Raw genomic sequence first — 56,257 nt, 5'->3', positions numbered from 1 at the left:
CGCTCGCGCGCACCTGCGGGATGGCGTGGCATCTCGCCGAACGCTACGGGATGAAACGGTTCTGCCGCAACGTGCGCGCGACCGATGTCGCGGTGCTCGAGCTCGACCGGCCGGGCTCGGCCGCGCGCCGGATCATCGTCGACGAATGCCGGCGCGCGCTCGACGAGGACGGCGCCGACGCGATCGTGCTCGGTTGCGCGGGGATGGCCGAGTTCGCGCACGAGATCGAGCAGCAGATCGGCGCGCCGGTGGTCGAGGGCGTCACGGCGGCCGTCAAGTGGGCCGAGGCGCTCGTCGCGCTGCGCCTCGCGACCGCGAAGCGCGGCGACTACGCGCGCCCGCTGCCGAAGCGCTACGACGGCGCGTTCGCCCGCTTCAGCCCGCCGGACGGGGATCAGGCGGAACCGGTCGCGAATTTGCCGCAACCGCACATACACACCGTCTGACACGCACTATCTGCGCCGCTGTATGGGCGCGTATGGGCGTTTTCGCTAAACTGGGCCGTCATCGCATCGGCTTGCGCAGCCGGCCTCCGGCACCCGCGCAGTCGATGCGAACCCATTATTTCAGCGAGCTTTCGCCGCTCTTCGAACCATGTCACTCGATCCCAACTATCCTCGCGACCTGATCGGCTACGGCCGCCATCCCGTTCAGGCGAACTGGCCGGGGCGCGCCCGCGTCGCCGTGCAATTCGTGCTGAACTACGAGGAGGGCGGCGAGAACTGCGTGCTGCACGGCGATCCGGGCTCCGAGCAGTTCCTGTCGGAAATCGTCGGCGCGGCCGCGTATCCCGACCGCCACATGAGCATGGAGTCGATCTACGAATACGGGTCGCGGGCCGGCGTATGGCGCATCCTGCGCGAATTCGAGAAGCGCGGGCTGCCGCTGACGGTATTCGGCGTCGGCATGGCGATCGAGCGCCATCCTGAGCTTGCGCGCGCCTTCGTCGAGCTGGGCCATGAAATCGCGTGCCACGGCTGGCGCTGGATCCACTACCAGAGCATGACGCCGGAACTCGAGGCCGAGCACATGCGCCTCGGGATGGAGGCGATCGAGCGCGTGACGGGCGAGCGCCCGCTCGGCTGGTACACCGGCCGCGACAGCCCCAATACGCACCGCCTGGTCGCGGAATACGGCGGCTTCCTGTACGACTCCGACAACTACGGCGACGACCTGCCGTTCTGGATGGACGTTGAAGTATCGGGCGGCAAGAAATCGCCGCAGCTGATCGTGCCGTACACGCTCGACACGAACGACATGCGCTTTGCGACGCCGCAGGGCTTCAATACCGGCGATCACTTCTTCGACTACCTGCGCGATGCATTCGACGTGCTGTACGCGGAGGGCGACGAGGCGCCGAAGATGCTGTCGATCGGCATGCACTGCCGGTTGCTCGGCCGGCCGGGCCGGTTCCGCGGGCTGCAGCGTTTCCTCGATCACATCGAGAGGCACGATCGCGTATGGGTGACGCGCCGTGTCGATATCGCGCGTCACTGGCGTGAACATCATCCGTATCAGCCCAATCATCGAAACGAAGGGAAAGCATGAAGGCGATGCGCTACACGTTGGAACAACTGAACACGATGGCGCCGAGCGCATTTGTCGCGGCGTTGTCGGGGATTTTCGAACATTCGCCGTGGGTGGCCGAAGTCGCCGCGGGCGAGCGGCCGTTCGCGAGCATCGACGCGCTGCACAAGACGATGTCCGGCGCGGTGGAAACGGCCGGCGAAGTGCGCCAGCTCGCGCTGATCAACGCTCACCCGGAGCTGGCCGGCAAGGCCGCCGTGCGTGGCGAGCTGACCGCCGAGTCGACGCGCGAGCAGAGCGGCGCGGGCCTCGACCAGTGCACGCAGGAAGAATTCGACAAGCTGCTGACGCTGAACCGCACGTATCGCGAGAAGTTCGGCTTCCCGTTCATCCTCGCGGTGCGCGGCTATGACCGGCACGGCATCATCGCGAACTTCGAGTCGCGCGTGAATCATTCGCGCACCGAAGAACTGCGGGCGAGCCTCGACCAGATCTACCGGATCGCGCGCTTCCGCCTCGACGACCTGATCGACGCCTGACACCGCAATACGGCCTGCTGCGTCGCAGCGGCCTGATCGCCTCACTGAAACAAGGAAACATCATGGCTGTTCCGCTTCTCGATCCCAACGCACCCGACTTCACGCGGCGCTACGTGAACCTCGCCGACCCGCGTCTCGGTGCGCAGGCGCTCGAAGCCAGCGACGATTTCTTCGCGCCGAAGGACCGGATGCTGAACCCCGAGCCGGCTGTGTTCATCCCCGGCAAGTACGACGACCACGGCAAGTGGATGGACGGCTGGGAAACGCGCCGCAAGCGCACGACGGGCTACGACTGGTGCATCGTCAAGCTCGCGCGCCCGGGCGTGATCAAGGGCTTCGACATCGACACGAGCCACTTCACCGGAAACTTCCCGCCGGCCGCGTCGATCGAGGCCGCGTTCGTGGCCGACGGCGCGCCGACGCATGCGACCGAGTGGGTCGAGATCGTGCCGTCGACGACGCTGCAGGGCAATAGCCATCACTACGTCGAAGCGAGCGATGCGCGCGCCTTCACGCATCTGCGCGTGAACATCTATCCGGATGGCGGCATTGCACGCCTGCGCGTGTACGGCCAGCCGCAGCTCGACTGGGCCGGCGCGAGCGCGACCGAGCAGTTCGATCTCGCGGCGATGGAAAACGGCGGTTACGTGGTGGCCGCGAACAACCAGCACTTCGGCGTCGCGTCGAACCTGCTGCTGCCGGGCCGCGGCGTGAACATGGGCGACGGCTGGGAAACCCGCCGCCGCCGCGAACCGGGCAACGACTGGGCGATCATCGCGCTCGCGCAGCCGGGCGTGATCCGCAAGATCGAAGTCGATACCGCGTTCTTCAAGGGCAACTATCCGGACCGCTGCTCGATCCAGGCCGCGTACGTGTCGGGCGGCACGGACAGCTCGCTGATCACGCAATCGATGTTCTGGCCGGTGCTGCTCGGCGAACAGAAGCTGCAGATGGACAAGCAGCACTACTTCGAACAGGACATCGCATCGCTCGGCCCCGTCACGCACGTGCGACTGAACATCATTCCGGACGGCGGCGTGTCGCGCCTGCGTCTGTGGGGGACGCTCGACAAATGAAGACGCTTGCCATCGAACCGCTGACCAAGGAAGCGTTCGCGCCGTTCGGCGACGTGATCGAAACGGAAGGGGCGAAGCAGATCCCGATCAACCTCGGCACGACGATCCGCTTTCACGATCTCGCGAAAGTCGACGTGACCGATGAAGACGGCCGCACGCTCGTCAACCTGTTCCGCGGCCAGCCGCGCACGCTGCCGTTCGAAGTGAAGATGCTCGAGCGGCATCCGCTCGGCAGCCAGGCGTTCGTGCCGTTGAACGACCAGCCGTATCTCGTCGTCGTGGCGCCCGCAGGCGATCTCGATCCGGCGAAGATCCGCGCGTTCGTGACGAGCGGCTGGCAGGGCGTCAACTATGCGAAGGGCGTGTGGCATCACCCGCTGATCGCGCTCGGCGGCGTCAGCGATTTCATCGTCGTCGACCGCGGCGGCGATGGCCTGAACCTGAACGAGCAGGACCTGCCGGAATCGCTGTGGCTCACCGACGAGGCGCTGCACGCGCTGACTGCGTGACTCGCTCGCGCCTTCGCGACTGACTGCTTGTCGAAACCCGCGCAATTCGCGCGGGTTTTTTTATGTATGGTCGCTTGCTCGCGATTCAGGTCGCTTTGGTTTTGCGTGCGGCGCGCGAACCGTGGCCGCCGCGACGCCAGCGCGTCACGGCGCGACCGGCGGCTCCTGTTCGTATGCGCGATGCAGCAGCGCGACGAACGACGATGCGTCGGGCAGTGTCGTCGCGCCGAACCGGCGCACGGCGATCCCGGGCGTCCACGAATTCATCACGACGGCGCCGGCCATCGACGGCAGGTCGGCCGGCGTCAGTTCGCGATCGTGCTGCGCGACGCCCAGGCGCGCCAGTTGCCGGCGCAGGATACGCATCGTGACCCCGCCGAGCATGCCGGCCACCGGCCATACGACCGCGTCGCCGGTCCAGAACGCGAGATTCCAGATCGAGCCTTCGCTGATGCGCCCGTGGCGATCGATGAAGGCCGCATCGTCGAAACGCTGCGCGATCGCGCGGCGCAGGAAGTGCGTCTTCGCGACTTCGCCGACGTGCTTGATGTCCGGCAGCACGCGCTCGTATTCGAACAGCGCGAGATCGAGCGGGCCCGCCGGGCCCGACGACGGCGGTGCCGTGCGGACCAGCACATCGAGCGTTTCGTCGTCGCGCGGCGCGACGAACTCGCCCGTCGTCGCATGCACGGTTGCCGTCAGCGACAGCGCCGACGGCGCGCGCTCGAGCGCTGCACGCAGGAGTGTGCGGATCCTGTCGTCGGGCAGTGCCTGGCCGAACAGCGTGTTCGACGCATCGCGCAGCCGCGCGAGATGCAGGTCGAGGCCGCGTACGTGGCCGTCGCGAACCTGCATCGCGGTGAAATGCGCGTGGCCCGCGAACGCGAGCGCGGCGAGCGCGTCCGGGGCGGCGACGACGCCGTTGAGCTGGGCGACGGACGGGGACGGGGCAACGGTCATCGATGGATCTCCGGGTTCGGCCGCGCGCACGGGGCGGCGCGCGACATCTTCAAGAAAGCCTATTGTTTGCTGATTGATGCTGTCTTGAAAAACGAGTAATTTTGGAACGGTCATCAAATCCGGTTTGAAGATCGATGGAACGCATGTGGCCCGGTACGCGCGCGCTGAGGACGTTCGATGCAGCGGCGCGGCACCTGAATTTCTCGCGGGCGGCCGACGAGGTCGGGCTGACGCCGGCGGCGGTCAGTCACCAGATCAAGGAAATCGAGGCGCAGCTCGACATGGCGCTGTTCGTCCGCACGAGCCGCAGCATCCGGCTGACGCCGGCCGGTGTCGTGCTGGCTGCTGCGGCCGCCGAGGCGCTGGCGGGGATGCAGCGCGCGACTGCCCGGGCACGGCGCGTCGCGCGGGAGCAGGCGGAGTTGCGCGTATCGGTCGGCGCGCGCTTCGCGACACACTGGCTGCTGCCGCGCCTGCCGCGTTTCAGGGCCGAGCATCCTGCGTTCGAGCTGTCGTTCGATATCACCGACCGGTTGCGCGATTTCGATGACGACGACGTCGATGCCGCGATCCGCTTCGGCACCGGGCGTTATCGCGGTGCGTGCGCGCAGCGCCTGTTCGATACGTCGGTCGTTGCGATCTGCAGTCCGGCGCTGCTGTCGGCCGGCCCGCCGTTGCGCAAGCCGCGCGATCTGCTGCGCCACACGCTGTGCCACGTGGACTGCGAAGTCGACGGCGTGACCTGGCCGCGCTGGTCGGCATGGATGGCCGCTGCCGGCGTCGACGGTTTCGACGACAGCCGGTGCGTCGCGTTTCCTGATTCGAGCCACGTCGTGCAGGCCGTAATGGACGGTATGGCGGTCGGGCTGGCGGAGCCGCACATGATCGCGCGCGATCTCGCGGAAGGGCGCCTCGTCCGGCTGTTCGACGTGAGCGTCGACGTGGCGCCGGGGCTTGCCTATCACGTCGTATATCCGGAGCACACACAGGACGATCCGCGCATCGTCGCATTGCGCGACTGGCTCGCGGATGAAGTCACGACGATGCGCGCGTAGCGGTGACGGTGGCGCGTGCTATCGTGCCCGCATCTCCACCGCGCGATGCCCGATTCCGGGCATGTTCCTCCGATGAGCCAACCTGAAAACGACCTGGCGATCCTGCTGAGCACGATGCAGCCCGAACTGCATCCGGGTGCGTTCGCCTTCGTATTGCTGCCGATCGGCGCAGACGTATCGTTATCCGAAGTAATCGCCACGTTCCGCGAAGCGGAAGGGCTGACCGTCGTGGTCGAAGAGGAGACGGCAGCACGTCACGGCTGGCCCGTGCTGTTCCGTGCGGCCTGGATCACGCTGACCGTGCATTCCGACCTTGCGGCTGTTGGCCTCACGGCGGCGTTCGCACGCGCGCTCGGCGCGGCCGGCATCAGTTGCAATGTGATGGCGGCGGCCTGCCACGATCACATCTTCGTTCCGTTCGACGACGGCCCGCGCGCACTCGATGCGCTCGTCGCGCTCCAGCGCGACGCGATGCGGGGCTGACGCGCGAAGGGCGTCCGGGACACGCAAAAAAACGGGCCCGTCACCGAGCCCGAGAACGGAGAGGATTGCGCCGGAAAAGCACACCCGGCGCACGGCCGCTTACTTGTTCGCGCCACCCTCGAACCAGGCGGCGAGCTTCGTGCGCTCGTCGTCGGTCATGTGCGTGACGTTGCCGATCGGCATCGCCTTCAGGCGCACGGCCTGTTCATAGATACGCTGCGCGTTCTTCGACACTTCGTCCGGCGTGTCGAACATCACGCCTGCGGGCGCGCTGCCCATCAGCGTCGGCTTTGCCGAGTGGCACTCGACGCAGCGCTGCTGCAGGATCGGCATGATGTCGTTGATCACGACCTTCGGCGCGTTCGCGGCCTGCGCTTCCGGTGCGACCGGCTTCGGCGTCGTCCAGACCAGTGCGCCTGCCAGCAGCGCGACGCCGCCGATCGGCAGGTACCACAACTGCTTGCCGCGGTGGCGCATCACGAAGAACTGGCGAATCAGCGCACCGGCCAGCATGATCAGCACGAGCACGACCCAGTTGAACTTGTTCGTGTACGTCATCGCATAGTGGTTCGACAGCATCGCGAACACGACCGGCAGCGTGAAGTACGTGTTGTGCACCGAGCGCTGCTTGCCGCGCTTGCCGTAGATCGGGTTCGGCTCTTCGCCCTTGAGCATCTTGTCGACCATCTTGCGCTGGCCGGGGATGATCACGAAGAACACGTTCGCCGACATGATCGTTGCGAGCATTGCGCCGACGATCAGGTAGGCGGCACGACCCGCGAAGATGTGGCACGCGAGGTAAGCGGCGGCGACCACGTAGATGCCGACGCAGATGCCGAGCACGCGGTCGTTGGTGCCGAGGATGCGGCACAGCGAGTCGTAGACGATCCAGCCGGCCGCGAGGAAGCCGAGTGCGGACGCGACGGCGACCACCGGGCCCATGTCGAGCACGCTCTTGTCGATCAGGTACGTGTTCGGTGCGAGCAGGTACAGCACGAAGAACAGCGAGAAGCCCGACAGCCAGGTCGTGTACGACGGCCATTTCGACCAGTGCAGGTCATCCGGCATTTCCGGCGGGGCGACCGTGTACTTCTGCATGTTGTAGAAGCCGCCACCGTGGACGTGCCACAGCTCGCCGAACACACCGCGCTTGCGCTGGTTCGGGTCGGTCGGGGGCTTCAGGCTGTTGTCGAGCGCGACGAAATAGAACGACTCGCCGATCCACGCAATGGCGACGATGACGTGCAGCCATCGCAGCGCGAGGTTCAGCCAGTCGGTGATGAAGCCTTCCATGAAACTCCTCCAGACTCAAATCGTTTGTTTGATGCGGGCGCTGATTCGAATGTCAGCTGCCGCGATAGGTGCTGTACGACCACGGCGACACGAGCAGCGGCACGTGATAGTGCGAGCCGGTGTCGGCGATGCCGAAGCGGAGTACGACGCGATCGACGAAACGGGGTTCGGGCACCTTCACGCCGAGCGACGCGAAGTAGTCGCCGGCATGGAACACGAGTTCGTATTCGCCGGCGGAGAGCGCGGCGCCTTCGAGCAGGGGTTCGTCGCAGCGGCCGTCGCTATTGGTCAGCACGGTCTTGATCGCGCGGCGCGATTCGCCGTCCAGCGCGTAGAGGTCCACCTTGATTGCAGCGCCGGGACGGCCGTGCGCCGTATCGAGTACGTGGGTAGTGAGCTTTCCCATTCGTTGTGTCCTTGTGTGAATGCGAGGTTCGGCGGCGACTCGATCCATTGACTGTGCGGCGGATCGAGGCTCCACGTCACGTGGCTACATACCCGTCGGCGAGATTGAAGCGAGCGCCGTGCAGGCATTGTAAAAAGGTTCCCCGCGCAAATACGGGCGCGATATCAAAGATAATGCGCCGCGCATGAGCGACTGTCGACGGCACGCCGGATATGGCTTCCGGCAGGCGTTTCGGGCCGCCGGCAGGGTGTTGCGCGGCGTACCATATCGAAACCGTGAAACGCGGTATTCCGGATCGCGCATTGTGTGCGGCGCGCGCTTGGGCGATCCTCCCGCCGTGCGCGTCGGCCTGTGGCCCGCGCGTACCCCGAAGACGGCGAGCACGCCGGGTAACCGGGCCAGGGCGTTCGAACGGACGCAGGCACCGGCGCGTGCCGCGATTCAGCGTTCGAACGGCTGTGTGACGACTTCCAGGATCAGCCCCTGGAAGCAGACCGACGCGGAGAACGCATGAATCTCGAGCAGCACGCTGGCGCACGCGCGCCGAACACCTCCTCATCCCGCCCGACAACCCTGCTGGTCAAGCACGCCGACGTGCTCGTGACCATGGACGACACGCGTCGCGAGCTGCGCGATGCGGGGCTCTACATCGAAGACAACCGGATCGTCGCGGTCGGCCCGACCGCCGAGCTGCCCGAGACGGCCGACGAAGTGCTCGACCTGCGCGGCCACCTCGTGATCCCGGGGCTCGTGAACACGCATCACCACATGTACCAGAGCCTGACGCGCGCGGTGCCTGCGGCGCAGAACGCCGAGCTGTTCGGCTGGCTCACGAACCTGTACAGGATCTGGGCGCACCTGACGCCCGAGATGATCGAGGTGTCGACACTGACCGCGATGGCCGAGCTGCTGCAGTCGGGCTGCACGACGTCGAGCGATCATCTGTACATCTACCCGAACGGCAGCCGCCTCGACGACAGCATCGGCGCCGCGCAGCGGATCGGCATGCGATTTCACGCGAGCCGCGGGGCGATGAGCGTCGGCCAGCGCGACGGCGGGCTGCCGCCCGATTCGGTCGTCGAGCGCGAGCCCGACATCCTGCGCGACACGCAGCGCCTGATCGAGACCTATCACGACGAAGGCCGCTATGCGATGCTGCGCGTGGTCGTCGCGCCGTGCTCGCCGTTCTCGGTGAGCCGCGACCTGATGCGCGATGCGGCCGTGCTTGCGCGCGAATACGGCGTGTCGCTGCACACGCACCTCGCGGAGAACGTCAACGACATCGCGTACAGCCGCGAGAAGTTCGGGATGACGCCGGCCGAATATGCGGAAGACCTGGGCTGGGTCGGCCACGACGTGTGGCACGCACACTGCGTGCAGCTCGACGATGCGGGTATCAGCCTGTTCGCGCGCACCGGCACGGGCGTCGCGCACTGTCCGTGCTCGAACATGCGGCTCGCGTCGGGTATCGCGCCGGTGAAGAAGATGCGGCTCGCGGGCGTGCCGGTCGGCCTCGGTGTCGACGGCTCCGCATCGAACGACGGCGCGCAGATGGTCGCGGAAGTGCGGCAGGCGCTGCTGTTGCAGCGGGTCGGTTTCGGCCCCGACGCGATGACCGCGCGTGAAGCGCTCGAGATCGCGACGCTCGGCGGCGCGAAGGTGCTGAACCGCGACGACATCGGTGCGCTGAAGCCCGGCATGGCCGCGGACTTCGCCGCATTCGACCTGCGCCAGCCGCTTTTCGCGGGCGCGCTGCACGATCCGGTCGCGGCGCTCGTGTTCTGCGCGCCGTCGCAGACGGCGTACACGGTGGTGAACGGGAAGGTGGTGGTGCGGGAAGGGCGGTTGGCGACGCTCGATCTGCCGCCTGTCATCGAGCGTCACAACGCGCTCGCACATGCGCTCGTCGCGGCATCGCGCTAACCAACGCTGAAATCGTCAGGCGGCCGCCTTGCAGGGCGTGCCGCCGGCGGTCGTCGTGCCGCGAGGTGTCGCGCGCCACGACGGCGCGGGCGGCTTAGGCCGCTACGCCTCGATCAGCGTGCGGGTGGCTTCGGCGACGAGGCTGCGCAGCCAGCGCACTTCGTCGGAGTAATGGCAGCGCTCGTGCCACAGCTGGTAGTACTGCATCGGCGGGAAGTCGAGCGGCGCCGGCACGACCGACAGCGGCAGGAACTTCGCGTAGTGATCGGCGAACAGTCGCGTCGTCGTGAAGATCAGGTCCGACTTCACGAGCACGTACGGTGCGAGGTTGAAGTACGGCAGCGTGACGACCACGTGGCGCTTGAGCCGTTCGCGCGCGAGATGCACGTCGATCGCGCCGCGCTGGCCGACCGAGTACGGCGTCGGCGCGAGATGCGGTGCGTTCAGGTACTGGTCGAGCGTGAGCCCGCCGCGCTTCGCGAACGGGTGCGTGTTGCTCATCAGGCAGACGATTTCGTCGACGAACAGGTTCGACAGGTGCAGCTGCTCGGGCGGCTCGGGCCAGTTGCCGACGACGATGTCGAGCTTGCCGTCTTCCAGCGCGAGCTCGTAGTCGAACGCGGGGCCGAGCGAATGGAACTCGAGCGTCGCATTCGGCGCGGCCAGGCGGAAGCGTTCGACGACGGTCGGCACGAACAGCACGTTCAGGTAGTCGGGGCAGCCGATCCGGTAGCAGCGGATCGACGTGGCCGGGTCGAAGTTGTGCTGCTGGAACTTGATGCGCTCGATTTCACGCAGCGCGTTCTGCACCGGCTCGAGCAGGCGCAGCCCGTATTCGGTCGGCACCATGCCGGATTTGCCGCGCACCAGCAGCGGATCACCGGTGATGTCGCGCAGGCGCCGCAGCGCGGCGCTGATTGCCGGTTGCGACTGGTTCAGTTTGACGGCCGCGCGCGTGACGCTGCGCTCCATCAACAAGGTGTGCAAGACGCGCAAGAGGTACGTGTCGATCGCCTCGCGTTGCTGACTCATGTTATCTCCGGTTTATATGGCTGGGCTGATCGAGGGGTGGGGTGGGTATATCGTTTTTAATATGAACGAAAATCAGCGTCAAGAGATGGATACCCGCAGGTACCCGCCGGCCGGGCCGCGACAAGGGGCCTGAACGGGGCGGATTGCGGTGCGCGCGGCGCCGCGCGGAAGCGCGTTGCACGGATCCGGATAGCGGCGCGGCGTGTGATGCAGGGGCGCGTCAGTCGTCGATGCGCATGCCGACCTTCAGCGTGACCTGCCAGTGCACGACCTGGTCGCCTTCGATGTGGCCGCGCGTTTCGGTCACCTGGAACCAGTGCAGGTTGTGCAACGTCTTGCCGGCTTTCGAGATCGCATTGCGGATGGCGTCGTCGCTCGATTGCTGCGACGAACCGGTCAGCTCGATCATCTTGTACACGTGGTCGCTCATGATGCGCTCCCTGGGATGTCGGTATGAATGGCCGGCGCAAGCCGTGGTCCCGAAGCGGCGCCGCGCGTGCCCGGCTTCTTGAGTGATAGGTATGATGGGCGGCAAGTTCAACCCATATCGGAGACGAGGAGCATCGTGGAAGTCGGATTTTGCGGACCGGGATTGATGGGCGCGCCGATGATTCGGCATTTGCTGGCGGCAGGGCATCGGGTCAGCGTGTGGAATCGCTCGCGCGACAAGGCCGAGGCGCTCGTGAAGGACGGCGCGCAGGTGGTCGGCACGCCGCGCGAACTGGCGGAACGCGTCGAGACGGTATTCGTGTGCGTGCTCGACGGCCGCGCGGTGGGCGATGTCGTATTCGGCGAGCACGGCCTGCTCTCCGGCGATGCGCCCGCGCGCCGCCTGCAGCGCATCGTCGATCATTCGAGCATTCCGCCCGCCGCCACGCGTGATTACGCGGCGCGTGCCGCGGCGCTCGGCGTCGGCTGGGTCGATGCGCCGGTGTCGGGCGGCGTGCCCGGCGCGCAGGCCGGCACGCTCGCGGTGATGGCCGGCGGCCGCGCGGCCGATCTCGACGCGGTGCGGCCGCTGATCGATACCTACGCGTCGCGGATCACGCATATGGGCGACGCGGGCGCGGGGCAGACGGCGAAGCTGTGCAACCAGGCGATCGTCACCGCGACGGTGACCGCGATCGCCGAGGCCGTCGGTCTGGCGCAGGCGAGCGGCATCGATGCCGCGCGGCTGGCCGAAGCGCTGGCCGGCGGCTGGGCTGACTCGGTGCTGCTGCAGACGTTCGTGCCGCGCATGACGTCGGGCGGTCATGCGCCGATCGGCGCGCTCAGCACGTTCCAGAAGGACGTCGATGCGATCGCCGACGCGGCGCGCGACACGGGCGCGGTGATGCCCGTGTCGGCCACCGTGCAGCAGGTGTTGCGGCTCGGCGCCGCGCAAGGGCTCGCCGGTGCCGATTTCGCCGCGTTCATCGACATCGTGCGACCCGGCAACGGGCGTCAGCAGGTGTCGTGACGGGCAAGCGGGGCGCGTGAATGGCAGATGGGCCGCCCGGAGGCGGCCCATCGAATGGCAGGGTGATCAGCCGAGGGAGCGTGGTGTCGTGTCGCCGGCATTCTGGCGACCGAGCCCGCCGCGCAGGCTCGCTTTCGTGCCTGCACCAAACTCGGGCAGGATGCGGGCACGCGCACGGCTGGCGAATACGAGGAAGCCGAAGCCGTTTGCTTCATACCAGTACCCGCCGTTCTCGAGGCCGTCCAGCGGTTGCTCGAGCGCGTTGGCGATCGATTCGATGCAGCGCTTGCGCAACTCGGCGATGGCGGGATAAGGCGGTTGGGCGCCGCGTACGCTGCACAGGAGCACGTCGAGACCGGGCAGCACATGTGCGTACAGGACGGGTTCGTCCTGCGCACGGGCGCGGGCAATCTTGGTGTCGAGCTGGGCAAACGGTTTCGAGTGGCGCAATACCGCGAGGAATGACTCCTGGCCATCCTGCTGGGCACGCCGACGTTTTTTCGGGAAGGACATAAACACTCGCCTCAAAAACAATTGCAAGAAATGCGGCACTTTCATGCGACCCACTCCCGGCTATGTACGCCGCATGTCGATCCTTTATAGCACACGAAAATGCTGCCTTCGTGCAGTACGACGATCAATGTCTCCCGTCGACCTGCTCGCCATGATCGACACAGCCAGCGTCTTGGCGCCCGTACTGTCGTTTAGTCTCCATCATAGACCTGCTTTCCCCGCGCGTGCATTCGCCCGTCACAAAAAAGTGAGATAGGCCGCATGCGGCGGCGCATCGCGCGCGCAATAAAAAGGCCCGCTCGGGGCGGGCCTGGCTGGCGGGGCGCTTGGCGATCAGCGCTGCTTCAGCGAATCGCGGATCTCGCGCAGCAGCACCGTGTCTTCCGGCGTCGCGGCCGGTGCGGCTTCTTCCGGCTTGCGCAGCTTGTTGATGAATTTCACCATCAGGAAAATGATGAACGCGAGGATGACGAAATTGATTGCCACCGTGATGAACGAGCCGTAGCCGAACGCGGCGACACCCGCAGCCTGCAGGTCCTTGAACGAATCGGGATTACCCTTGAACGTCGGGGGGATGGTGCCGAGCAGAACGAACTTGTTCGAGAAATCCAGGCCGCCGGTCAGCACGCCGATGACCGGCATGATGAGGTCTTTCACGACCGAGTCGACGATTTTCGAGAACGCGCCGCCGATGATCACGCCGACGGCGAGATCCATGACGTTGCCCTTGACGGCGAACTCCTTGAATTCCTTGATGATGCTCATGAGCGGCTTTCTCCTGTTTGGGGCGAGGGGAGGCGTGCCGCGACGCGCAGGGATGCAGAGCGTCGAATGAGGGTCGGTGGCACGCCGATGGCCGCATGATAGCGAACGCTCCCCATTGCCGGTAGTCCATCTTGAAATGATTGACAAATCCGCGCGTCGGCGCGGCCGGCCATGCAGGGGAGCGTGGCGTGCGTTGCAGCGCGTCGCGGGGGCGTCGACGCGCTGCGCAACTTCAGGTGTTGTCGTCGGTCCAGCCGTCGTCGTTGCTGCCGAGATCCATGCCGCCGCCGCCGTTGCCGTCGCTCCAGTTCGAACTGTCGCCACGGCCGAGGTCGACACCCGGGTCGTTCTCCTGCCGGCGGCGCTCGCCGTCGACGATCACGTCGCGTTCGACCACGCGCTCGCGGCCGCCGGACATCGCCTCGCCGAGCAACACACCGGTCAGCAATCCACCCATGCCGCCGCCGAAACCACCGCCGCCTTGCTGGATCACTACCGGCGGTTGCTGCTGCGGGTAGGGCTGCTGCGGATACGGCTGCTGCGGATACGGCTGGCCTTGCGCGCCCGTCATGCGATCGGCTTCCTGCGCATACACGGAGCCGCTGCCGTTCGCCGGGGCCGCGGGCTGCGCGGCCGGGTCGGGACGGCCTTCGACGCGTGCCTTCACGCTGGCATGACGCTGTTCGAGTTCATCGACGCGATACGGCGGCACCGGATTCTTGCCGTTCGACAGCGATTCGACGAGCGTGCGCGCATCGGTCTCGATCGCTTCGAGCTCGCCCGTGAGCGCCGCGGCGCCGGGCGCCGTCGACAGCTTCGCGTCGAGTTTCAGCGGGCGGATGTCGTTCAGCACGTCGGTGGCGCGCTTGAGCTGCGTGCGGCGTTCGTCGTCGGCGCGGCTGTCGTCGGCCGTGCGTGCGCGCCGCAGCGTCCAGCGCAGCACCAGCGCGATCACCGCGACGATCAGTCCGAGGCCGATCCACATGCCGGTCGACGGACCGTGTTTTTCGGCCGGCGCGACAGCGGGAGCGAGCCCCGGCTGCAGCGTCCCTGCCTGCGTGGCCGACGGCACGTTGCCGCTCACGCGCGCGGCGTCGGCGCGGATGCGCGACTCCGTCTGCGCGAAGCGCGATGCGTCGGTGAACTTGAGTTGCGGATCGAGCGACTTCGCGCGCTGCAGTTGCTCGAGTGCGTCGGACGCGCGGCCTTCGCGGTCCAGCACCTGTGCGTACAGGTAGCGCGCATGCGCATTGTTCGGATGGGCGTCGATGACTTGCGACAGCTGCGTGTCGGCTTGCTGCCAGTTGCGTTGCGCGATCGATTGCTCGACCTGCTGCAGCGACGGGACCGCAAACGCGGCGGACGACAGCACCATCAGCGAGAGGCCGAGTGCGGCGAGAGATTTCTTCATGGTCGAACCGGGCGCAGGCGCCCGTCTCCTGACGATCGGTTCGCGCCGCGCCCGGGGCGGGCGGCGGCGCGGTTGCCCGCAGTGGCCGTTACTGCGCGGGCGTATCGAGCTGCTTCTTCAGCGCGGCGAGGCGATCCTCGACCGACGGGCCCTTGTTCAGCGCGGCGAGCTTGTCGTCGAGCGCCTTGCCGCTCGACGTGTCGGCCGAATTCAGGCGCGCGTCCGAGCGTGCGTTCTGCAGCGCGACCTTGTCCTCGAGCTTCTGGAAGTCCTCGGACAGGTTCTTGCCGCCGATGCCGCCCAAGGCACTTGCCGCGACGTCCTTCGCCTGCGCGATTTCCTGCTTGGCCTGCAGGATGTTCGAGCGTGCATTCAGGTCGTTGCGGCGCTGACGCATGTCGGCGATCTGCCCCTTCAGCTTCTCGACCGACGGCTCGAGCGTCGTCAATTCGGCTGCGAGCGCGTCACGCTCGGCTTCCGCGTTCGACTGCGCGCCGAGCGCCTCGCGGGCGAGTGCTTCATTGCCGGCCTGCAGCGCGCGCTTCGCGCCGTCCTCGTACTTCTTCACCTTGTCGTCGGCCGCATCGCGCTTGCTGCGCTGGGTCGCGACCTGTGCCTCGATCTCGATCAGCGAATTCTCGGCACGGCCGATGCTGTCGTCGAGCTCCCGCACGATCTGCCGTGCGTCGCGCGACGGATCCTGTACCGAATCGGCCGCATCGTTCAGCAGGCCTTTGATCGTGCGCGAAACAGAGTCGAAAAGCGACATGAAATCCTCCGTGGTTGAAAGGCGCCGCGTGAGAGCGGCAGTGCCCATTGCGAGCCGGTTCCGACCCGCATGAGCCGGCGGATATTACACCACCGGTTCACTTAAATACGGCTTAAACGCGCGAGTTCAAGCGGCTTGCGCATCAGGATGGCCGAACCTTTCGCGACTGAAAGAAAATCGGCTGTGCGCGCGATATCGCGTGTCCATGATAAGCAGAGGATGCCGACAATACGTTCCTCAAATCACGGCATTGCGGGAATTTTTACAAAAAATCGCGAAGGCACCCGGTCGATTTCATTAAAATGCGCTGTCACGTCGCGGGAACGGATCGCCGCGCGGCGGGGTCTGTCGACGTGACAGCCGCATCACGCTGTATCCGCTCTGATTCATTCGCCTGCATTTCCGCATGCGTCCGAGGGCGCCACGATCGCCCGCCATTCCGACATGCCAATTATCAAACGACCGCCTTCTTCTTCCGACAGGAACGAACCCCACTACACGCTGCGCCGTTCGCCGTCCGGAGCCTATTACCCCGATGACGACGATCGCGACGACGACCGCCGCACCCAGCGGAGCGGCGGCGGAGGGCGCGGTCGCTCGTTCGGCTCGCGCGTCATGCTGTGGTTCGCCGGCCTCATCGCGACGCTGGCGATCGTCGGCGCGCTGATCGTCGGCTACGCGCTGGTCGTGATGGCGCCGCAACTGCCGTCGCTCGATGCGCTGACCAACTACCAGCCGAAGGTGCCGCTGCGCGTGTTCACGGCCGATCATGTGCTGATCGGCGAGTTCGGCGAGGAGCGCCGCAGCCTCGTGCGCTTCCAGGACATTCCGGACGTGATGAAGAAGGCGGTGCTCGCGATCGAGGACTACCGCTTCTACGAACACGGCGGCGTCGACTTCGTCGGCATCCTGCGCGCGGGTGTCGCCGACCTGATGCACGGCGGCGCGCGCCAGGGCGCGAGCACGATCACGATGCAGGTCGCGCGCAACTTCTTCCTGTCGAGCGAGAAGACCTACACGCGCAAGATTTACGAAATGCTGCTCGCGTACAAGATCGAGAAGGCCCTAACGAAGGACCAGATTCTCGAGCTGTACATGAACCAGATCTATCTCGGCCAGCGCTCGTACGGCTTCGCGGCCGCCGCGCGCGTGTATTTCGGCAAGGACCTGAAGGACATCACGCTGGCCGAAGCCGCGATGCTCGCCGGGCTGCCGAAGGCGCCGTCCGCGTATAACCCGGTCGTCAATCCGAAGCGCGCGAAGGTGCGCCAGGAATACATCCTGAAGCGCATGCTCGAGGTCGGCTACATCACGCAGCCGCAGTACGACGCGGCCGTGAAGGAAGAGATCCACGTGCGCACGCCGGGCAACCAGTACGCGGTGCACGGCGAGTACGTCGCCGAGATGGTGCGGCAGATGATGTACCAGCAGTACAAGGACGAAACCTATACGCGCGGGCTGACCGTCACGACGACGATCAACTCGTCCGACCAGGAAGCCGCGTACCAGGCCGTGCGTCGCGGCATTCTCGACTACGAGCGCCGCCACGGCTATCGCGGGCCGGAAGCGTCGATCAAGCTGCCCGCGGCCGGCGACGACCGCGACGAGGCGATCGACGACGCGCTCGCCGATCACCCGGACAACGGCGACCTGCAGTCGGCGGTCGTGCTGTCGGCATCGCCGAATGCGGTCGAGGTGCAGTTCGTCGGCGGCGCGACCACGACGATCGGCCCGGCCGGGCTGCGCTTCGTGGCGGGCGCGCTCAGCCCCCGCGCGAACGACACGCTGCGCATCAAGCCGGGTTCGGTCGTGCGCGTGCTGAAGGACGGCAAGACGGGCTGGCAGGTCGTGCAGCTGCCGCAGGTCGAAGGCGCGCTCGTCGCGATCGCGCCGCAGGACGGCGCGATCCGTTCGCTCGTCGGCGGCTTCGACTTCAACAAGAGCAAGTTCAACCACGTGACGCAGGCATGGCGGCAGCCGGGCTCGTCGTTCAAGCCGTTCATCTACTCGGCGTCGCTCGACAAGGGGCTCGGGCCGGCGACGATGATCAACGACGCGCCGCTGTACTTCCCGCCGAGCGTGCCGGGCGGCACCGCCTGGGAGCCGAAGGACGACGACCAGCCGGACGGCCCGATGACGATGCGCACCGGCCTGCAGCGTTCGAAGAACCTCGTGTCGATCCGGATCCTCGCGTCGATCGGTACGCAGTACGCGCAGCAGTACGTGACGCAGCGCTTCGGCTTCGATCCCGCGAAGACGCCGCCTTACCTGCCGATGGCGCTCGGCGCGGGCCTCGTGACGCCGCTGCAGCTCGCGACCGGCTATGCGGTGTTCGCGAACGGCGGCTACAAGGTCGATCCGTACCTGATCGCCGAAGTCGACGACGCACGCGGCCAGCCGCTGCAGAAGTCGCAGCCGGTGCTCGCGGGCAGCACGGCGCCGCGCACGATCGAAGGCCGCAACGCGTACGTGATGAACAGCCTGCTGCATTCGGTCGCGACGGCCGGCACGGGCGCGGGCACCAACGCACTGGGCCGCAGCGACCTGCAGGGCAAGACGGGTACGACGAACGATGCGAAGGACGGCTGGTTCGCCGGCTACCAGCAATCGCTCGTCGCGGTCGCGTGGATGGGCTTCGACCAGCCGAAGAGCCTCGGCAGTCGTGAGTTCGGCGCGCAGCTGGCATTGCCGATCTGGGTGAACTACATGCGCACCGCGCTGAACGGCGTGCCCGAGCAGCAGATGCCGATGCCGGACGGCCTGACCTCGATCGACGGCGAGCTGTTCTACGCCGATCGCACGCCGGGCAACGGCTTCGTCGCGAACGTCGACATCAACCCGGCCGAAAACGCGATCAGCGCGAACGACGCACTCGGCTCGGCCGGTGCGGCGGGGCTTGCGCCGCCGCCTGTCACGCCGCAGGAGAAGCAGCAGATCATGGACATGTTCGAGAACAAGTAAGCGGCACGCTGCGGTTCCGGCATGCGACGGGCGCCTTCGGGCGCCCGTTTTTTTTGCGCGGATTGCCGGCAGACGGAGAAGGGAGAATCAGAACGATGCGCAGGCCGGCACGACCGTCATGCCGACCGATTGCTGGTGGAAGCGTTGCATGTACGGTTGCCGGATCGCGGCGAGCCGCGTACGCGTGTCGGGCGTATCGTCGGCGATGATACGGATCACGAAGCTGTCTTCGCGCGTGATCCCGCCGCTTGCCCGGTCGCGCCACTGGCCGTGCGTGTCCCAGTAGGTGAGGCCGTCGGGGAACCGTGGTGTGACCGTGTCCGCGAGGAATGCCGCGCGCTCCGCATCGGTGACGGGGCCGCGCCCCGTGATGTCGCGCCCGAACAGCAGGTCGGCCTGCAGCATGGAGTTTTCGCCCGGCTGCGTGCAGGCCGACGGCGCGCCGACGACGGGCGAGGGCGGTGCCGCGCAACCGGAGAGCAGGGCGATCGCCATGACACGTGCGGCCAGCGACCGCATCTGCCCATTTCGTGACGATCGACCTCCGCGCGCGCAAAACGCTGCGCGCTCAACCACTTGCGTGCTTGTCCGGCGGGTTATCAACAGGGCTGTCAACATTATCTGGGGATAACCCTAGGTTCGTTCACGTGTGCCCGAGGTGGGGTCAGTGCTGCGGTTTCGCGTGCGCGAGATGCATGCCGAGCGTGGCGGGGTCGGTATTGGTGCCCGACAGCAGCACGCCGACGCGCTTGCCCTGCAGCGTTTCGCGCAGCGGGCCGAGCAGGGCGGCCAGCGCGGCCGCGCATGCCGGTTCGACCGACAGTTTCAGTTGCGAGAACAGGAACAGCATCGCGGCCCGCAGCGCGTCGTCGGACACGGTGACGATGCGGTCGACGTGGCGCCGGCACAGCTGGTAGCTGTATTCCTCGGTATGCGGCGCCATCAGCGAATCGGCGATCGTCTGCATCGCGCTCATCTTGATCGTGTGATTCGCCGCGAAGCTGCGGCTCATCGCGTCGGCGCCTTCCGGCTCGACGCCGTACACGTGTACGCGCGGGTTCGCGAGCCGCAGCGCGGTCGCCATGCCGGCCGCGAGCCCGCCGCCGCCGATCGGCACGATCACCGCGTCGAGGTCGGGCGTCTGGGTCGCCCATTCGTAGCCGAGCGTCGCGGTGCCGAGGATCGTGTGATAGCCGTTGAACGGATGGATGAAGAAGCGGCCTTCCTCGGCCTCGATCCGCCGGACCAGATCGAATGCCTGCGATGCGCTGCCGGCCAGCACGACTTCCGCACGGTACTGCTTGCACTGCGCGATGCGTGACGGACTTGCGGTATGGAACATCACGACCTTGGCGCTGCTGCCGAGCCGCATCGCCGCGTACGCGACGGCCGCCGCGTGATTGCCGGCCGACACGCAGGTGACGCCGGCGTTCTTGCGCGCCTCGTCGAGCGCGAGCAGGTGCGTGAATGCGCCGCGCGCCTTGAAGCTGCCGCTCGCCTGCAGCAGCTCGAACTTGAAGTTGACGTGCGTGCCCTCGAGGGACGGCAGGTCGGCGCGTTCGAACACGGGCGTGCGCGCGACCCACGGCGACAGCGCGAAATGCTGCGCGGCGATTTCGTCGAGCGTGGGGATCGGCTCGCCGTCGATCGTCGTATGGGCGGTGCCCTGTTGTTCAGTCGACATGACGTGGCGGGTGGCGGAGTGGGCCGGCCCGCACACGCGAGCCGGCGTGGCGGGAGGCAGTCAGTGTGCGTCGACCGACATGCTGCGGATGAACTTGCGCAGGAACTGTTCGCAGCCGGCGAGCTGCGCGAGCTCGACATATTCGTTCGGCTTGTGCGCCTGCTCGATGTTGCCGGGCCCGCACACGACGCTCGGGATGCCCGCGCGTTCGAACAAACCGGCCTCGGTACCGTACGCGACCTTGCGCTTGTCCTGGTCGGCCGTCAGCGCGCGCACGAGCTGCGTGATCGCGGCCTGTTCGGTCGCGTCGAGGCCGGGCGCCGCGGCGATCTTCGAGAACTCGATCGCGGCATTCGGATGCTCGCGCAGCATCTGCGGCAGCAGCGTGTCCCGTGCATACGCTTCGATGCGGGTGAAGATCTGCTCGGGATCGAGCGTCGGCAGGTTGCGGAACTCGAAGTCGAAGCGGCATTCGGCCGGCACCGTGTTGATCGCGTTGCCGCCCTGGATCGTGCTCGTCTGCGCGGTCGTGAACGGCACGTCGTACAGTTCGTCGAACGGGCCTTCGGCGCGAAAGCGCTCGGCGATGTCGCGGATGTGGCAAATGAGGCGCGCCGCATACTCGATCGCGTTCAGCCCCTTCGGCGTCAGCGACGAATGCGCGGCGTGGCCGCGCACGCAGCAGCGGTACGCATTGATGCCCTTATGCGCGATGATCGGCCGCATGCTGGTCGGCTCGCCGACGATGCAGCCGGACGGTTGCACGCCGCGCTTGACCAGATCCGCAATCATCAGTGGCGCGCCGGCGCAGCCGATTTCCTCGTCATAGGACAGCGCGAAATGGATCGGCTTCGCGAGCTTCGTCGCCTGCATCTCGGGCAGCAGCGCGAGCGCCGCGCCGATGAAGCCCTTCATGTCGCAGGTGCCGCGGCCGTACAGGCGGCCGTCGCGGATTTCCGGCGCGAACGGGTTGCTGTCCCATTGCTGGCCGTCGACCGGCACGACGTCGGTATGCCCCGACAGCACGATGCCGCCGTTCGTCGAGCCGTCGTGCGCGGGCACGGTCGCGAACAGGTTTGCCCAGCCTTCACGCGGATCGTGCGTGATCGTCGATGCGATGCCTTTCGCGGCGAGCGCGTCGCGCACCGTTTCGATCAGGCCGAGATTGGGCACGCGGCTCGTGGTGTCCATCGACACGAGTTGCTTGATCCAGGGCAGGCTGACGAGCGACGCTTCGCCTGGAGTTGCGGCGGAAGGCGCTGTCGCGTCGAGAGTGGACATGGCAAAACTCCGTCTGATGAATGGGAAAATCATACTCAAAAACGCGTCGGCCCGCCTTCGTCGGGCGCGATGCGGTGCAGCAACGTCGCGCCCGTCAGGATTGCGTCAGCGCGCCGCGACGGCCGCCCCCTGTTTCGGGCCGAGCGCGCGCAGCGTTTCCTTGATCGTCGACACGCGGATCGCGAGATCGGGCGAGCGCGTCTCGATGCGCAGCTTGTCCTGGCCCGCGAGCTTGATGTGCCGGTGCTTCTGCACCATCTCGATGATCCGCATCGGATCGATCGGCGGACTCGGCTCGAACTGCAGCCCGATCGCGACCTCGCTCGCGTCGATCTTCACGATGCCGAGCGGCTTCGCGGCGATCCGCAGCCGGTGTGTCTCGACCAAGGCGTGCGCCTGCGGCGGCAGCTTGCCGAAGCGGTCGATCAGTTCTTCCTGGATGCCGTCGATCGCGTCGCCGTGCTCGCAGTTCGCGAGACGCTTGTACAACGACAGCCGCTCCTGCACGTCCGCGCAGTAGTCGGCCGGCAGGATCGCCGGCGCATGCAGGTTGATTTCCGTCGTCGCGGCGAGCGGGGCGGTGAGGTCGGGCTCCTTGCCGTTCTTCAGCGCCTTCACCGCGTCGTTCAGCATGTCCGTATAGAGCTGGAAGCCGATCTCGTGGATTTCGCCGGACTGCTTGTCGCCGAGCACTTCGCCGGTGCCGCGGATCTCGAGGTCGTGCATCGCGAGATAGAAGCCCGAGCCGAGTTCCTCCATCTGCTGGATCGCTTCCAGCCGGCGCTGCGCCTGCTTGGTCAGCGACTGCGGATCGTGGACCAGCAGGTACGCATACGCCTGGTGGTGCGAGCGGCCGACGCGGCCGCGCAGTTGGTGAAGCTGCGCGAGGCCGAACTTGTCCGCGCGGTGCATGATGATCGTGTTCGCGCTCGGCACGTCGATGCCGGTCTCGATGATGGTCGTGCAGAGCAGCACGTTCGCGCGCTGCGCGACGAAATCGCGCATCACGCGTTCGAGCTCGCGTTCGTGCATCTGGCCGTGCGCGATCACGATGCGCGCTTCCGGCACGAGCGCCTCGAGCATCGCCTTGCGGTTCTCGATCGTCTCGACTTCGTTATGCAGGAAGTACACTTGGCCGCCGCGCTTCAGTTCGCGCAGCATCGCCTCGCGGATCACGCTTTCCTCCTCGCGGCGCACGAAGGTCTTGATCGCGAGCCGCTTCTGCGGCGCGGTTGCAATGACCGAGAAATCGCGCAGCCCTTCGAGCGCCATCCCGAGCGTGCGCGGGATCGGCGTCGCGGTGAGCGTCAGCACGTCGACTTCCGCGCGCAGCGCCTTCAGCGCTTCCTTCTGGCGCACGCCGAAGCGGTGTTCTTCGTCGATGATCACGAGGCCGAGCCGCTTGAACTGCACGTCCGACGACAGCAGCTTGTGCGTGCCGATCACGATGTCGACGCTGCCTTCGTTGATTTGCGCGATTGCCGCGTTGACTTCCTTCGTGGTCTTGAAACGCGACAGCTCGACGATCCGCACTGGCCAGTCCGCGAAGCGGTCGGCGAAGGTCTGCGTGTGCTGCTCGGCGAGCAGCGTGGTCGGCGACAGCAGCGCGACCTGCTTGCCGCCCAGCACCGCGATGAACGCGGCGCGCAGCGCGACCTCGGTCTTGCCGAAGCCGACGTCGCCGCACACGAGGCGGTCCATCGGCTTGCCGCTCGTCATGTCGCCGATCACGGCCGCGATGGCGGCCGCCTGGTCGGGCGTTTCCTCGAAGCCGAAGCTTTCCGCGAACTTCACGTAGTCGCGCGGATCGAGCGAGAACGCGTGGCCTTCGCGGGCCGCGCGGCGCGCGTACAGGTTCAGCAGCTCGGCGGCCGTATCGCGGATCTGCTGCGCGGCCTTGCGCTTCGCGCGCTCCCACTGGCCGGAGCCGAGCGCGTGCAGCGGCGCGCTGTCGGGATCGGCGCCGCTGTAGCGCGAGATCACGTGCAGTTGCGCGACCGGCACGTAGAGCTTGCTGTCGCCCGAGTATTCGAGATGCAGGAATTCGGTCTCGCCTTCGCCGAGATCCATCGACACGAGGCCCATGTAGCGGCCGATGCCGTGCTGCGCGTGGACGACCGGGTCGCCGACCTTCAGCTCCGACAGGTCGCGCACCATCGCGTCGACGTTGCTCGCCTGTTCCTGCCGGCGGCGGCCCGCGCGGCGGCCGAGCGCGCCGTACAGCTCGGTTTCGGTGACGATCGCGTAGCCTTCGCCCGGCACCGCGAAGCCATTTGCGAGCGGCGCGACGCCGAGCGCGAAGCGTGCGTCGCTCTCGAGCCAGCCGGCGAAGTGGTCGTTCGACGCGGGGCGCAGATGGTGTTCGGCGAGCAGCTGCAGGATCGTTTCGCGGCGGCCGGCCGATTCGACGGTCAGCAGCACGCGCTTGCCCGACGATTCGACGAACGTGCGCAGCGACGCGAGCGGATCGTCGGCATGGCGATCGACGGTGAGCTCGGGCAGCGCCGTCGCCCAGCCGCCGGCCGGCTGCGCGGGCAGCACGACCCGTGCGAACGGCTTCGCGAACGCGAAGAAATCCTCGTCGGACAGGAACAACCGCTGCGGTTCGAGGATCGGCCGCTCGCGATCGTGCGCGAGGAACGCATGGCGCTGCTTCGTATCGGCCGTGAAGCGGCGGATCGACGCTTCGAGATCGCCGGTGAACACGAGGTGCGCGTCCTGCGGCAGGTAGTGGAACAGCGTGGCCGTCTCGTCGAAGAACAGCGGCAGGTAGTACTCGATGCCGGCCGACGGCACGCCGTTGCCGATGTCCTTGTAGATCGGCGCACGGCTCGGGTCGCCTTCGAAGGTTTCGCGCCAGCGGCTGCGGAAGGCCGTGCGTGCGGCTTCGTCGAACGGAAACTCGCGGCCGGGCAGCAGGCGCACGTCGCGCACCGGGTAGAGGCTGCGCTGCGTGTCCGGGTCGAACGCGCGGATCGAGTCGACCTGGTCGTCGAACAGGTCGATCCGGTACGGCAGCGGCGAGCCCATCGGGTACAGGTCGATCAGCGAGCCGCGCACGCAGTATTCGCCGGGCCGCACGACCTGGCTCACGTGCTCGTAGCCGGCCAGCGTGAGCTGCGCCTTCAGCTTCGCCTCGTCGAGCCGCTCGCCCTGCGCGAATGCGAACGTGTACGCGGCCATGAACGACGCGGGCGGCATCCGGTACAGCGCTGTGGTCGCGGGCACGAGCAGGATGTCGCAGCGGCCCTCGCCGAGGTCGTGCAGCGTCGCGAGACGCTCGGACACGAGATCCTGGTGCGGCGAGAACGTGTCGTACGGCAGCGTTTCCCAGTCCGGCAGCAGGCGCACGCGCGCATCGGGCGAGAAGTAGCGGATTTCCTGCGAGAGCCGCTGCGCGTCGACCGCGTTCGCGCAGATCACCGCGAGGAGCGGCACGTCCTGGCGGTTGTCGGCGAGATAACGGGCGATGGCGAGCGCGTCGGCGGAGCCGTGCGCGCCGTCGAAGGCGAAGCGCTGGCCGGGCTTGACGCGGGCAACGGGCGAGGCGGACGGGGTGGAAGCGTTATCTGGCATAGGGACGACAGGGGTGGCGTGCACGGGCGCATCGCGGTGCGCCGGTCGAGACGAAAGACCTATTATAAAATCCGCTTCTCGATTTCATCTTTCCGGCGTTTCCTTTCGTGACTCCCCGACTTTTCGCCCTGATTCCCTGTGCCGGCACCGGCAGCCGTTCCGGCTCAGCCGTGCCGAAGCAATACCGCACGCTCGCCGGCCGCGCGCTGCTGCATTACACGCTTGCCGCATTCGACGCGTGCAGCGAATTCGCGCAGACGCTCGTCGTCCTCGCGCCCGACGATTCCCACTTCGACGCGCGCCGCTTCGCGGGCCTGCGCTTCGCGGTGCGCCGCTGCGGCGGCGGCTCGCGCCAGGCGTCGGTATTGAACGGGCTGCTCGAACTGGCCGAATTCGGCGCGACCGACCACGACTGGGTGCTCGTGCACGACGCCGCGCGCCCGGGCATCACGCCGGAGCTGATTCGCACGCTCGTCGCGACGCTGAAGGACGATCCGGTCGGCGGCATCGTCGCGCTGCCGGTGGCCGATACGCTCAAGCGCGTGCCGGCCGGCGGCGACGCGATCGCGCGCACCGAGTCGCGCGACGCGCTGTGGCAGGCGCAGACGCCGCAGATGTTCCGCATCGGCATGCTGCGCGAGGCGATCCTGCGCGCGCAGCGCGAAGGGCACGACCTGACCGACGAAGCGAGCGCGATCGAATGGGCCGGCCATACGCCACGCGTCGTGCAGGGCAGCCTGCGCAATTTCAAGGTCACGTATCCGGAAGATTTCGCGCTCGCGGAAGCGATCCTCGCGCGCTCCACGAACGCTTCCTAACTTTCACCCCCTCACAATCGGAATACGCATGGATTTCAGAATCGGACAAGGCTACGACGTGCACCAGCTCGTCGAGGGGCGCCCCCTCATCATCGGCGGCGTGACGATTCCGTACGAACGCGGCCTGCTCGGCCACTCGGACGCGGACGTGCTGCTGCACGCGATCACCGACGCGCTGTTCGGCGCGGCGGCGCTCGGCGACATCGGCCGTCACTTCTCCGACACGGACGCGGCGTTCAAGGGCGCCGACAGCCGCGTGCTGCTGCGCGAGTGCGCCGCACGCATCAAGGCGGCCGGTTTCACGATCCAGAACGTCGACAGCACCGTGATCGCCCAGGCGCCGAAGCTGGCGCCGCATATCGACGGGATGCGCGCGAACATCGCGGCCGATCTCGGGCTGCCGCTCGATCGCGTGAACGTGAAGGCGAAGACCAACGAGAAGCTCGGCTATCTCGGCCGCGGCGAGGGGATCGAGGCGCAGGCTGCCGCGCTGCTGGTGAAGCAGGGCGGCTGATGCCCGGCTGCGGCGGCGCGCGGTTCGCCCGCCGCGGCGCGCGGCGGAAATGAAAAATGCCACGCGGATGCGTGGCATTTTCGTTTGGCGCGGCGACCGGGCCGGCGCGACTGCCGGCCGGGTGGCGCAACCGCTTATTCGCCTTCTGCGGCGATCACTTGCGCGGCGGCGTTGATCACCGACGCGATACGGCCGACGTCGCGCAGCTGCGTGACGGTCATTCCTTGCTCGTTCTTCAGCAGCGCATAGTGCGACTTCACGCAGAAGTGGCACTTGCCGACGATCGATGCGGCGAGCGCGTACATCTCGAACTTGCGCTTGTCGACGCCGCCGTGCGTCGCATATGCGCCCATCCGCAGCTCGGCGCGTTGCGTCTTCAGGTCGGCATCGTCGGCCATCTCGACATACGGATACCAGGTGTTGTTCATCCCCATCAGCGCGGCCGCCGTCAGCACGGCGTTCGTCTCTTCGGGCGACAGGACGCCGGCTTCGCGGATCGTCTTGATGAGCACTGTGCTCTTCGCCGCGATGGCCGCCGCCAGCGCGACGCCGACCGCGTCGGTGCCCTCGAGCGACGAGCGCGAGATCGTGCCGTCGAGGTTCAGGCGAATGTCCTTCGCGTAGTCGGGAATACGCGCCTTAATCGAGTCGATGAATTCCATTGATATCTCCTATGGGTTGGCCGTTAAAAAAGCCCGCAGGCAGGACGTGCGCCGCGGGCTTCGTGCATCGATGCGCTTACAGCGTTGCGCCGCCGACTGCACGGTTGCACGGGCACAGTTCGTCCGTTTGCAGGCCGTCCAGAATCCGCAGGACTTCTTCCGGGCTGCGGCCGACGTTCAGGTTGTTCACCGAAACGTGCTGGATCGTGTTGTCCGGATCGACGATGAACGTCGCGCGCAGGGCCACGCCGGCTTCCTTGTCGCGCACGCCGAGCTGGTCGATCAGCTCGCCCTTGACGTCGCCGAACGAGTAGTGGTTCAGCTTGTCGAGGTCCTTGTGCTCACGGCGCCATGCGAGCTTGACGAATTCGTTGTCCGAGCTGCCGCCCAGCAGGACGGCATCGCGCTCTTCGAACTGCTTCGTGAGCTTCGCGAATTCGACGATTTCCGTCGGGCACACGAACGTGAAATCCTTCGGATAGAAGTAGATGATCTTCCACTTGCCCGGGAACGACGCTTCGGTGACGGTCTCGAACGCCGACTGGCCGTTTTCCTCGTGATTGTTGAAGCCCGGCTTCGCGGCTACGACGGTGAAAGCTTCGAGTTTATCGCCCACGGTTTTCATGCGGATACTCCTGTATGAGTTGGGAAGAAGACTGAGTCAAGCTACCTCGGTGCTGCAACGATGATGTGACAGCATGAGTAAAACTATAACACTATTAGTTATTCGCTTCAATAGATTTTGACTAACGATCTTCATAGCTTTTTTCAACCGGATCGATAGTGTGCAGCGCAAGAAGCGTGCGCGAGCGCGTCACGCAGTCGCACGCGCCTTGCCGGCGCCGGGGAATTCGAGCGTGACTTCGAGGCCCGCTTCCGGGTTGCGGTTGCGCAGGCGCAGCGCGCCGCGATAGCGGCCGACGAGGCGCAGCACGATCGCCATCCCGAGGCCCGTGCCGTCCGCCTTGGTGCGCGCGGTGTCGACGCGGTAGAACGGCCGCATCACGAGCGGCAGCTGATCCTCGGGGATGCCGGGGCCTTCGTCGCTCACCGACAGTTCGACACGCGCGTGCGACACGCGTGTCTCGAGCGTGATGCGCGACACGCCGTCCTGCTTGCTCTGGCCATACTTGCGCGCGTTCTCGACGAGGTTGCCGATCACGCGGCGCATGTCGGTCTCGTCGGCTTCGATCACCGCGCTCGGCGCAAGCCGCGTGCGGATCTCGACGCCATCCTCGCCCGACACGCGCGCGGCGACTTCCTGCGCGATCGACGACAGGTCGACGGGCTCCGGCTTGCGTTGCGACGGGCGTGCGTAGTCGATGAAGGCCGCGATGATGCGGTCCATCTGCTCGATGTCGTCGACCATCGCATCCTTGGTCGCCTGGTCGGACGGGCTCATCTCGGTTTCGAGCCGCAGCCGCGCGAGCGGGGTGCGCAGGTCGTGCGAGATGCCCGCGAGCATCAGCGCGCGGTCGGCCTCGAGCTGCTCGAGGTCGCGCACCATCTGGTTGAAGCTGCGATTGGTCTCGGCCGCGACGCCCATCCCGCGCTCGGGCAGCAGCTCGGGTGTCTGGCCCGAGCCGATCTGCCGCGCGGCCAGCGCGAGCCGCGAGAACGGCCGGTTCACCAGGCTGGTGATGAACGCGGAGCCGAACAGCGACAACGCGAGCGCGAACAGCCCCCAGCCGGCCCACTGCAGGCCCGTGACGTTGTCGAGCTGGTCGCGGTCGAGCGCGACCCAGTAATCGTCGTCGTCGATCTTGAAGCTGATCCACACGCCGGGAATGTCGTTGACCGACTGCGCGATCACGGTATCGTCGCCGAGGCGGCTGCGGATGTCGTGTTCGATCAGGCGGTTCAGCGATTCGTCGGGCTGCAGCTTGAACTTGTCGGTCTTCTCGCGCGGGTAAACGCGCACGCCCTCGTTGCTCTCGAGATCCTGCAGCAGCGCGCGCCGCAAATCGGGATCGGAATAGAGCAGGGCGGTGCGCGTGAGCTTCACGATCGCGACGAGCTGGAGAGCCACGCGCTGCGCACGCGGCTCGCGCTCGATCACGCGAAAGCTCTGGAACCACGCGGCGAGACTGACCGAGATCAGCAGCGCGATCAGCAGGAAGGTGCGCCAGAACAGCCCGCCGAACGCGAGCTGAAGGAGGCGCCGGTCGATACGCATGGGACGGGCCGTGGGCGGGCGAAACCGGAAAGGAAAAAGGTCAGGCGGCGCCGTCCGGGATGAACACGTAGCCGAGGCCCCAGACGGTCTGGATGAAACGCGGGCTGCCCGGATCCGGTTCGATCAGCTTGCGCAGGCGCGAGATCTGCACGTCGAGGCTGCGGTCGAACACTTCGTATTCACGGCCGCGTGCGAGCTCCATCAGCTTCTCGCGCGACAGCGGTTGGCGCGGGTGACGCGCGAACACCTTCAGCACCGAGAACTCGCCGGTGGTGAGCGGAATTTCCTGGCCGGACTTCGTCAGCGTGCGCGTCGCGAGGTTCAGCGAGAACTCGCCGAACTCGAACACCTCGGTGGTTTCCGACGGCGCGCCCGGCAGTTCGGCCGGCGCCTGGCGCCGCAGCACCGCATGAATGCGCGCAACGAGTTCGCGCGGGTTGAACGGCTTCGGCAGGTAATCGTCGGCGCCCATCTCGAGGCCGACGATGCGATCCACGTCCTCGCCCTTCGCGGTGAGCATGATGATCGGCGTGCGGTCGTTGCTGCCGCGCAGGCGGCGGCAGATCGACAGGCCGTCTTCGCCCGGGAGCATCAGGTCGAGCACGAGCAGGTCGAAACGCTCGCGTACCCAGAGCTTGTTCATTGCGGTCGCGTTTTCCGCGACGTAGACATTGAAACCCTGCTCGCCGAGATAGCGGCGCAGCAGATCGCGCAGGCGCGGGTCGTCGTCGACGACGAGAATCTTGGAGGGGTTTTTCGTTTCCATGATCGGCATCTTATCGCGAATGGGAATTGGCGCACGGCCGTGTATTTTCGGGCGTTACAGTCGGTTACAAAATTTACCCGTAGTGTCGCGCCGAGTAAAGGCAGGCTATAGAGATTCCTTTACTCGAAGCCGAAATTCGGTAGATACTCCCCTGCACTCCATCATTCATCTTTGCACACCCGAATTCCGCAGGGTTTTTCAAGTACCAGAGGTAGCCGGTTGCCGCGTGACGAAGGGAACAAATCGACCAAAGAAGCGAGGACGGTCATGCGATCTGCCCGGATTGCACTGATGCTGACGATCGCGCTCGCCGGTCCGTATGCGTCGAACTTCGCGTATGCGCAGCGCCCCGAGCAGGGCGCATCGTCGCGCAAGCTGCCGCGCGGCAAAGCGCCGCAGTCCGATCGCACCGCCGAGATGACGGTCCGTTCCGCCGTGCCTCCCGATCTCGAACAGCGCCGCCGCGACGGGCACATGACGCCCGAGGAACGCCACCTTTTGCGCCAGCACATCGAAGACGCCGTTCGCGAGCTGTACAAGCGCTGACACGCCGTCTTTCGCCCTCCGCGAAATACTTCGCGCGGAAAAGATTCGTAGCAATTTTCCCGTCAACTTTCGCCTGCCGATCGCCGTTGTACCGGCATCCGCACCGCCGGTGCGCTCCGGGAGTCCATGACGATGAAAGCGAACGCTGCCGCACCGGCGCCGTCGCCCGCCATGCAGTCGCCGCTCGACGCCGACGATGCATTGTTTTTCCTGAGTCGCACCGGTTTTTCTCCCGCGCCCGCCGATGTTGCGCGCGTCGTCGGCATGACGCGCGCGCAGGTCGTGGCCGACACGCTCGGCAACGTTCGCCGCGACCCCGTTACGACCTGGCCCGACTGGGTCGCCGAGTTGCCGCCGACGCGCGCGCAGCGCCAGGCGCTGACGCCCGACATGCGGCGCGACGAGCAGCGCGAGCGCAACGTTCGGTACGATGCGCTGCGCGCGGCGTGGGTCAACGAGATGATCGTCACGCCGTCGCCGCTCACCGAGCGCATGACGCTGTTCTGGCACGGGCATTTCACGTCGGGGCAGGACAAGGTGCCGTACCCGCAGACGATGGCGGCGCAGAACGCACTGTTTCGCCGCGAGGCGCTCGGCAACTTCGGCGTGCTGCTGCATGCGGTCGCGAAGGATCCGGCGATGCTGCAGTACCTCGATGGCGCGAGCAATCGCAAGGGGCGCCCGAACGAGAATTTCGCGCGCGAGGTGATGGAGCTGTTCACGCTCGGCGAAGGGCATTACACGCAATACGACGTGACCGAAGCCGCGCGTGCGATGACGGGCTGGACGGTCGATCCCGATACGTATCGCTTCGAGGTTCGGCAGGATTGGCACGACGCCGGCGACAAGACGATCCTCGGCGAAACGGGGCCGTTCGATGGCGACGGCTTTCTCGACATCCTGCTGAAGCGGCCCGGCACCGCGCGTTTCATCGCCGCCAAGCTGTGGCGCGAGTTCGTGTCGGATACGCCCGATCCGGGCGCGCTCGATGCGGTGGCCGAGCGGTTTCGCTCGAGCGGCTACGACATTCGCACGGCGCTCGCCGCGCTGTGGTCGACCGACGCCTTCTGGGATCCTCGCAACCGCGGCGTGCTCGTCAAGTCGCCGGCGGAATTCGTCGTCGGGTCGGTGCGGTTGTTCGACGTGTCATACGGCGATCCGCAGATGCTGGCGAACACCGTGCGCACGCTCGGGCAGAACCTGTTCTATCCGCCGAACGTGAAGGGCTGGCCGGGCGGCGCGCTGTGGATCAACAGCACCACGTTGCTCGCGCGCAAGCAGTTCGTCGAGCAACTGTTCCGCGCGACGGAGACGGCCGGCATGCACCCGCCGGCGCATCCGATGGCGCCGCCGACGAATGCCCGTGCGCACGCGATGCCGGTAGTCGAGACGGCATCCGCTGCCGGCATGCACGGAACGCCTGCCAAGCCCGCGCGCGCCGGCCTGCGATTCGACCTCGAACGCTGGCTTGCGCAATATCGCGCGCGGCCGCAGGCGATCGCCGGTTTGTCGACCGAGCTTCAGCTGCAACATGCGGTGCTGCAGTTGTCGCCGGTCGCGGCGATCGACACGGATTCGACCGGCAGTGCGTATCTCGAGGCGCTGCTGATGGATCCGGCCTATCAACTGAAATGATTCGAACGACGATGAAGCGGGGAGCCGGTGCGGCAAAGGTGCCGGGCGGCGAACCAAAGGATGCGCGATGAACCGACGTGATTTTCTGACGCTGACGGGCGCCGCGGCCGCGGCCGGCGTGTCGATGTGGCAGGCCCCTGCGATGGCGGCTTCCGTGGCGCAGACGGGGCGCCCATCGGCGGCCGGGTACGCGAACGTGCTGATCCTCGTCGAGCTGAAGGGCGGCAACGACGGCCTCAACACGGTGGTGCCATATGCGGACCCGCTGTATTACCAGTTCCGCCGCGGCATCGGCATCAAGCGCGAGCAGGTGCTGCAACTCGACGCGCACACGGGGCTGCATCCGTCGCTTGCGCCGTTGATGCCGCTATGGCGCGACGGGCAGGTCGCGGTCGTACAGGGCGTCGGCTATCCGCAGCCGAACCTGTCGCATTTCCGCTCGATCGAGATCTGGGATACCGCGTCGCGCTCGGATCAATATCTGCACGAAGGCTGGCTGACGCGCACGTTCGCGCAGGCGCCCGTGCCGCCCGGTTTCGCGGCCGACGGCGTCGTGCTCGGCAGCGCCGAGATGGGGCCGCTCTCGAACGGTGCGCGGGCGATCGCGCTCGTCAATCCCGCGCAGTTCATTCGTGCGGCCCGGCTTGCCGAGCCTTCGTCGCTGCGCGAACAGAACCCCGCGCTCGCACACATCATCGAGGTCGAGAACGACATCGTGAAGGCGGCCGACCGGCTGCGTCCGCGCGGCGGGATGCGTGAATTCCGGACGGCCTTTCCGGCCGGCGCGTTCGGCACGTCGGTCAAGACCGCGATGCAGGTGCTGGCCGCGTGCGAAGCGTCCGGGCCGGGTGCGCAGGATGGTGTCGCGGTGCTGCGCCTGACGCTCAACGGCTTCGATACGCACCAGAACCAGCCGGGGCAGCAGGCTGCGCTGCTCAAGCAGTTCGCGGAAGGGATGAGCGCGATGCGCGGCGCGTTGATCGAGCTCGGGCGCTGGAACCAGACGCTCGTGATGACGTATGCGGAATTCGGCCGGCGCGTGCGCGAGAACCAGAGCAACGGCACCGATCACGGCACGGCCGCGCCGCATTTCGTGATGGGCGGCCGCGTGGCTGGCGGGCTATACGGTGCGCCGCCGGCGCTCGGGCGGCTCGACGGCAACGGCAACCTGCCGGTCGCGGTCGATTTCCGCCAGCTCTACGCGACCGTGCTCGGGCCGTGGTGGGGGCTCGACGCGACCCGCGTGCTGCAGCAGCGCTTCGATACGCTGCCGTTGTTGAAGGCGTGAGGCGCGAGGGTCAACGCCGGCGTGCAGCGCGCCACGCGATCCACAGCTTGCGGATCGGCGTCAGCGCGATGCGCTGGTGCAGTACCTGGTAGCCGTCGCGCTCGATTTCATCGAGCAGTGAGCCGGTCAGTGCGATCTGCGCGCGCAGCGTGCGCTGCGCGCGGCGTTCGGATGCGGGGATCGCTGCTTCGGCGGCCACGAGCGCTTCGCGCGCGCGGGCTGTCTGGAATTGCAGCAATTCGGTGAAGGCCGGGCTGTAGCGGCGGTTCAGCAGATCGGCCGCGGTCACGTTGTAGCGCTGCAGTTCGTCGATCGGCAGGTAGATGCGGCCGTGGCGCGCATCGTTGCCGAGGTCCTGCACGAATTGCGCGAGCATCAGCGCGCGGCCGGCGTCCGCGGCCCACGGTTGCGGGTCGGCCGGGTTCGCGGCGCTGGCGCGCGCGACCAGCGACGCGAAGACGCCGCCGACTTGCGCGATATAGCGCTGCAGGTTCGCAAAATCGAGGTAGCGCGCCTGTTCGAGATCCATCCCGTAACCGTTGACGAGCGTGCGCAACGCATCGGCCTCGGCGGCGATCGCCGGATGATGCTGGGCAAGCGCCTTCGTGACCGGGTGCGACGGCTGCCCGTCGGCTAGCGCCGCGAGTTCCTTGTGCCACCACGCGAGCTTCGTGTGTCCGATGGTCGGGTCGCTGGTTTCCTTGACGGTTTCCTCGAGTTCGCGGCGCAGCGCGAACAGGGCGGTCAGGCGCGGTTGCGTGGCGAGCGGCGCCTGGCGCAGCGCGTAGTAGACGCTGGAGCCCGCGGGGGCGGCCTTTTGCTGACAGTAGTCGTCGAAGTTCACGGGCGGAATCGTGTGGGGAGGCGGGTTCGGGGGACGCGCGGCGGCGCGGTGCCGAAACGTCGAGCGCGGCATTCTAGCATCGCTGCACGACGGGTGCCGGCAAGGGCGAGACAAGCCCGCACGGATCGGGTAGAATCTCGCGCTCGCCTGATCGGGCGTGCCGGATACAAGCCGGCGCGATGTCCGGCACGCGTGGCAACGCATCTTTCGTGCCGCGTGATCAGGCAACAGAAATGCGCGTGAGTGGCGAAATTGGTAGACGCACCAGGTTTAGGTCCTGACGCCCGCAAGGGTGTGCCGGTTCGAGTCCGGCCTCACGCACCACAGTTCAGTAACGCACCCGTCGCGGCTACCCCCTAAGAGCGATTGCAAGGTGGTCGATCCAGGCACGGTTGTTTTTTGTCGATAACCGGCAACGTGCCGGCTACCCTCTGCCTTCTGCACAAACCCGGCCTGTTCGCTGATTCGCCGGACGTGTAACTGCAAATATTCATCCCGGTTTGATCACGCTGCACGAATACGCTGCCCTGTTCGTGGACGGGTGCGGGGTTTAGCCGCTTGGCGCGATGCACGTCGCGTATGCATTCGATGTGCGAGATCATTGATACGACATCGTGAACGAGAGTTGCCCATTTACCGATCCCGGCTGCATCGCATCCGACGTGCGCAGATATCTCGCGACTAGCGGAATGCTGAAGCTGTTTCCGGATGCCTGGCCGGCGCTCCACTGATTCGGGTTGCCGGCGGTTGCGGCGTCGGGGCCGAAATTGACCGGGGCCGAGTTACGGAGGACTTGGTAGCCGATCCCCTGTGCGGTCGATGATTTGGTCAGGGACACGATATTCGATCTATTTCCCGGATTCGAGACATCCGTCAGGGTCACGTAAACACCCAGGCCGGGCGAGCACGAATTCAGATCGATGGAGAATTTCGTGTCTCCTGCCGTTGCTCCGACTTTGTTCAACTCCTTGGCCATTACCTGTGGCATCGGGACGTTGATCGATGAGTCCGAGACCTTGCATGTCTGGCCTTTCACGGACAGGATGCCATTGACCCGCAGGACGTAACTTGTTCTGGCCCCGCCCTGTGTGACTCGCCAGGTCATGGTGGGAAGGGTGCTTCCGTCGGCCGTTCCGGATTGAATGGGGCCGGTCACGACAAGCGTGACGCCGGCGTTGAAGACCCTTGCGATTAGGGCGTCCGGACTGGCCGACATGCTGAATGGGGCGAGCTGGGTGTTGCTGAAGCCGGGAACCGCAGCACGGAACTGAATACCGATTCCCGGTATGCCGGTTTCGTATACGTTTGTATAGCCGGGCACGAGTTTCCCGTTGCTGATTTCGGCTGTTGTTTGTGCTGACATTACCGAAGTGCAGTACGTGAAAATCGTATCCCACCCGTGAGCGTACGCCGTATCCGTACTTCCGACGGCCTTGTCGCGCGGTATCAACCGCTCGCTCACGTTTAGGGCCGGAGAGAGGGGGCTGGGAAGGCGGTTGTTGGATGGGTCTACGAAGTAGCAGTCTGCCCACGAATAACTTGAAGCAAGGATCGTTATGGCTAATAGCGTGACTTTGATGGGTGAGATCATATTCATTTTGTGAAGGGCGAGCTATTGCATGGTTCTTTTAACCAGGATATTGGTTGATAATAATTTATATTTAAATTTCACCGTTTATTATAGATAAACTCCGACTCCTATTGTTTGGGACAAGTACGAAAAATTATTCGTTTTTTGTGTCTATGCGCAGTCGGCGGGGGGGCGCCATGCATCAGACGTTTGACAGTTACGACCGATAAATGGGTATTCGCCTCAAGGGCGATCCATGCTCGATTGAGTGAATGCCGGTCGATTGATGTGTTGAATTCAACGGCGGTTCATCAAGATCGGACGCGTGTAATATTGACCACTTCCATACAAGAAGCACATTCGACGAGGCCACCGATGAAAAGCACCACCCGCATGCCGATTCCCGTTCTGGCGCTGATGTTGGCTGCGCCGGCATTAGCGTCGACGCCTGCCGACAACATCGCCTGGAGCGCCAGGCCGGTGCAGTTGGCCGGACCGTCGTCGGCGTGCTCGGCTTACTCGGGGCGGGTGATGTCGGGCGGTGAGCCGCTGTCGACCGAAACCGTGCTGAAAGCGGTCGGCACGTCGCTGGCCGGCTCCGCGCTAGGCCTCGCCATTGGCGGATATCAGGGCGCAGCCCCCAATCCGTGTGCCCGCCCGGGTCTGTGATCGGCTCGCGGGCGAACCGCACGGATCGCCGCTTCACCTGACCAGTTCGACAACAAGCGCCGCGCGTCGCCCGACCGCGGCGCTTCGTCGTTTCAGGCGCGCTTAGTCCCAGAAACTCCGAATCGCGACCGCCACGATCACCGGCACCGAAAACACCAGCGGAATCGCGAAATACTGCGCTTCGCGATCGACGATCCAGCTATGGATCACCCACGCCGCACCGATTGCGAACGTAATGAGGCCGGCCAGCACGGCGATGAGATTCTGGATTCGCTTCGAAGGCTGGCGGCGCGCCGGGGTGGCATCGGCGTTCTTGTCATCGTGCGGGGACGATTTCATCGGGAAAGGGCGGCTTCGGGCCTGCTCGAACGGACATAGGAGCAGGAGACCGCATTTGGGCGGATCGCGCAAGGGCCGGCGTGCTCGGCGGGATCGGCGGCGAGCCGTGGCGTCGTGCAGCCGCGCGCGCAAGGCGGGGCGCCGGGCGGCTAGTGCGGCAATGGTTGTATCCGCAACCATTGAGCGTTATGCTCGGCAGCTCCCATAAGACGGAATGCCATCATGAACGACACGAATTCAGGGTCGGTGCGTGCGGCGGTGGTCGGTGTCGGCGCGATCGGCGGATTGCTCGCGGCTGCGCTGTCGCGGGCCGGCATGACCGTGAGCGCCTACGCGCGCGGTGCGACGCTCGATGCGCTGAACGCGCACGGCGTGCGCGTGGTCGACGAGGCGGGCGCCGTATCGTCGGTCCCGGTGCGTGCGAGCGACGACGCGGCCGTGCTCGGTGTGCAGGACTACGTGGTGATCGCGCTGAAGGCGCAGGCGCTGCCGGCGCTGGCCACGCGCATCGCGCCGCTGGTCGGGCCCGACACGGTGATCGTCGCCGCGATGAACGGGCTGCCGTGGTGGTTCACGCACGGGCTCGCGGGCCCGATCGACGGCGTGCCGCTCGACGCGGTCGACCCGGCCGGCGCGGTGTCGGCGGCGCTGCCGCCCGCGCAGGCGATCGGCTGCGTCGTGCACCTGTCGTCGAGCACCGATGCGCCGGGTATCGTGCGCCGCGGCCGCGGCAACCGGCTGATCATTGGCTCGCCTGATGCGCGGCTCGACGCGCCGGCCGCACGGTTCGCGTCGGCGCTTGCCGCGGGCGGCTTCGACGTCGAATCGACGCCGGCGATCCGCACCGAGATCTGGGCGAAGCTGTGGGGCAACATGAACATGAATCCGTTGAGCGCGCTGACGGGTTCGACCGCCGAGCAACTGCTCGACGATCCGTTCACGCAGGACCTCGCATTGCGGATGATGGAGGAGGCGGCCGCGATCGGTGCGAAGCTGGGTCTCGCAACGGGGATGAGCGGGCCGGAGCGGATCGCCGTGACGCGCAGGCTCGGCGCGTTCAAGACGTCGATGCTGCAGGATTTCGAGGCCGGACGACCGCTCGAGACCGGTCCGATCCTCGGCGTGTTTCCGGAGCTGGGACGCAAGCTCGACGTGCCGACGCCGTATTGCGACGCGGTGCTGGGGCTGCTGCGTCAGCGCGCGGCGAACAGCGGGCTATAGCGGACGGGGATCGCGGCGGCGATAGCCCGTGAGCCGTGATGATGAACGATGAGCCGACGTTCGGTGCGTGTGCGGGAGCGGGAAGCCGGGCCGCCACCCATGCGCTCACGCGACTCGACGGCCCGCGGATTCATAGGAACAAAGCAACGAGTGTCGATGCGCGCCGCGACGGACTCCGGCGGCCGCCACCGCGATTCCGGCGCATGCCGGCACGGGCGCCACTCCGTTGAAACGCGGACGTGGCACGGGTTGCATCCGCCGTGCGACTCACTCGTCCCGTTCGATCGCGTGCGCGACAATCTTGTCGAGCAGCCGCTCGAACGTCTGACGTTCGCTGTCGGACAGGCACGCGAGCAGGCCGTCGTTCCACTTGCGCACGATCGGCATGATCTTGCGATGCAGCGCGCGGCCGTCGGCGGTCAGCGCGATCAGCACGATCCGGCCGTCCTCCTCGCTTGCACTGCGTGCGAGCAGCCCCTGGCGCAGCAGCGCCTCGGCCGCCCGGCTCGCCTGGCTCTTGTCGAGGTTGGTGTGGCGCGCGAGATCCATGATCGAGAACGGGCCGAAGGCGCCGACGGCGGCGATCACGCGCGCCTCGGGCAGCGAGATGTCGAGCTTGTGCCGGTACACCTCGCCGATCCCGCGGTCGGAGCGCTTCGTGAGCGCGTGGAGGCGATAGGTCAGAAACTGATCGAGCCCGGCTTGACGGCCTTTCATGTCGAATCCTGAAGAAAAAGGGCGGGCCCGATTGTTCCTGTATCGCGCGCTCGGGTCAACGGTCAGTGTGCGCCGTATTTCAGGCGCGTCAATTGCTCCGCTTCGTTCGCGAGCAGATTGGCCGCGTCGCGGATCGCGACGTCGAGCGTGATCGGCCCGGGAGCCGGCGAGAAGCAGCCGGAAAAATGTTCGGACAGGCGCGGCAGCGCGGCCGGGTCGACCGCGCCGGACAGCAGCGACGCGGGCACGCCCGCGGCCTGTGCGTGGCGGCACGCGATGAACGGCGCCTTGCCGTGCAGCGTCTGCACGTCGGAGCGGCCTTCGCCGGTGATCAGCCAGTCGGCGCCGGCGAGCGCCGCGTCGAGGCCGACTTGCCGCGCGACTACTTCGGCGCCCGCTTCGAACTGCGCGCCGAGCATATGCAGCGCGAAACCGAGGCCACCCGCGGCACCGGCGCCCGGCAGGTCGCGGCCACGGCGGTCGAGCGCGGCTTCGAGCAGGTCGGCGAAACGGGCAAGGGCGGCGTCGAGGGTCGCAACTTGCTCGGGCGTCACGCCTTTTTGCGGGCCGAACACGGCGGTCGCGCCGTGCGCGCCCGTCAGCGGGTTGTCGACGTCCGACATGCCGATGAATTCGGTTTCCGTCAGGCGCGGGTCGAGCCCCGACGCGTCGATGCGCGCGATGTCGGCGAGCCGCGACGGCACCGGTTCGACCGGCTGGCCGCCTGCGTCGAAGCACTGCAGGCCGAGGCCGGCGAGCAGCCCGGCGCCCGCATCGTTGGTGCTGCTGCCGCCGAGCGCGACGAAAAAGCGGCGCACGCCTTCGTCGAGCAGCGTGCGGATCGCCTCGCCCATCCCGCGCGTGCTGCGCGCGTCGACCGGCACGCTCATGCCGACCGGATCCGTGATGCCGACGATCTCGGCCGTCTCGACGATCGCGGTGCGCGCATCGATCACGCCGACCGCCGCGTCGCGTTCCGCGAGCGACGCGCCGGCCACCCGCAGCGCGCGCCGCGTACCGCCGCCCGCCAGCATCGCGTCGAGCGTGCCTTCGCCGCCATCGGCCATCGGGCAGCAGCGCACGACCGCATCGGGCCGGGCGCGGCGGATGCCGGTGGCGATCGCATCCGCGACCTGCTCGGCTGAAAGCGAGCCTTTGAACGAATCGGGCGCGATGACGACGACAGGCGCGGACGGGTGTTGCGGCATGGTGTCTCCGGAAGGCGTGATTGGTGTGAGGAATGAATGGGGCCGCGACGGCGGCATACCTTCAATCGGAGCTTACAGGATGGCGGGCCCGTGGTGGATACGGCGTTCGGCATAGCGGCGATCCGCGCGCATTGCCGTGCAGAGGGCTGCCGATGCGGGGCAGACGCACGCGCGTCGCGCCGATCTGGCGGTGTGATGAAAATTGTTTGCTAGAATAGTCGATTCTTCCGGCCAAAGCCGTGCTCCGAGCCGCTTGCGCTAGCCATCCGGCGCGTGCAGGGATGGCGTGGCGCTCCGGCGCGGCGAGTGGATGTGGCACACATCACGCCGCAGGCAGGCACGGCAAGGAAAACCCGATTCGCTCGAATAATTTTAGGACGATTGAAGCCATGGCTAACGTTGTTGAGAACCTCGGCAAGCTTGAACGCCGCGTGACGATTTCCCTGCCGAAAGACACCGTGCAGAAGGAAATCGACGCCCGTATCCAGAAACTCGCGAAGACCGTGCGCATGCCGGGTTTCCGCCCGGGCAAGGTGCCGGTGAAGATGGTCGCGCAACAGTACGCGGGTCAGGTCGAAGCAGAAGTGCTGAGCGACAAGATCGGCCAGGAATTCTTCACGATCAGCCGCGCGGAAAACCTGCGCGTCGCTGGCCAGCCGAGCTTCGAGCCGAAGCAGGAGCAGGCTGAAGGTGCATACGCGTTCGACGCAACGTTCGAGGTGTACCCGGAAGTGAAGATCGGCGATCTGGCGACGGCTGAAGTCGAGCGCTCGACGACGTCGATCGGCGACGCCGAAATCGACCGCACGCTGGACATCCTGCGCAAGCAACGCGTGCACTACCACGCACGCGGCGAAGCCGGCGAGCACGGCGACGGCGGCGCGGACACCGCAGCCAAGGACGGCGACCGCGTGACGGTCGACTTCGTCGGCAAGATCGACGACGTCGCGTTCCAGGGTGGCACGGCCGAAGATTTCCCGTTCGTGCTCGGCGAAGGCCGCATGCTGCCGGAATTCGAAAAGGCTGCACTGGGCCTGAAGGCCGGTGAATCGCGCACGTTCGACCTGGCGTTCCCGGAGGATTACCACGGCAAGGACGTCGCGGGTAAGACGGCGCAATTCACGGTCACGATGAAGAAGATCGAGTGGCCGCACCTGCCGGAAATCGACGCGGAATTCGCGAAGTCGCTCGGCATCGAAGACGGCGACCTCACGAAGATGCGCGCCGAGATCAAGGAAAACCTCGAGCGCGAAGCGAAGCGTCGCACGCAGTCGATCGTCAAGAACCAGGTGATGGACGCGCTGCTGAAGATCTCCGAACTCGACGTGCCGAAGGCGCTGATCGAGCAGGACCAGCAACGCCTCGTCGAAATGGCTCGCCAGGACCTGGCGCAGCGCGGCGTGCCGAACGCGAAGGACGCACCGATCCCGGCCGAGATGTTCACCGAGCAGGCAGAACGCCGCGTGAAGCTGGGCCTCGTGCTGGCCGAGCTCGTGAAGTCGAACGGCCTCGAGGCGAAGCCGGAACAGATCCGCGCGGAAGTCGACGAGTTCGCGAAGAGCTACGAAGACCCGAAGGAAGTGGTCCGCTGGTATTATTCCAACCAGCAGCGCCTCGCCGAGATGGAAGCGTTCGTCGTTGAAAGCAACGTCGTCGATTTCGTGCTGGGCAAGGCAAAGGTGACGGACAAGGAAGTGAGCTTCGAGGCACTCGCGAGCGCATCGGCGCAAGCGTAAGTGTTGCTCTAGCGGCGTGCCGGCTGTCGGAGCGACGGCCCGCACGCCGTTTTTACGTCAAGCGCACGGTTGCCATTAATATGGCGATTGAGCGGGCGGCTTCCTTCCGTTCAATTTTCCATTCGAACAAGGTTCATTGAATGATCACTCGCGCTGAATTGCTGGACATGCTTGCTTCGAACGCGCCGCAGGGTTTCGAGGCGCAAGCGCTGGGGCTGGTGCCGATCGTCGTCGAAACGAGCGGCCGCGGCGAGCGTTCGTACGATATCTACTCGCGTCTCCTGAAGGAGCGCCTGGTGTTCATGGTCGGCGAAGTGAACGACCAGACCGCCAACCTCGTGGTCGCGCAGTTGCTGTTCCTCGAGAGCGAGAATCCCGACAAGGACATCAGCCTGTACATCAACAGCCCGGGCGGGTCGGTGTCGGCCGGCATGGCGATCTACGACACGATGCAGTTCATCAAGCCGGACGTGTCGACGCTGTGCATGGGTCTCGCGGCCAGCATGGGTGCGTTCCTGCTCGCGTCGGGTGCGAAGGGCAAGCGTTTCGCGCTGCCGAACTCGCGCGTGATGATTCACCAGCCGCTCGGCGGCGCACGCGGCCAGGCATCCGACATCGAGATCCAGGCACGCGAAATCCTCTACCTGAAGGAGCGGCTGAACCAGTTGCTCGCGCAGCACACGGGCCAGGACGTCGAGCGCATCGCGCGCGACACCGACCGTGATAACTTCATGTCGAGCGAGGACGCGAAGGCGTACGGGCTGATCGATCAGGTGCTGTTGAAGCGCCCGTGAGCTTAAACGGGGTGCCGCCCCGATTCGGGCGGTGCCCTCAAACGTCCCGAGTGCCCTGAGCATCTGCGGCAAGCGCATCCAGCCGGCTCCGGTCGCGCCCTAGGCGCGGCGTCCGGAGCAATCGGCGTATCATGTCATTTACCTGTCCGGAGGCTCTACATTCATGGCGGACAAAAAAGGTTCGAACAGCGAGAAGCTGTTGTATTGCTCGTTTTGCGGGAAAAGCCAGCATGAGGTGAAAAAACTCATCGCGGGCCCGTCGGTGTTCATTTGCGATGAATGTATCGACCTCTGCAACGAAATCATTCGCGACGAGGCGGCTGCCGCCGGCGTCGAGGCCAGCCTGTCCCGGTCGGATCTCCCGAGCCCGCAGGAAATTCGCGACATCCTCGATCAGTATGTGATCGGCCAGGAGCGCGCGAAGAAAATCCTCGCGGTGGCCGTGTACAACCACTACAAGCGCCTGAAGCATCTCGACAAGAAGGACGACGTCGAGCTGTCGAAGAGCAACATCCTGCTGATCGGCCCGACGGGCTCCGGCAAGACGCTGCTCGCGCAGACGCTCGCGCGGTTGCTCAACGTGCCGTTCGTGATCGCCGATGCGACGACGCTGACCGAAGCCGGCTACGTCGGCGAGGACGTCGAGAACATCATCCAGAAGCTGTTGCAGAACTGCAACTACGAGGTCGACAAGGCTCAGCGCGGGATCGTCTACATCGACGAAATCGACAAGATCAGCCGCAAGTCGGACAACCCGTCGATCACGCGCGACGTGTCGGGCGAGGGCGTCCAGCAGGCGCTGCTGAAGCTCGTCGAGGGCACGATGGCGTCGGTGCCGCCGCAGGGCGGCCGCAAGCACCCGAACCAGGATTTCATCCAGGTCGACACGACCAACATCCTGTTCATCTGCGGCGGTGCATTCGACGGCCTCGAAAAGGTGATCACCGACCGTACCGAGAAAACCGGTATCGGCTTCGGCGCGACGGTCAAGAGCAAGCAGGAACGCGACGCGGGCGAAGTGCTGCGCGAGACGGAGCCGGAAGACCTGATCAAATTCGGTCTGATCCCCGAATTGATCGGCCGCCTGCCGGTGGTCGCGACGCTCGGCAAGCTCGATGAAGCCGCGCTGATGAAGATCCTGGTCGAGCCGAAGAACGCGCTCGTCAAGCAGTATCACAAGCTGTTCGCGATGGAACGCGTCGAGCTGGAGATCCGGCCGGGCGCACTGCAGGCAGTCGCCCGCAAGGCGATCCGCCGCAAGACCGGCGCGCGCGGTTTGCGTTCGATCATCGAACAAGCGTTGCTCGACGTGATGTACGAGCTGCCGACGATGAAAGGGGTCAGCAAGGTCATCATCGACGAGAACGTCATCGATGGCGACGGCAAGCCCTTGCTGATCTACGAGGACACGCCGAAGGTGGCGGGTTCGAACTGACCGGCTTGCCGACGATGTTCTGCGAAAAAGGCCGTTCATGAGACCGTGGGCGGCTTTTTTTCGTTTATCTTGTGGGTAACTCTGACTCGACACGCGGTGGTTACTTTCTTACCGAATATTTCCCGCACTTGAAGGCTTGCAATTCGTTGTGGCGGCCTCAATTACCGAACAATTGATTCCACTCATGGGGAAATGAAATGTCAGGCACCCAACTTCTCCCGCCGGAACGCATCACGCTCCCGCTGCTGCCGCTGCGGGATGTCGTCGTTTTCCCGCACATGGTGATTCCGCTCTTCGTGGGCCGGCCGAAATCGATCAAGGCCCTCGAAGCAGCGATGGAAGGCGGCAAGCACATCATGCTCGTCGCCCAGAAAACCGCGGCCAAGGACGAACCGACCGAAAAGGACATGTACGAGGTCGGTTGTATCGCCAACATCCTGCAGATGCTGAAGCTGCCGGACGGCACCGTGAAGGTGCTCGTCGAAGGCCTGCAGCGCGCGAAGGCGTTGTCGATCGAAGAGCAGGAAACGCAATTCTCCTGCGAAGTGATGCCGCTCGAGCCCGATCATGCCGACAGCGCTGAAACGGAAGCGCTGCGCCGCGCGATCGTGTCGCAGTTCGACCAGTACGTGAAGCTGAACAAGAAGATCCCGCCGGAGATCCTCACGTCGCTGTCGGGTATCGACGAAGCAGGCCGCCTCGCCGACATGATCGCCGAGCGCCTGCCGCTTAAGCTCGACCAGAAGCAGCACATCCTCGAAATGTTCCCGGTCATCGAGCGCCTCGAGCACCTGCTCGCGCAGCTCGAAGCCGAGATCGACATCCTGCAGGTCGAAAAGCGCATCCGCGGGCGCGTGAAGCGCCAGATGGAAAAGAGCCAGCGCGAGTACTACCTGAACGAACAGGTCAAGGCGATCCAGAAGGAACTGGGCGAAGGCGAAGAGGGTGCGGATCTCGAGGAACTCGAGAAGCGCATCAACGCCGCGCGCATGCCGAAGGAAGCGAAGAAGAAGGCCGACGCCGAGCTGAAGAAGCTGAAGCTGATGTCGCCGATGTCGGCGGAAGCCACCGTCGTGCGCAACTATATCGACACGCTGATCGGCCTGCCGTGGCGCAAGAAGAGCAAGGTCAACAACGACCTGTCGAACGCCGAGCAGGTGCTCGACGAGGATCACTTCGGCCTCGAGAAGGTGAAGGAACGCATCCTCGAGTATCTCGCGGTCCAACAGCGCGTCGACAAGGTGAAAGCGCCGATCCTGTGCCTCGTCGGGCCCCCGGGCGTCGGCAAGACCTCGCTCGGCCAGTCGATCGCCCGCGCGACGAACCGCAAGTTCGTCCGGATGGCGCTCGGCGGCGTGCGTGACGAGGCCGAGATCCGTGGCCACCGCCGTACGTACATCGGTTCGATGCCGGGCAAGATCCTGCAGAGCCTCACGAAGGTCGGCGTGCGCAATCCGCTCTTCCTGCTCGACGAAGTCGACAAGATGGGCATGGATTTCCGCGGCGATCCGTCGTCGGCGCTGCTCGAAGTGCTCGATCCGGAACAGAACCACACGTTCGCCGACCACTACATCGAAGTCGACTTCGACCTGTCGGACGTGATGTTCGTCGCGACGTCGAACTCGCTGAACATCCCGCCGCCGCTGCTCGACCGGATGGAAGTGATCCGTCTGTCGGGTTACACGGAAGACGAGAAGGTCAGCATCGCCCAGCGTTACCTGCTGCCGAAGCAGAAGAAGAACAACGGGCTGAAGGAAGGCGAAATCGAGGTCACCGAGCAGGCGATCCGCGACATCATCCGCTACTACACGCGTGAAGCCGGTGTGCGTTCGCTCGAGCGGGAAGTGTCGAAGATCTGCCGCAAGGTCGTGAAGATGCTGCTGCTGAAGAAGGCATCGGGCGCGATCAAGGTTGACGGCGAGAACCTCGATACGTTCCTCGGCGTGCGCAAGTACGACTTCGGCCTCGCGGCGAAGGAGAACCAGGTCGGTCAGGTGACGGGCCTCGCGTGGACGGAAGTCGGTGGCGATCTGCTGACGATCGAAGCCGCGGTGATGCCGGGCAAGGGCAACGTGATCCGCACGGGTTCGCTCGGCGACGTGATGAAGGAGTCGGTCGAGGCGGCACGTTCGGTCGTGCGCTCGCGCTCGCGTCGTCTCGGCATCAAGGACGAAGCGTTCGAGAAGCAGGACATTCACATCCACGTGCCGGAAGGCGCGACGCCGAAGGACGGTCCGTCCGCAGGCGGTGCGATGACGACCGCGCTGGTGTCGGTGCTGACGGGTATCCCGGTGCGTGCCGATGTCGCGATGACGGGCGAAATCACGCTGCGTGGCGAAGTCCTGCCGATCGGTGGCCTGAAGGAGAAACTGCTCGCGGCGCATCGCGGTGGCATCAAGCTCGTGCTGATCCCGGAAGAGAACGTGAAGGATCTCGCCGAGATTCCGGACAACGTGAAGAACGCGATCGAGATCGTGCCGGTCCGCTGGATCGACAAGGTGCTGGAACTCGCGCTCGAGCGTTCGCCGACCCCGCTGCCGCCGGAAGAAGAGGCGAAGGCGGCGGCACCGGTCGCCGATGCAGCGAAGGATGCCGGCTCGACGGAATTCGTCAAGCACTAAGCATTTGAGCACCGTCGTTCCTGACGGTTGTTCACGAAACCCGCGGCATGGCCGCGGGTTTTTTTATGCATAGCCGAATCGTGTGCGCGAACGTTTAAAAAATTCGCGTCAGGGCTTTGCAAAATGATCGGGGATGAATTAAACTTGCGGGCTCGCTGGTTGTTGATGCCGAAACGCAGATCGCAGCCAGAACGAATCGGAAACGGGTGCTTAGCTCAGCTGGTAGAGCGGCGCCCTTACAAGGCGTAGGTCGGGGGTTCGAACCCCTCAGCACCCACCAGTTTCCTGATTCAGCCAGACCAAGGAGCGGTAGTTCAGTCGGTTAGAATACCGGCCTGTCACGCCGGGGGTCGCGGGTTCGAGTCCCGTCCGCTCCGCCAGAAAATGAAGAAGCCCGCCTTGTGCGGGCTTTTTCATTTGCGTTTCCGATTGCGGGCGCGTGGCAGTGGAGTGGAGGAAGCTGCCTGCGCAGCTTCCGGCGGGACTCGAAGGGCGGCGCTTGCAAGCGCGGCCGCGGCCTGCACGATGTAGTCGAGTCTCGTCCGCTCCGCCAAACAAACGAAAGTGCCCGCCTTGTGCGGGCATTTTCGTTTTGTGCGCCTGTTTGCCGCGCCGTACTCGTCCGCAGTACGCCTGCTTTTCTCCCGTCCCACCCCGTATGTTGTAATATCGGTCGTTTTGTCCAATTTTCCCGTCACGCATGCTCGATTTCTTCCGTAATCACCAGCGCCTGATGATGGCGCTCCTGCTCCTGATCGTGTTGCCGGGGCTGGGTTTCGTCGGGATCCAAGGCTTCCGCGGCTTCTTCGACGACAGCGCGAACGTCGCGGCAGTCAACGGGCACAAGATCACGCGGGTCGAATTCGACGGCGCGTTCCGCCAGCAGATCGACCAGGCGCGTCAGGCGCTCGGCGGGCAGTTCGACATCAAGATGTTCGATACGCCCGAGCACCGCAAGCAGGTGCTCGACGGCCTGATCCAGCAACGCGTGCTGGCCGACGAGACCCAACGTCTGCACCTGACCGCATCCGACAACGCGGTGCGCGACGCGCTGATGAGCGACCCGATGATCGCGTCGCTGAAGAAGCCCGACGGTTCGATCGACGTCGAGCGCTATGCGCAACTGCTGTCGTTCCAGGGGATGACGCCCGAACAGTATCAGGAGCGCGTGCGCTACAGCCTCTCGCTGCAACAGATTCCGGCCAGCATCGTGTCGAGCGCATTCACGCCGAAGAGCCTCGCGCAACGCCTGTCCGAACTCGCCGCGCAGCAGCGCGAAATGCAGGCGCTCGTGCTGAAGACGAGCGACTTCGCCGCGAAGGTCCAGCCGACCGATGCGCAGCTCGCCGCATACTACGACGCGCACAAGCAGAGCTTCGCGACGCCGGAGACCGCGACGATCCAGTACCTGGTCTATTCGCCCGCCGCAGCAGCCGCGAGCACGCAGCCGACCGATGCGGACATCAAGAAGTTCTACGACGACAACCCGACGCACTTCCGCACCGAAGCGCAGGTTCGCGTGAGCCACATCTTCATCGCCGCGCCGGGCAGCGCAAGCGCGGCCGACAAGGCAGCGGCGAAGACGAAGGCCGAGCAGCTGCTGGCCGACGTGAAGGCGCATCCGGACCAGTTCGCGCAGATCGCGCAGAAGAGCTCGCAGGACGCACCGTCGGCCGCGAAGGGCGGCGACCTCGGCTTCATCGCGCGCGGCTCGACGGCGGGCGGCAAGGCGTTCGACGATGCCGCGTTCGCGCTCAAGCAGGGCGACGTGAGCGGTGTCGTGCAGTCGGATCTCGGCTTCCACATCCTGAAGGCAACGGAAGTGAAGCCGGCCGCCATCAAGCCGTTCGCCGACGTGAAGGACCAGATCGCAGTCGCCCTGAAGCAGCAGTACGCATCGAAGGCGTTCACGGACAACGCGGAAGGCTTCACGTCCACCGTCTACGAAAAGGCGAAGACGCTGCAGCCGGCCGCGGACAAGTACAAGCTGACGATCCAGACGGCCACCGTCACGCCGACGCCGAATCCGCAGCTGCCGGCGACGAGCCCGTTGAACAATCCGAAGTTCCTGGCCGCCGTATTCGCGAACGACGCGGTGAAGAACCAGAACAACACGCAGGCGATCGACGTCGGCAACAACACGCTGATCTCGGCGCGCGTGACCGACTACAAGCCGGCCGCCGTGCCCGCGCTCGACGCGATCAAGGACGTCGTGCGCCAGAAGGTCGTTGCCGAGCAGGCTGCGGAACTCGCGAAGAAGGACGGCGCGGCGAAGCTTGCCGAACTGCAGAAGTCGAAGTCGGCCGACGGGTTCGCGGCCGCGCAGAAGGTGTCGCGCACGCAGTCGCAGGGCCTGACGCCGGCTGCGCTGAGCGCCGTGTACAAGGTCGATGCGAAGACGCTGCCGGCGTACGTCGGTGTCGATCTCGGCGCGGACGGCTACGCGATCTACCGCGTGAACGCGGTGATCCCGGGTTCGGCGGTCGATCCGCAGCAACTGGCCGCCGCGCAGCAGCAGATGGCGCAGGTCGACGCGCAGAGCGAAGGCGAAGCGTATCTCGCCGCACTGCGTGACCGCTCGAAGGTGAAGTTGTACGGCTCGACGGCCAGCCAGTCGCAGGACGGCGACAACTGAGCGTCGTTTCGCCCGCAACAAAAAGCCCCGCTTTACGCGGGGCTTTTTGTTTTCCGGCGGGGCGGTAACGTCAGCCGCGCGGCTTGCCGAGCAGCGGCTTCAGCGCAGGCCAGACGTTGTCGAGCAGAATGCCCTGTGCCTGCTGCGCGGGATGCATCTGGTCGGCCTGGAACATCTCGGGCTTGTTCTCGATGCCGGCCAGCAGGAACGGCACGAGCGGCACGCCGAGATCCTTCGACAGCCGCGTATAGACGGCGTGGAACTTCTGCGTGTAGTCGGGGCCGTAATTGGGTGGCACATACATGCCGACCAGCACGACCTTTGCCCGGGCCTGTCGCGCGCCGGCGATGATGTCGCGCAGGTTTTGCTCGGTCGTTGCGAGCGGCACGCCGCGCAGCGCATCGTTCGAACCGAGCTCGACCACGACGATCGATGGCTTGAGCCGCTGCAGCACCGCAGGTAGCCGCGCGCGGCCGCCGCTCGTGGTGTCGCCGCTGACGCTGGCGTTCGCGACGCTATAATCGATTCGCTCGGTCGTGAGTCGTTGCCGCAGCAACGCCACCCAGCCGGAGTCGCGCGGCAGTCCGTATTCGGCCGACAGGCTGTCGCCGAGCACGACGATCACGGGCTGGCCCGATGTCGCGGCCGGCGTCGTTGCGGCGCGTGCCGGCACGGCGGCAGCGAGCAGGGTGCCCAACAGCGCGGCGACCGCCGCGCGTCTTTTCCAGCGAAATGTCGTGTCCATGTTCAAGATTACCGATCCGATCATCGAAGTCCATGACGTATGCAAGCGGGTCGCCGATGCAACGGGCGAGCTGACGATCCTCGACGGCATCACGCTCGCCGTGCAACCGGGCAGCAGCCTCGCGATCGTCGGCGCGTCGGGGTCGGGTAAATCGACGCTGCTCGGCCTGCTTGCCGGGTTGGACAGCGCGACGAGCGGCACGGTTCGCCTGCTCGGTCGCGCGCTCGACCAGCTCGACGAGGATGCGCGTGCGGCGCTGCGCAACGGCGCAGTCGGCTTCGTGTTCCAGTCGTTCCAGTTGATGCCGCACCTGACGGCGCTCGAGAACGTGATGCTGCCGCTCGAACTGCAGGGGGGCATCAGCGCGCGTGAAGCAGCCGATCGTGCCCGGGCGCTGCTCGTACAGGTCGGTCTCGGCGAGCGCACCGCGCATTATCCGAAGCTGTTGTCCGGGGGCGAGCAGCAGCGCGTCGCGCTTGCGCGCGCATTCGTCACGCACCCGGCGATCCTGTTCGCCGACGAGCCGACCGGCAGCCTCGATGCGGCTACGGGCCATGCGGTCATCGACCTGATGTTCGAACTGAACCGCACGCATGGCGCCACGCTCGTGCTCGTCACGCACGATGTCGAACTCGCACGCCGCTGCGCGACGACCGTGACGATCGACGCCGGACGCATCGTCGAGCCGCACGCGGAGCAGCGCGGCACCTGAATTGAGCGGCCGGCCGCGCGGGCAGGGCTGCGCGGCCGGCATCTGCATGACGCCGATGCCTCAGCCCATCAGCGCTTCAGCGCCGCGCGGGCGCGCTCGATCAGCGCGGTGGTCGACGAGTCGTGCTTGTCCGGATCGACCGACTCGGCCGTCAGGTCGGCTTCCACCACCTTGCCGAGAATCTTGCCGAGCTCGACGCCCCACTGGTCGAACGGATTGATGTCCCACACCGTTGCCTGCACGAGCACCTTGTGTTCGTACAGCGCGATCAGCGCGCCAAGCGTGCGCGGCGTCAGCGCATCGACGAGCAGCGTCGTCGTCGGGCGGTTGCCGGGGAACGTCAGATGCGGCGCGAGCGCCTCCTTGCCCGGCCCCGCGACCTTGCGCGCTTCGTCGAGCGTGCGGCCGAGCATCAGCGCCTCGCTCTGCGCAAAGCAGTTCGCCAGCAGCTTCGGATGATGGCTCGCGAGCGGATGCTCGGGCGTTAGCACCGCGATGAAGTCGATCGGCACGATCGTCGGCCCCTGGTGCAGCATCTGGAAGAACGCATGCTGGCCGTTGGTGCCCGGCTCGCCCCACGTGACGGCGGAGGTCGGGTAATCGACGAAGGTGCCGTCCAGGCGCGCGGATTTGCCGTTGCTCTCCATTTCGAGCTGCTGCAGGTACGACGGCAGGTAGTGCAGCGCTTCCGAATACGGTGCGACGAGATAGCTCTGCGAACCGAAGAAATTCCGGTACCAGATGCCGATCAGGCCGAGCAGCACGGGCAGGTTGCGCTCGAGCGGCGCTTCGCGGAAATGACGGTCCATGTCGTTCGCGCCGGCCAGCAGCTCGTCGAACTGCTCGGGGCCGATCGCGATCATGATTGACAGGCCGACTGCCGACCACAGCGAGTAACGGCCGCCGACCCAGTCCCACATTTCGAACACGTTGTCCGCGGCGATGCCGAACTTCACGACTTCGGCCGGGTTCGCCGACACGCCGACGAAGTGCTTCGCGAGCGCGTCCTCGGGGCAGCCGCGCGCGACGAACCAGTCGCGCAGCGAGCGTGCGTTCGTCATCGTCTCGAGCGTCGTGAAGGTTTTCGACACGATGATCGCGAGCGTTTCCTCGGGATCGACCTGTTCGAGCACGCGTGCGAGATCGGCGCCGTCGACGTTCGACACGAAGTGCGTGGAGATTTCAGGCGTTGCGACGTGGTGCAGCGCATGCACGACCATCTTCGGCCCGAGGTCGGAGCCGCCGATGCCGATGTTGATCACGTGGCGGATGCGCTTGCCGGTGTAGCCCGTCCACGAGCCGCTGCGCACGGCGCGCGCGAAGGTCGCCATCTTCGCGCGCTCGGCGCTGATCTGTGCGTGGAACGGCGCTTGCGGATCGGTCGCGCGCAGCGCGGTGTGCAGCGCGGCACGGCCTTCGGTCGGGTTGACGATCTCGCCCGCGAACATCGCGTCGCGGCGTGCTTCGACGCCCGCGTCGCGCGCGAGTTGCACGAGCAGGCGCAGCGTCTCGTCGTTGATGCGGTTCTTCGAGAAATCGGCGGCGAGGCCGCCGCCCGCGAGCGTGAAGCGTTCGGCACGCGTCGGCGCGTGGTCGTTTTCCGGCGCGAACCAGTCGCGCAGGCGAGCATGGCGGATTTGCTCGAAGTGGGATTGAAGGGCAGTCCAGGCGGGGAGCGAATTCAGCGTCATGGCGGTTCGAGTGAAGCGTGAATCGGGAGGAATGCCGCGCCGGCTCATCGGGATCGGAAGGCCGGCGGACGAGAGGGCCCGCCGTGCGGCGGGGCAGTCAGTATAGCGGCCTTATGTGTCGGCGCGCGGCGACGCGTAAAAAAGGCGATTGATCAGCGTGCGCACCATCGGCGCGAGTTCGCCGGCCGTGAGTCCGGCCGGGCCGGTGCCGTGTGCGGTCAGTGTGTCGGCCGCGAGGCCGTGCAGGTACACGCCCGCCAGCGCCGCCTCGTACGGTGCGACGCGCTGCGCGAGCAACGCGCCGATCACGCCGCCGAGCACGTCGCCGGTGCCGCCGGTGGCAAGCGCCGCGTTGCCGGTCGGATTGATCGCCACGCGGCCGTCGGGCGCTGCAATCACCGTGCCCGAGCCTTTCAGCACGACATGCGCCGCATAACGAGTCGCAAGCGCCTGCGCGGCTGCGACGCGGTCGCGCTGGACCGTCGCCGTGTCGCTGCCGAGCAGCCGCGCGGCTTCGAGCGGATGCGGCGTCAGCACGCACGGATTGCCGCGCGTACCGCGCGTGGCGACGGCGGTCGCGAGATCCGCATGTGTCGCGACGAGGTTCAGTGCATCGGCATCGAGCAGCGTCACGGCGTCGTGTGCGAGCACGTCGCGCACGAGCGTCGCCGCGGCCTCGCGCGTGCCCAGCCCGCAGCCGGCCGCGACGGCGGTCATCGTGCCGAGATCGAGGCCGTCGGCCGGATGCAGCATCAGTTCGGGGAACGGCGGGTCGTACGGCGGCGCGCCGGCGCCGAGGAAGCCGACGTGCACCTTGCCGGCACCGGCGAACAGCGCGGCGCGGGCGGCCAGGATCGGCGCGCCGCACATGCCCGTGTCGCCGCCGAGCACCGCGAGACTGCCGAACGTGCCCTTGTGGGACGCGAATGCGCGCGCGGGCAGGGCAGCGGCGAAGCGCGCAGGCGCGTTCAGCACGATGGCCGGCGTAGTGAGCGGCGCGACGTCGAGCGATGCGACGTCGATTTCGCCGGCGAGATCGCGGCCTTCACCCGTGTAGAGGCCCGGCTTCGCGGCGATGAACGTGAGCGTATGGGTGGCGGCGACGGCGACACCTGCGCCGACGATCTGGCCCGTATCGCTGTCGAGCCCGCTCGGGACATCGAGTGCGAGCACGTGGCCGCCGCTGCGCGCATGCGCGGCGATGCGCTGGGCCTGCTCGGCGAATGCGCCGTCGAGCGCGCGGCCGAGACCGATGCCGAACAGCCCGTCGACGACCCATGCATAGCCGTCCAGCGAAGCAGGCGGCGTGGCGGACAGCGGTACGCCGGCTGCGCGCGCGAGGCGGAGCGCCCATTGCGCGTCGTCCGGTTTTACCGGCACCGGCATCCACGCTTGCGTGGCGACGCCAAGCTGCTGGAGGTGAGCGGCGGCAACCAGCGCGTCGCCGCCGTTGTTGCCTGGGCCGACCGCGAACCACACGGGGCGGTCGTCGCCGGCCATGCGCTCGGACAACCAGTGCGCGGCGGCGGTGCCGGCGCGACCCATCAGCGCATGCGGCGGCAGCGCCGCCGCGGCGTCGGTTTCGGCCGTGCGCAGGTCGGTGACGCGCAGCAGCGCGATCGGATCGGAGTCGGGGGGCGGGTGGGTAACGGTCATCGCGGGGTCGTGGCGGCTGGCTAGGAGGCCGCCGGGAACGGGCCCGCGGCGGTCAGGTCGTGAAGCGCCCGGCGCGCAGTGCGGCGAGCGTGTCGGCGGGCCAGTGCTGCACGTCGCCGCCCAGATAGTCGGTCACCACTTTAGCAGACCCGCATGCGAGCCCCCAGCCGGCCGGACCGTGCCCGAAATTGACGAACACGCGCGGATGCGGGGTCGGACCGACGACCGGCAGGCCGTCCGGTGACAGCAGCTGCGTGCCTTGCCACGACAATGCGGCCGAGATCCGCGCGGCGCCGGGCACCCAGTCGTGGACGGCCTGGCCGAGCAGTGCGAGCGCGGCCTCGGACAGCGGCTCGGCGAGCGGCTTCGCGGTGTCGGGCAGGCTCTGCAGCACGGCGCCGCCGCCGACGCGCAGCCGCTGGTGGGTGCGCGTGATCGAGATCCGCTTGATCGAATCGATGACGTTCAGGTGCGGTGCATGTTCTTCATAGGCGACCGGTGCGGTGAGCGTATGGACGCGCACCGGGTGCAGCGGCAGGCGCCAGCCGAGCCGGTCGAGCAGCGGCAGGCTGCCGGCGCCGGCGGCGACCACGATCGCATCGGCGGAAATCACGTCGACCTCGCGTGCGTTCGACGCGCGCCGGTCGCCGGGCGGGACGAGCTCGACCGCGGCACGGCCGGTATCGACGCGGATCGCGGCGACTTCCGCGCCGAAGCGGAACTGCACGCCATGCTCGTCGAGCGTCTGCTTGACCAGTTTCGCGAACAGCGGGCAATTGCCGGTACGTTCGGATTCGAGCAGCACGCCGCCGGCGAAGCCGGGCTCGGCCGGCACCGACGGCTCGACCGCCGCGCATTCGTCGGCGGAGAGCAGGCGGTACGGCTGGTCGAGCGTGCGCAGCAGGTCGAGCGCGGGCTGCATCGCCTCCCAGTCGCGCGGATCGCGCACCACGTGCAGGATGCCGGGCTTCTGTTCGAATTCGAGTTCGAGGCGCGTCTCGATGTCGGCGAGCGTGTCGCGCGACGCATCGATCAGCGGGCGCAGCCGCGCGTACTGGGCGGCGAACGCGTCGGGTTCGCGCAACGTGCCGAGCTGCTTGACGAAGCGGCGCACGCCGCCGTTGAAGCCCGGCTTGTAGACGATGCCGCTGTCGCGCGGCTGGCGCTGGCGCATGAAGGTCGGGCCGAACCAGACGTCGAGCGGGCTCGGCAGCAGCGCGCCGCCGTCGCCGTAGGTCGCACCCTGCGCGACGGTCGCGTGACGTTCGACCACGCACACGCGATGGCCGGCCGCGCGCAACTGGTAGGCGGTGGCGACGCCGCTGATTCCGCCGCCGATGACGATGACATCCATGGATTGCTTCGATGACGGGCGGCGCGCGTGCGCCGCCCGGTGAGAATTCGCTGAGGGCCCCGGCCCGGTGAACCCGGAATGATAGCGCCAAAATCGCGGGAACCGGCGCCGGGCGAGCACGGACCGTGCAGCCGCGCCACGACCGCCGGCTGCCGCGCCCGCGCGGGCGGCCCGGCGGGCGTGTCGTGCGCTGCGCACGCCGCGGCACCGTTGCGGTGCATGCAGGCTACCGATTGGCCGGTCTGGGGCGACCGACTTCCGGGTATAATTGCGGCCTTCCTTTCGCCCCACGTCGCCACCTCGCGCGACTCATCGACGTCAGTCCAGCCCATGGCTCACTTCTCGTGTTTTCCCGGCGCTTCGGCCCTCTCCGATTTCCGTCAAACCCGTCTGCTCGACACGCTCAAGCAAATCGACGCCAACATCGTCGCGGTGCGCGGGCAGTTCCTGCACTTCGTCAATGCGGCCGAGCCGCTGTCGGCCGACGACAGCGCGCGCATCGACGCGCTGATGCACTACGGCGCGCCGTTCGAGCCGGCGGCCGAGAAGGGCACGGCCGAGACCTTCGTCGTGCTGCCGCGCTTCGGCACGGTCTCGCCGTGGGCGAGCAAGGCGACCGACATCGCGCAGCACTGCGGCCTCACGCAGGTGCGCCGCATCGAGCGCGGCGTCGAATTCACGGT

General features: G+C 66.4%; 50 protein-coding genes and 3 tRNA genes (2 of these 53 cut by a window edge). 27 read left to right on the top strand and 26 right to left on the bottom strand.

Going from position 1 to position 56,257, the window contains the following annotated elements; all coding sequences use genetic code 11:
* The 5 genes from CFB50_RS10910 to CFB50_RS10890 form a co-directional block, all read left to right on the top strand.
* Positions 1-446, top strand: partial view of an aspartate/glutamate racemase family protein gene (locus tag CFB50_RS10910; RefSeq protein WP_089445838.1) — the 3' portion only. It extends 346 nt beyond the left edge of the window; 446 of the gene's 792 nt are visible here — the last part of the coding sequence; the start codon falls outside the window, past its left edge; its stop codon occupies positions 444-446.
* A 148-nt stretch (positions 447-594) separates the two neighbouring features.
* Complete coding sequence (puuE, locus tag CFB50_RS10905) at positions 595-1,548, top strand: allantoinase PuuE (protein WP_089445837.1); 954 nt, start codon at positions 595-597, stop codon at positions 1,546-1,548.
* Positions 1,545-2,066 (top strand): 2-oxo-4-hydroxy-4-carboxy-5-ureidoimidazoline decarboxylase, encoded by a 522-nt coding sequence (gene uraD, locus CFB50_RS10900; RefSeq protein ID WP_039342817.1) that lies wholly within the window; start codon positions 1,545-1,547, stop codon positions 2,064-2,066. The genes puuE and uraD overlap by 4 nt, the downstream gene beginning before the upstream one ends.
* Positions 2,067-2,128: 62 nt before the next feature.
* Complete coding sequence (alc, locus tag CFB50_RS10895; RefSeq protein ID WP_011352409.1) at positions 2,129-3,142, top strand: allantoicase; 1,014 nt, start codon at positions 2,129-2,131, stop codon at positions 3,140-3,142.
* Positions 3,139-3,651, top strand: coding sequence for an ureidoglycolate lyase (locus CFB50_RS10890; RefSeq protein ID WP_089445836.1), 513 nt, complete (start codon positions 3,139-3,141; stop codon positions 3,649-3,651). Before alc ends, CFB50_RS10890 begins: the two co-directional genes overlap by 4 nt.
* 144 nt (positions 3,652-3,795) lie before the next feature.
* On the opposite strand, the gene CFB50_RS10885 is transcribed toward CFB50_RS10890, so the two are convergent.
* Positions 3,796-4,611 carry an aminotransferase class IV family protein gene (locus CFB50_RS10885; RefSeq protein WP_373452948.1) on the bottom strand — a complete coding sequence of 272 codons (816 nt, stop codon included), beginning with the start codon at positions 4,609-4,611 and terminating at the stop codon, positions 3,796-3,798.
* Positions 4,612-4,745: 134 nt separating this feature from the next.
* Between CFB50_RS10885 and CFB50_RS10880 the strand changes: the two genes are divergently transcribed.
* Both CFB50_RS10880 and CFB50_RS10875 read left to right on the top strand, forming a co-directional pair.
* Positions 4,746-5,666: a LysR substrate-binding domain-containing protein gene (locus CFB50_RS10880; protein WP_089445834.1), complete on the top strand. Its 921-nt coding sequence runs from the start codon at positions 4,746-4,748 to the stop codon at positions 5,664-5,666.
* Positions 5,667-5,738: 72 nt separating this feature from the next.
* Positions 5,739-6,149 (top strand): ACT domain-containing protein, encoded by a 411-nt coding sequence (locus tag CFB50_RS10875; protein WP_089445833.1) that lies wholly within the window; start codon positions 5,739-5,741, stop codon positions 6,147-6,149.
* A 99-nt stretch (positions 6,150-6,248) separates the two neighbouring features.
* Here the strand turns inward: CFB50_RS10875 and CFB50_RS10870 are convergent, their stop codons facing one another.
* On the bottom strand, positions 6,249-7,442 hold the full coding sequence (locus CFB50_RS10870) for a urate hydroxylase PuuD (RefSeq protein ID WP_039342830.1): 1,194 nt from the start codon (positions 7,440-7,442) through the stop codon (positions 6,249-6,251).
* A 52-nt stretch (positions 7,443-7,494) separates the two neighbouring features.
* On the bottom strand, positions 7,495-7,848 hold the full coding sequence (uraH, locus tag CFB50_RS10865) for a hydroxyisourate hydrolase (protein WP_069248237.1): 354 nt from the start codon (positions 7,846-7,848) through the stop codon (positions 7,495-7,497).
* Between the two features lie 510 nt (positions 7,849-8,358).
* Between uraH and CFB50_RS10860 the strand changes: the two genes are divergently transcribed.
* On the top strand, positions 8,359-9,771 hold the full coding sequence (locus CFB50_RS10860; protein ID WP_069248236.1) for an 8-oxoguanine deaminase: 1,413 nt from the start codon (positions 8,359-8,361) through the stop codon (positions 9,769-9,771).
* Between the two features lie 102 nt (positions 9,772-9,873).
* On the opposite strand, the gene CFB50_RS10855 is transcribed toward CFB50_RS10860, so the two are convergent.
* Both CFB50_RS10855 and CFB50_RS10850 read right to left on the bottom strand, forming a co-directional pair.
* A complete protein-coding gene (locus tag CFB50_RS10855; RefSeq protein WP_006478550.1) occupies positions 9,874-10,803 on the bottom strand; it encodes a LysR substrate-binding domain-containing protein in 930 nt (309 codons plus the stop codon).
* Positions 10,804-11,023: 220 nt separating this feature from the next.
* Positions 11,024-11,233: a dodecin gene (locus tag CFB50_RS10850; RefSeq protein ID WP_021160372.1), complete on the bottom strand. Its 210-nt coding sequence runs from the start codon at positions 11,231-11,233 to the stop codon at positions 11,024-11,026.
* A gap of 135 nt (positions 11,234-11,368) precedes the next feature.
* Between CFB50_RS10850 and CFB50_RS10845 the strand changes: the two genes are divergently transcribed.
* Positions 11,369-12,262: an NAD(P)-dependent oxidoreductase gene (locus CFB50_RS10845; RefSeq protein ID WP_089445832.1), complete on the top strand. Its 894-nt coding sequence runs from the start codon at positions 11,369-11,371 to the stop codon at positions 12,260-12,262.
* A gap of 66 nt (positions 12,263-12,328) precedes the next feature.
* On the opposite strand, the gene CFB50_RS10840 is transcribed toward CFB50_RS10845, so the two are convergent.
* The 4 genes from CFB50_RS10840 to CFB50_RS10825 form a co-directional block, all read right to left on the bottom strand.
* The gene (locus CFB50_RS10840) at positions 12,329-12,775 is read right to left on the bottom strand and encodes a hypothetical protein (protein ID WP_027784713.1); all 447 of its coding nucleotides are present in this window, start codon (positions 12,773-12,775) and stop codon (positions 12,329-12,331) included.
* A 333-nt stretch (positions 12,776-13,108) separates the two neighbouring features.
* Positions 13,109-13,540: a large conductance mechanosensitive channel protein MscL gene (mscL, locus tag CFB50_RS10835; protein WP_006487991.1), complete on the bottom strand. Its 432-nt coding sequence runs from the start codon at positions 13,538-13,540 to the stop codon at positions 13,109-13,111.
* A gap of 232 nt (positions 13,541-13,772) precedes the next feature.
* Positions 13,773-14,951 (bottom strand): tetratricopeptide repeat protein, encoded by a 1,179-nt coding sequence (locus CFB50_RS10830; protein ID WP_089445831.1) that lies wholly within the window; start codon positions 14,949-14,951, stop codon positions 13,773-13,775.
* A gap of 88 nt (positions 14,952-15,039) precedes the next feature.
* Entirely contained in the window at positions 15,040-15,720 is a 681-nt protein-coding gene (locus CFB50_RS10825; RefSeq protein ID WP_069248233.1) for a PspA/IM30 family protein, read from the bottom strand.
* 444 nt (positions 15,721-16,164) lie between these two features.
* Between CFB50_RS10825 and CFB50_RS10820 the strand changes: the two genes are divergently transcribed.
* Positions 16,165-18,681 (top strand): penicillin-binding protein 1A, encoded by a 2,517-nt coding sequence (locus CFB50_RS10820; protein ID WP_089445830.1) that lies wholly within the window; start codon positions 16,165-16,167, stop codon positions 18,679-18,681.
* 87 nt (positions 18,682-18,768) lie between these two features.
* On the opposite strand, the gene CFB50_RS10815 is transcribed toward CFB50_RS10820, so the two are convergent.
* The 4 genes from CFB50_RS10815 to mfd form a co-directional block, all read right to left on the bottom strand.
* Positions 18,769-19,200, bottom strand: a complete 432-nt coding sequence (locus CFB50_RS10815) for a DUF3574 domain-containing protein (protein WP_089445829.1) — start codon at positions 19,198-19,200, stop codon at positions 18,769-18,771.
* A 145-nt stretch (positions 19,201-19,345) separates the two neighbouring features.
* A complete protein-coding gene (locus CFB50_RS10810; RefSeq protein ID WP_089445828.1) occupies positions 19,346-20,365 on the bottom strand; it encodes a threonine/serine dehydratase in 1,020 nt (339 codons plus the stop codon).
* Between the two features lie 60 nt (positions 20,366-20,425).
* Positions 20,426-21,646 carry an acetylornithine deacetylase gene (gene argE / locus CFB50_RS10805; protein WP_089445827.1) on the bottom strand — a complete coding sequence of 407 codons (1,221 nt, stop codon included), beginning with the start codon at positions 21,644-21,646 and terminating at the stop codon, positions 20,426-20,428.
* 105 nt (positions 21,647-21,751) lie between these two features.
* A complete protein-coding gene (gene mfd, locus CFB50_RS10800; RefSeq protein ID WP_089445826.1) occupies positions 21,752-25,222 on the bottom strand; it encodes a transcription-repair coupling factor in 3,471 nt (1,156 codons plus the stop codon).
* Between the two features lie 107 nt (positions 25,223-25,329).
* Between mfd and ispD the strand changes: the two genes are divergently transcribed.
* Together ispD and ispF are read left to right on the top strand one after the other, a co-directional pair.
* On the top strand, positions 25,330-26,040 hold the full coding sequence (gene ispD, locus CFB50_RS10795; RefSeq protein WP_011352390.1) for a 2-C-methyl-D-erythritol 4-phosphate cytidylyltransferase: 711 nt from the start codon (positions 25,330-25,332) through the stop codon (positions 26,038-26,040).
* Between the two features lie 28 nt (positions 26,041-26,068).
* Positions 26,069-26,554: a 2-C-methyl-D-erythritol 2,4-cyclodiphosphate synthase gene (gene ispF / locus CFB50_RS10790; RefSeq protein WP_021160386.1), complete on the top strand. Its 486-nt coding sequence runs from the start codon at positions 26,069-26,071 to the stop codon at positions 26,552-26,554.
* 134 nt (positions 26,555-26,688) lie between these two features.
* Here the strand turns inward: ispF and CFB50_RS10785 are convergent, their stop codons facing one another.
* The 4 genes from CFB50_RS10785 to ompR form a co-directional block, all read right to left on the bottom strand.
* Positions 26,689-27,216 carry a carboxymuconolactone decarboxylase family protein gene (locus CFB50_RS10785; protein ID WP_011352388.1) on the bottom strand — a complete coding sequence of 176 codons (528 nt, stop codon included), beginning with the start codon at positions 27,214-27,216 and terminating at the stop codon, positions 26,689-26,691.
* Between the two features lie 76 nt (positions 27,217-27,292).
* Positions 27,293-27,841, bottom strand: a complete 549-nt coding sequence (locus tag CFB50_RS10780) for a peroxiredoxin (RefSeq protein ID WP_006478563.1) — start codon at positions 27,839-27,841, stop codon at positions 27,293-27,295.
* Positions 27,842-28,030: 189 nt separating this feature from the next.
* On the bottom strand, positions 28,031-29,392 hold the full coding sequence (locus CFB50_RS10775) for an ATP-binding protein (RefSeq protein ID WP_089445825.1): 1,362 nt from the start codon (positions 29,390-29,392) through the stop codon (positions 28,031-28,033).
* 40 nt (positions 29,393-29,432) lie between these two features.
* Positions 29,433-30,167 (bottom strand): osmolarity response regulator transcription factor OmpR, encoded by a 735-nt coding sequence (ompR, locus tag CFB50_RS10770; protein WP_006478565.1) that lies wholly within the window; start codon positions 30,165-30,167, stop codon positions 29,433-29,435.
* A gap of 258 nt (positions 30,168-30,425) precedes the next feature.
* Between ompR and CFB50_RS10760 the strand changes: the two genes are divergently transcribed.
* The 3 genes from CFB50_RS10760 (at position 30,426) to CFB50_RS10750 (ending at position 33,627) form a co-directional block, all read left to right on the top strand.
* Positions 30,426-30,704, top strand: coding sequence for a hypothetical protein (locus CFB50_RS10760; protein ID WP_011352385.1), 279 nt, complete (start codon positions 30,426-30,428; stop codon positions 30,702-30,704).
* A 132-nt stretch (positions 30,705-30,836) separates the two neighbouring features.
* Positions 30,837-32,339: a DUF1800 domain-containing protein gene (locus tag CFB50_RS10755; protein ID WP_089446087.1), complete on the top strand. Its 1,503-nt coding sequence runs from the start codon at positions 30,837-30,839 to the stop codon at positions 32,337-32,339.
* 67 nt (positions 32,340-32,406) lie between these two features.
* Positions 32,407-33,627 (top strand): DUF1501 domain-containing protein, encoded by a 1,221-nt coding sequence (locus tag CFB50_RS10750; RefSeq protein WP_089445824.1) that lies wholly within the window; start codon positions 32,407-32,409, stop codon positions 33,625-33,627.
* A gap of 10 nt (positions 33,628-33,637) precedes the next feature.
* Here the strand turns inward: CFB50_RS10750 and hpnD are convergent, their stop codons facing one another.
* Positions 33,638-34,471: a presqualene diphosphate synthase HpnD gene (hpnD, locus tag CFB50_RS10745; RefSeq protein ID WP_089445823.1), complete on the bottom strand. Its 834-nt coding sequence runs from the start codon at positions 34,469-34,471 to the stop codon at positions 33,638-33,640.
* Positions 34,472-34,708: 237 nt separating this feature from the next.
* Between hpnD and CFB50_RS10740 the strand changes: the two genes are divergently transcribed.
* A tRNA-Leu gene (locus tag CFB50_RS10740) sits at positions 34,709-34,795 on the top strand.
* Between the two features lie 274 nt (positions 34,796-35,069).
* On the opposite strand, the gene CFB50_RS10735 is transcribed toward CFB50_RS10740, so the two are convergent.
* The gene (locus tag CFB50_RS10735; protein ID WP_179254168.1) at positions 35,070-36,062 is read right to left on the bottom strand and encodes a fimbrial protein; all 993 of its coding nucleotides are present in this window, start codon (positions 36,060-36,062) and stop codon (positions 35,070-35,072) included.
* A gap of 354 nt (positions 36,063-36,416) precedes the next feature.
* On the opposite strand from CFB50_RS10735, the gene CFB50_RS10730 reads away from it, so the two are divergent.
* On the top strand, positions 36,417-36,710 hold the full coding sequence (locus tag CFB50_RS10730; RefSeq protein WP_089445821.1) for a hypothetical protein: 294 nt from the start codon (positions 36,417-36,419) through the stop codon (positions 36,708-36,710).
* Between the two features lie 102 nt (positions 36,711-36,812).
* Here CFB50_RS10730 and CFB50_RS10725 read toward each other — a convergent pair whose 3' ends face one another.
* Positions 36,813-37,049 carry a hypothetical protein gene (locus CFB50_RS10725; protein WP_089445820.1) on the bottom strand — a complete coding sequence of 79 codons (237 nt, stop codon included), beginning with the start codon at positions 37,047-37,049 and terminating at the stop codon, positions 36,813-36,815.
* A 222-nt stretch (positions 37,050-37,271) separates the two neighbouring features.
* Here CFB50_RS10725 and CFB50_RS10720 point away from each other — a divergent pair, with 222 nt between their 5' ends.
* On the top strand, positions 37,272-38,270 hold the full coding sequence (locus CFB50_RS10720) for a 2-dehydropantoate 2-reductase (RefSeq protein WP_089445819.1): 999 nt from the start codon (positions 37,272-37,274) through the stop codon (positions 38,268-38,270).
* 267 nt (positions 38,271-38,537) lie between these two features.
* Here CFB50_RS10720 and CFB50_RS10715 read toward each other — a convergent pair whose 3' ends face one another.
* Positions 38,538-38,987 (bottom strand): MarR family winged helix-turn-helix transcriptional regulator, encoded by a 450-nt coding sequence (locus CFB50_RS10715; protein ID WP_089445818.1) that lies wholly within the window; start codon positions 38,985-38,987, stop codon positions 38,538-38,540.
* A 62-nt stretch (positions 38,988-39,049) separates the two neighbouring features.
* The gene (locus tag CFB50_RS10710; RefSeq protein ID WP_089445817.1) at positions 39,050-40,195 is read right to left on the bottom strand and encodes a glycerate kinase; all 1,146 of its coding nucleotides are present in this window, start codon (positions 40,193-40,195) and stop codon (positions 39,050-39,052) included.
* 389 nt (positions 40,196-40,584) lie between these two features.
* On the opposite strand from CFB50_RS10710, the gene tig reads away from it, so the two are divergent.
* The 7 genes from tig to CFB50_RS10675 all read left to right on the top strand — a co-directional run bounded on the left by tig (position 40,585) and on the right by CFB50_RS10675 (position 49,416).
* Positions 40,585-41,931, top strand: a complete 1,347-nt coding sequence (tig, locus tag CFB50_RS10705) for a trigger factor (RefSeq protein ID WP_089445816.1) — start codon at positions 40,585-40,587, stop codon at positions 41,929-41,931.
* A 140-nt stretch (positions 41,932-42,071) separates the two neighbouring features.
* On the top strand, positions 42,072-42,725 hold the full coding sequence (gene clpP / locus CFB50_RS10700; protein ID WP_010092137.1) for an ATP-dependent Clp endopeptidase proteolytic subunit ClpP: 654 nt from the start codon (positions 42,072-42,074) through the stop codon (positions 42,723-42,725).
* A gap of 163 nt (positions 42,726-42,888) precedes the next feature.
* On the top strand, positions 42,889-44,160 hold the full coding sequence (gene clpX / locus CFB50_RS10695) for an ATP-dependent Clp protease ATP-binding subunit ClpX (RefSeq protein ID WP_006489345.1): 1,272 nt from the start codon (positions 42,889-42,891) through the stop codon (positions 44,158-44,160).
* A 197-nt stretch (positions 44,161-44,357) separates the two neighbouring features.
* Positions 44,358-46,781 (top strand): endopeptidase La, encoded by a 2,424-nt coding sequence (gene lon / locus CFB50_RS10690; protein WP_011352361.1) that lies wholly within the window; start codon positions 44,358-44,360, stop codon positions 46,779-46,781.
* A 204-nt stretch (positions 46,782-46,985) separates the two neighbouring features.
* Positions 46,986-47,061 (top strand) — tRNA-Val (locus CFB50_RS10685).
* Between the two features lie 23 nt (positions 47,062-47,084).
* Positions 47,085-47,161: transfer RNA gene (locus CFB50_RS10680), tRNA-Asp, on the top strand.
* A 320-nt stretch (positions 47,162-47,481) separates the two neighbouring features.
* Positions 47,482-49,416 (top strand): SurA N-terminal domain-containing protein, encoded by a 1,935-nt coding sequence (locus CFB50_RS10675; RefSeq protein ID WP_089445815.1) that lies wholly within the window; start codon positions 47,482-47,484, stop codon positions 49,414-49,416.
* 70 nt (positions 49,417-49,486) lie between these two features.
* Here CFB50_RS10675 and CFB50_RS10670 read toward each other — a convergent pair whose 3' ends face one another.
* The gene (locus CFB50_RS10670; protein ID WP_069248214.1) at positions 49,487-50,161 is read right to left on the bottom strand and encodes an arylesterase; all 675 of its coding nucleotides are present in this window, start codon (positions 50,159-50,161) and stop codon (positions 49,487-49,489) included.
* On the opposite strand from CFB50_RS10670, the gene CFB50_RS10665 reads away from it, so the two are divergent.
* Positions 50,160-50,873 carry an ABC transporter ATP-binding protein gene (locus CFB50_RS10665; RefSeq protein ID WP_069248213.1) on the top strand — a complete coding sequence of 238 codons (714 nt, stop codon included), beginning with the start codon at positions 50,160-50,162 and terminating at the stop codon, positions 50,871-50,873. The two genes, CFB50_RS10670 and CFB50_RS10665, sit on opposite strands and share 2 nt — an antisense overlap.
* A 68-nt stretch (positions 50,874-50,941) precedes the next feature.
* Here CFB50_RS10665 and pgi read toward each other — a convergent pair whose 3' ends face one another.
* The 3 genes from pgi to CFB50_RS10650 all read right to left on the bottom strand — a co-directional run bounded on the left by pgi (position 50,942) and on the right by CFB50_RS10650 (position 55,574).
* Positions 50,942-52,564 (bottom strand): glucose-6-phosphate isomerase, encoded by a 1,623-nt coding sequence (gene pgi / locus CFB50_RS10660; protein ID WP_089445814.1) that lies wholly within the window; start codon positions 52,562-52,564, stop codon positions 50,942-50,944.
* Positions 52,565-52,675: 111 nt separating this feature from the next.
* The gene (locus tag CFB50_RS10655) at positions 52,676-54,220 is read right to left on the bottom strand and encodes an NAD(P)H-hydrate dehydratase (RefSeq protein ID WP_089445813.1); all 1,545 of its coding nucleotides are present in this window, start codon (positions 54,218-54,220) and stop codon (positions 52,676-52,678) included.
* 52 nt (positions 54,221-54,272) lie between these two features.
* Positions 54,273-55,574: an FAD-dependent oxidoreductase gene (locus tag CFB50_RS10650; protein ID WP_089445812.1), complete on the bottom strand. Its 1,302-nt coding sequence runs from the start codon at positions 55,572-55,574 to the stop codon at positions 54,273-54,275.
* Between the two features lie 330 nt (positions 55,575-55,904).
* Between CFB50_RS10650 and purL the strand changes: the two genes are divergently transcribed.
* A protein-coding gene (gene purL / locus CFB50_RS10645) for a phosphoribosylformylglycinamidine synthase (protein WP_089445811.1) crosses the window boundary here: on the top strand, positions 55,905-56,257 show its 5' end (the start). 3,712 nt of this gene lie beyond the right edge of the window; only the first 353 of its 4,065 coding nucleotides appear in the window; the start codon lies at positions 55,905-55,907; its stop codon lies beyond the right edge, outside the window.

The organism is Burkholderia sp. AU33423 (assembly GCF_002223135.1).
Lineage (GTDB): Bacteria > Pseudomonadota > Gammaproteobacteria > Burkholderiales > Burkholderiaceae > Burkholderia > Burkholderia lata_D.
The sequence above is the reverse complement of the archived record's forward strand: the minus strand, read 5'-3'. Positions and strand labels throughout refer to the sequence as shown.

Bases quoted from the DNA above. Each gene is read 5' to 3' on its own strand.
- puuE (WP_089445837.1), top strand. From the start codon at position 595: ATGTCACTCGATCCCAACTATCCTCGCGACCTGATCGGCTACGGCCGC.
- uraD (WP_039342817.1), top strand. From the start codon at position 1,545: ATGAAGGCGATGCGCTACACGTTGGAACAACTGAACACGATGGCGCCG.
- alc (WP_011352409.1), top strand. From the start codon at position 2,129: ATGGCTGTTCCGCTTCTCGATCCCAACGCACCCGACTTCACGCGGCGC.
- CFB50_RS10890 (WP_089445836.1), top strand. From the start codon at position 3,139: ATGAAGACGCTTGCCATCGAACCGCTGACCAAGGAAGCGTTCGCGCCG.
- CFB50_RS10885 (WP_373452948.1), bottom strand. From the start codon at position 4,611: ATGACCGTTGCCCCGTCCCCGTCCGTCGCCCAGCTCAACGGCGTCGTC.
- CFB50_RS10880 (WP_089445834.1), top strand. From the start codon at position 4,746: ATGGAACGCATGTGGCCCGGTACGCGCGCGCTGAGGACGTTCGATGCA.
- CFB50_RS10875 (WP_089445833.1), top strand. From the start codon at position 5,739: ATGAGCCAACCTGAAAACGACCTGGCGATCCTGCTGAGCACGATGCAG.
- CFB50_RS10870 (WP_039342830.1), bottom strand. From the start codon at position 7,442: ATGGAAGGCTTCATCACCGACTGGCTGAACCTCGCGCTGCGATGGCTG.
- uraH (WP_069248237.1), bottom strand. From the start codon at position 7,848: ATGGGAAAGCTCACTACCCACGTACTCGATACGGCGCACGGCCGTCCC.
- CFB50_RS10860 (WP_069248236.1), top strand. From the start codon at position 8,359: ATGAATCTCGAGCAGCACGCTGGCGCACGCGCGCCGAACACCTCCTCA.
- CFB50_RS10855 (WP_006478550.1), bottom strand. From the start codon at position 10,803: ATGAGTCAGCAACGCGAGGCGATCGACACGTACCTCTTGCGCGTCTTG.
- CFB50_RS10850 (WP_021160372.1), bottom strand. From the start codon at position 11,233: ATGAGCGACCACGTGTACAAGATGATCGAGCTGACCGGTTCGTCGCAG.
- CFB50_RS10840 (WP_027784713.1), bottom strand. From the start codon at position 12,775: ATGTCCTTCCCGAAAAAACGTCGGCGTGCCCAGCAGGATGGCCAGGAG.
- mscL (WP_006487991.1), bottom strand. From the start codon at position 13,540: ATGAGCATCATCAAGGAATTCAAGGAGTTCGCCGTCAAGGGCAACGTC.
- CFB50_RS10830 (WP_089445831.1), bottom strand. From the start codon at position 14,951: ATGAAGAAATCTCTCGCCGCACTCGGCCTCTCGCTGATGGTGCTGTCG.
- CFB50_RS10825 (WP_069248233.1), bottom strand. From the start codon at position 15,720: ATGTCGCTTTTCGACTCTGTTTCGCGCACGATCAAAGGCCTGCTGAAC.
- CFB50_RS10820 (WP_089445830.1), top strand. From the start codon at position 16,165: ATGCCAATTATCAAACGACCGCCTTCTTCTTCCGACAGGAACGAACCC.
- CFB50_RS10815 (WP_089445829.1), bottom strand. From the start codon at position 19,200: ATGCGGTCGCTGGCCGCACGTGTCATGGCGATCGCCCTGCTCTCCGGT.
- CFB50_RS10810 (WP_089445828.1), bottom strand. From the start codon at position 20,365: ATGTCGACTGAACAACAGGGCACCGCCCATACGACGATCGACGGCGAG.
- argE (WP_089445827.1), bottom strand. From the start codon at position 21,646: ATGTCCACTCTCGACGCGACAGCGCCTTCCGCCGCAACTCCAGGCGAA.
- mfd (WP_089445826.1), bottom strand. From the start codon at position 25,222: ATGCCAGATAACGCTTCCACCCCGTCCGCCTCGCCCGTTGCCCGCGTC.
- ispF (WP_021160386.1), top strand. From the start codon at position 26,069: ATGGATTTCAGAATCGGACAAGGCTACGACGTGCACCAGCTCGTCGAG.
- CFB50_RS10785 (WP_011352388.1), bottom strand. From the start codon at position 27,216: ATGGAATTCATCGACTCGATTAAGGCGCGTATTCCCGACTACGCGAAG.
- CFB50_RS10780 (WP_006478563.1), bottom strand. From the start codon at position 27,841: ATGAAAACCGTGGGCGATAAACTCGAAGCTTTCACCGTCGTAGCCGCG.
- CFB50_RS10775 (WP_089445825.1), bottom strand. From the start codon at position 29,392: ATGCGTATCGACCGGCGCCTCCTTCAGCTCGCGTTCGGCGGGCTGTTC.
- ompR (WP_006478565.1), bottom strand. From the start codon at position 30,167: ATGCCGATCATGGAAACGAAAAACCCCTCCAAGATTCTCGTCGTCGAC.
- CFB50_RS10760 (WP_011352385.1), top strand. From the start codon at position 30,426: ATGCGATCTGCCCGGATTGCACTGATGCTGACGATCGCGCTCGCCGGT.
- CFB50_RS10755 (WP_089446087.1), top strand. From the start codon at position 30,837: ATGAAAGCGAACGCTGCCGCACCGGCGCCGTCGCCCGCCATGCAGTCG.
- CFB50_RS10750 (WP_089445824.1), top strand. From the start codon at position 32,407: ATGAACCGACGTGATTTTCTGACGCTGACGGGCGCCGCGGCCGCGGCC.
- CFB50_RS10735 (WP_179254168.1), bottom strand. From the start codon at position 36,062: ATGATCTCACCCATCAAAGTCACGCTATTAGCCATAACGATCCTTGCT.
- CFB50_RS10730 (WP_089445821.1), top strand. From the start codon at position 36,417: ATGAAAAGCACCACCCGCATGCCGATTCCCGTTCTGGCGCTGATGTTG.
- CFB50_RS10725 (WP_089445820.1), bottom strand. From the start codon at position 37,049: ATGAAATCGTCCCCGCACGATGACAAGAACGCCGATGCCACCCCGGCG.
- CFB50_RS10720 (WP_089445819.1), top strand. From the start codon at position 37,272: ATGAACGACACGAATTCAGGGTCGGTGCGTGCGGCGGTGGTCGGTGTC.
- CFB50_RS10715 (WP_089445818.1), bottom strand. From the start codon at position 38,987: ATGAAAGGCCGTCAAGCCGGGCTCGATCAGTTTCTGACCTATCGCCTC.
- CFB50_RS10710 (WP_089445817.1), bottom strand. From the start codon at position 40,195: ATGCCGCAACACCCGTCCGCGCCTGTCGTCGTCATCGCGCCCGATTCG.
- tig (WP_089445816.1), top strand. From the start codon at position 40,585: ATGGCTAACGTTGTTGAGAACCTCGGCAAGCTTGAACGCCGCGTGACG.
- clpP (WP_010092137.1), top strand. From the start codon at position 42,072: ATGATCACTCGCGCTGAATTGCTGGACATGCTTGCTTCGAACGCGCCG.
- clpX (WP_006489345.1), top strand. From the start codon at position 42,889: ATGGCGGACAAAAAAGGTTCGAACAGCGAGAAGCTGTTGTATTGCTCG.
- lon (WP_011352361.1), top strand. From the start codon at position 44,358: ATGTCAGGCACCCAACTTCTCCCGCCGGAACGCATCACGCTCCCGCTG.
- CFB50_RS10675 (WP_089445815.1), top strand. From the start codon at position 47,482: ATGCTCGATTTCTTCCGTAATCACCAGCGCCTGATGATGGCGCTCCTG.
- CFB50_RS10665 (WP_069248213.1), top strand. From the start codon at position 50,160: ATGTTCAAGATTACCGATCCGATCATCGAAGTCCATGACGTATGCAAG.
- CFB50_RS10670 (WP_069248214.1), bottom strand. From the start codon at position 50,161: ATGGACACGACATTTCGCTGGAAAAGACGCGCGGCGGTCGCCGCGCTG.
- pgi (WP_089445814.1), bottom strand. From the start codon at position 52,564: ATGACGCTGAATTCGCTCCCCGCCTGGACTGCCCTTCAATCCCACTTC.
- CFB50_RS10655 (WP_089445813.1), bottom strand. From the start codon at position 54,220: ATGACCGTTACCCACCCGCCCCCCGACTCCGATCCGATCGCGCTGCTG.
- CFB50_RS10650 (WP_089445812.1), bottom strand. From the start codon at position 55,574: ATGGATGTCATCGTCATCGGCGGCGGAATCAGCGGCGTCGCCACCGCC.